Here is a 57,671-nt window from a genome sequence, read left to right as displayed (position 1 = left end):
TGTACCAGCTATGAGTCAGGCAGAAGTTGATGAAGTGATGAAAGCTGGTCGAGCAGCGCTATCTGCTTGGCGTGATTTGGCACCCGTAGAACGTGCAGCCTATCTGCATAAGACGGCAGATATTTTAGAACGTGACAAGGAAGTAATTGGAACGATACTTGCCAAAGAGGTGGCAAAGGGAATTCAGGCAGCTATAGGAGAAGTAGTCCGTACAGCTGATTTGATTAGATATACTGCTGAAGAAGGACTACGCATCACTGGTCAAGCCATGGAAGGTGGTGGCTTTGAAGCTGCCAGTAAAAATAAAATGTCCATTGTACGCCGTGAGCCCGTTGGTATCGTGCTTGCCATTGCTCCTTTTAATTATCCTGTAAATTTATCTGCATCAAAGATTGCTCCAGCTTTGATTTCAGGAAATGTCGTTCTGTTTAAACCACCAACACAAGGATCAATCTCAGGTCTCTTATTGGCCAAGGCTTTTGATGAAGCAGGTATTCCAGCTGGAGTATTGAATACCATTACTGGACGAGGTTCTGAGATAGGGGATTACATTATTGAGCACAAAGAAGTGAACTTTATCAACTTTACGGGTTCAACACCAATTGGTGAGCGAATCGGTCGCCTGGCTGGTATGCGGCCTATCATGCTTGAACTTGGTGGAAAAGACGCAGCTATAGTATTAGAAGATTCTGATTTGGAACATGCAGCCAAGCAAATCGTAGCTGGTGCCTTTAGTTATTCAGGGCAACGTTGTACAGCTATCAAGCGTGTATTGGTCGTTGATAGTGTAGCAGACAAATTAGCAGACTTACTCCAGACTGAAGTTGCAAAACTAACAGTTGGTAATCCTTTTGACAATGCTGATATCACACCTGTAATTGATAATGCTTCAGCTGAATTCATCTGGGGATTGATTGAAGATGCTCAGGAAAAAGGAGCCAAAGCGCTCAGCCCAATCAAACGTGAGAATAATCTCATTTGGCCTGCACTTTTTGACCAAGTTACTCTAGACATGAAGCTTGCATGGGAAGAACCATTTGGACCCGTTTTACCGATTATTCGTGTCGCAGATGTAGAAGAAGCGATTGCCATCGCAAATCAATCTGAGTTTGGACTTCAGTCATCTGTGTTTACAAATGATTTTAAAAAAGCTTTTGAGATTGCTGAAAAACTTGAGGTGGGAACAGTTCACATCAATAATAAAACACAACGAGGACCAGATAACTTCCCATTTCTCGGTGTAAAAGGATCCGGTGCAGGGGTTCAAGGTATCAGATATAGTATAGAAGCCATGACAAATGTTAAATCTATTGTTTTTGATATGAAATAACCTTAAAAATCAGGACAAAATTCCTGATTTTATTTTCAATATAAATTTACTATAAAAAAGGAATACGAACAATAGTATATAAATTGAAAACAATATATGTGAATAAACATTATTTTTTGCCAAATAGATGAAAGTACTTAAAATCTTAAGATAATTTTTTGAAGGCTTTCATAAAAATATAACATTAATTACGGAAATCTCTTGAAAGTTCCCTCAAAAGATAGTATAATAGAAACATAGAAAACGCTTACATAAAGAAAGGGGATTGAATGAACAATTTTGAAGCTTTAAGAACCTTTACAACTGGAGAGAATATCCATCTTCAGCATTATCTCGGAGCACATAGAGAGGAGCTTAACGGAGAATTAGGGTATACATTTAGAGTTTGGGCACCAAATGCTCAAGCAGTTCATTTAGTAGGTGACTTTACTAACTGGATAGAAAATCAAATTCCTATGGTTCGAAATGAATTTGGGGTTTGGGAAGTTTTTACTAGCCTAGCTCAAGAAGGGCAAATCTATAAATACCATATCACTCGTGCAAATGGTCATCAGATTATGAAGGTTGATCCTTTGGCCCTCCGTTTTGAAGCTCGCCCTGGTACAGGAGCTATTCTAACAAATATTCCTGACAAGAAATGGAAGGATGGTCTTTGGTTAGCTCGTAGAAAACGGCTAGGTTTTGCGGAACGTCCAGTCAATATCTATGAAGCGCACGCTGGGTCTTGGAAGAGAAATCCAGATGGTAGTCCCTATAGTTTTGCACAACTAAAAGAAGAGTTGATTCCTTATTTTGTTGAGATGAACTATACTCACATTGAGTTCATGCCTTTAATGGCGCATCCGCTTGGTTTGAGTTGGGGCTATCAGCTCATGGGGTATTTTGCTCTAGAACATTGCTATGGCCGACCAGAAGAATTTCAGGATTTTGTTGAGGAATGCCATTTAAATAACATCGGTGTAATTGTGGACTGGGTTCCAGGTCACTTTACTATCAACGATGATGCCCTTGCTTATTATGATGGAACTCCGACTTTTGAATACCAAGACCACAACAAGGCCCATAACTACGGTTGGGGAGCTCTTAACTTTGACCTTGGGAAGAATGAAGTTCAGTCATTCTTGATTTCTAGTATCAAACACTGGATTGAGTTTTATCATTTAGACGGTATTCGGGTAGATGCGGTTAGCAACATCCTCTATCTCGACTACGATAATGCCCCATGGACTCCAAATAAAGACGGCGGGAACCTCAACTACGAAGGCTACTATTTCCTTCAACGTTTAAATGATGTAATCAAGTCAGAGCACCCAGATGTGATGATGATAGCGGAGGAAAGTTCGTCAGCTACCCAAATTACTGGTTCGAAAGAGTCAGGTGGACTTGGCTTTGACTATAAGTGGAACATGGGCTGGATGAATGATATTCTTCGTTTCTATGAGGAAGATCCTATTTATCGTAAGTATGATTTTAATCTAGTGACTTTCAGCTTTATGTATGTTTTCAAAGAAAACTACCTCTTACCATTTTCACACGATGAAGTCGTTCACGGCAAGAAGAGTATGATGCACAAGATGTGGGGCGATCGCTACAATCAATTTGCCGGCTTGCGCAATCTTTACACCTATCAAATTTGCCACCCTGGTAAAAAATTGCTCTTTATGGGAAGTGAATACGGTCAATTTTTAGAATGGAAATCTGAAGAGCAATTAGAATGGTCAAACTTAGAAGATTACATGAACTCTAAGATGAAACACTTTACTTCGCAGCTTAATCAATTTTACAAAGACCATCGTTGTCTTTGGGAGATTGATACTAGCTATGACGGTATTGAAATCATCGATGCAGATAATAGAGATCAGAGTGTCCTTTCCTTTATTCGTAAGAGTAAAAAAGATGAGATGTTAGTCTGCGTCTTTAATATGGCACCGGTTGAACGTAAAGACTTTACAATCGGACTTCCTGTCGCAGGTGTCTATGAAGAAGTTTGGAATACAGAATTAGAAGAATGGGGAGGAGTGTGGAAAGAACACAATCAAACGGTTCAAACTCAAGAAGGTTTATGGAAGGATTATGAGCAGACCTTGACCTTCACCTTGCCTGCAATGGGAGCAAGTATCTGGAAGATTAAGCGTCGTTTGAAACCGACTAAGCAAAAAGAGTAGAATGCTATTGATTAGGTAATGATGTAAGATGTTACTAGTTGGTTTACTTGGATTGGACTTGAAAGACAAGAAAAATGGACTTCCTATTATTTTTATAAAAAGTTTGACTTCCGACCTTCTTACGATTTTAACGTTCACATGTCTATAAAAAGGAGTAGAAAATGAAGAATGAAATGCTAGCTTTGATCCTTGCGGGTGGGCAAGGAACTCGTCTCGGAAAACTCACTCAAAGCATTGCCAAACCAGCGGTGCAATTCGGTGGGCGCTACCGTATCATTGACTTTGCGCTTTCAAACTGTGCTAACTCTGGGATTCACAATGTCGGTGTTATTACTCAGTACCAGCCTCTCGCCTTGAACAACCATATCGGAAATGGGTCCAGCTGGGGCTTGGATGGTATTAGTTCAGGGGTCTCAATCCTGCAACCTTATTCCGCAAGTGAAGGAAACCGTTGGTTTGAAGGGACCAGTCATGCTATCTACCAAAATATCGACTATATTGATAGTGTTAATCCTGAGTATGTTTTGATTCTTTCTGGTGACCATATCTACAAGATGGATTACGATGTTATGCTTCAGTCCCATAAGGATAACAATGCCAGTTTGACAGTAGCTGTCCTAGACGTACCTCTCAAAGAAGCTAGCCGTTTTGGTATCATGAATACAGATGCCAATAACCGTATCGTTGAATTCGAAGAAAAACCTGCGCAACCTAAGTCTACAAAGGCTTCTATGGGGATTTATATTTTTGACTGGAAACGACTTCGCAATATGCTTGTTGCTGCTGAAAAGAGCAATGTGGATATGTCAGACTTTGGGAAGAACGTTATCCCTAACTATCTCGAGTCTGGTGAAAGTGTCTATGCTTATGAATTTAATGGCTACTGGAAAGACGTTGGTACGATTGAGTCACTTTGGGAAGCCAATATGGAATATATTTCGCCAGAAAATGCCTTGGATAGCCGTAATCGTCAGTGGAAAATTTATTCAAGAAACTTGATTTCACCACCCAACTACTTTGGAGCACATGCACACGTTGAAGATTCATTGGTTGTGGATGGCTGTTTTGTAGATGGAACTGTAAAACGTTCGATTCTTTCAACAGAAGCACAAGTACGTGAAGGTGCTGAGGTCGTTGATTCTGTCATCATGAGTGGGGCTATTATTGGCCATGGAGCAAAGATTACTCGTGCTATTATTGGTGAGGGTGCCATTATTGCAGACGGCGTAGAGATTGATGGAACAGACGAAGTACAAGTAGTAGGATACAATGAAGTAGTGGGGGTAGCAACAGATGAAGATTGATAAATATTCAGCCATTTTAGGAAACACAGTTGGTTTTCATGATATGTCAACGTTAACAGAACACCGTCCGGTAGCTAGCTTGCCTTTCGGTGGGAAATACCGTTTGATTGACTTCCCCCTTTCCAGTCTTGCAAATGCACGTGTTCGTAGTATCTTTGGTATTTTCCAACAAGATAATATCAGCTCAGTATTCGACCATATCCGTTCAGGTCGTGAGTGGGGCTTGTCCACCCTTCTAAGTCACTACTATCTAGGAATTTACAATACTCGTGTTGAAAGCAGTACAGTTGGAAAAGAGTATTACCAACAACTTCTTACCTACTTGAGACGTTCAGGTTCAAACCAAACCGTTTCGATTAACTGCGATGTGCTGGTGAATATTGACTTGAATCAAGTCTTCCACCTACATAATACAACGAAAGGGCCGATCACAGTTGTATATAAGAAACTTCCGAAGAAAGACATTTCAGATGTGAATGCTATCTTGGAAATTGATGAAACTGACCATGTTCGTTCGCACAAACTCTTTGATAACAAATCTACGGATGAACTCTTCAACATGTCCACAGATATCTTTGTTGTGGATACTCCTTGGTTGATTGAACGACTTGAAGAAGAGGCTCAGAAAGAATATCCTGAAAAGCTGCGCTATGTTCTTCGTGATTTAGCTGCAAAAGAAGGAGCTTTTGCTTACGAATACACAGGCTACTTAGCGAACATTCATTCTGTTCAGTCCTATTATCAAGCAAACATCGATATGCTTGAATCTAAAAAATTCTACTCTCTTTTCTCACCAAATCAAAAAATTTATACCAAAGTTAAGAATGAAGAACCAACCTACTATGCGAATACTTCAAAAGTAAGTAATTCTCAGTTTGCTTCTGGTAGTATCATTGAGGGTGAAGTAGTTCAGTCAGTTCTATCTCGTAACATTTATGTTCACAAAGATAGTGTGGTGAAGGACAGCATTTTATTCCCTCGAGTTGTGATTGGTCAGGGTGCCCAAGTTGAATATGCTATCTTGGACAAGGGTGTTGAAGTTGCGGACGGTGTTATCATTCGAGGAACAGCAGAACATCCAGTTGTAGTGAAGAAGGGTGAAACAGTAACAGAGGACATTTATTCATGAAAATTTTATTTGTAGCAGCAGAAGGAGCACCCTTTTCAAAAACAGGTGGTTTGGGCGATGTCATTGGCGCACTTCCTAAATCACTTGTAAAAGCGGGGCACGAAGTTGCAGTTTTCTTGCCTTACTATGATATGGTAGAAGCTAAGTTTGGTGACCAGATAGAGGATGTTCTTCACTTTGAAGTGAGTGTAGGATGGCGTAGACAGTACTGTGGTATTAAAAGAACTGTCTTGAATGGGGTTACCTTCTACTTCATTGATAATCAATATTATTTCTTCCGCGGTCATGTGTACGGTGATTTTGACGATGGTGAACGATTTGCCTTCTTCCAACTGGCTGCTCTAGAAGCAATGGAACGCATTGACTTTATCCCTGACCTTCTCCATGTTCATGACTACCACACAGCTATGATTCCCTTCTTGTTAAAAGAAAAGTATCATTGGATTCAAGCCTATCAAGGAATCAGAACAGTCTTAACTATTCATAATTTGGAATTTCAAGGTCAATTTTCTGAAGGAATGTTGTGGGATTTGTTCGGTGTTGGCTTTGAACGCTATGCTGATGGGACCCTTCGCTGGAATGATTGTCTCAACTGGATGAAGGCTGGTATCCTATACGCGGATCGTGTCTCAACCGTTTCTCCTAGCTATGCACATGAGATTATGACTAGTCAGTTTGGTTGCGGTTTGGACCAGATTCTTCGCATGGAGTCAGGCAAGGTTTCAGGTATAGTTAATGGTATTGACGCAGATCTTTATAATCCTCAAACAGACCCACTTTTAGACTATCATTTTGATAAGGAAGATTTGTCTGGAAAGGCGAAGAATAAGGCAAAATTGCAGGAGAGAGTCGGTCTACCAGTGCGAGCTGATGTTCCTCTAGTTGGGATTGTCTCTCGTTTGACGCACCAAAAAGGTTTTGATGTTGTGGTAGAAAGTTTGCACCGTTTCTTACAGGAGGACGTTCAAATAGTCCTTTTAGGTACAGGAGATCCTGCTTTTGAACATTCCTTCTTCTGGTTTGCACAAGTCTATCCTGACAAACTATCAGCAAATATCACTTTTGACGTCAAGCTCGCTCAAGAAATCTACGCAGCTTGTGACCTCTTCCTCATGCCGAGCCGTTTTGAACCATGTGGCTTGTCACAAATGATGGCTATGCGCTACGGTACTCTACCATTGGTTCATGAAGTGGGTGGATTGCGTGATACGGTTCAATCCTATAATCCAATTGAAGGAACTGGAACTGGATTTAGCTTTGACAATTTAACACGATATTGGCTTAACTGGAGTTTCCTAACAGCCTTGGATGTTTATAAGTACCAGCCAGACGTTTGGAGAAATCTACAAAAACAAGCTATGGAATGTGATTTCTCATGGGATACAGCTTGCAAGTCTTACCTTGACTTGTACCATAGTCTAGTCAACTAATAGATAAAATCGTATGATTCTTTCATACGATTTTTGGGCTATTTAGAGAAGAGGTGAAGTAATGACCCATGTAAAAGGCCTATGTGTCATGGATGTTGACGGAACCTTAATAGCAGAAGAGGTGATTGATCTTTTAGGAAGAGAAGCAGGTTGCGAAGCCGAAATTTCGCAGATTACAAGCCAGGCAATGCGAGGTGAACTGGACTTTGAAACAAGCTTACGAGCAAGAGTGGCTTTGTTAAAAGGTCTTCCGATTTCAGTCTTTGATACTGTCTTCAAATCCATTCACCTGTCCAAGAATGCTCAAGAATTTATCTCTATTCTCCAAAGGAATGACATTCTAGTTGGTCTCGTTTCTGGTGGATTTACACCAATAGTTGAGAGATTAGCAAAATCCCTTGGTATCTCCTATTTCTCTGCTAACCAGTTGGAAGTCAAAGACGGCTTTTTAACTGGAGAATTAGTCGGTGAAATTGTGACAGGTCAAGTAAAAAAAGCTACTCTTGAGAGATGGAGAAAGGAATTAGGATTTTCCAAAGAAAGAACGATTGCCATCGGTGATGGTGCCAATGATCTCTTGACGTTAAAGACAGCAGGCCACGGTATAGCCTTTTGTGCCAAAGAGGTCGTAAAAGCAGAGATAGCTTGTCATGTAGATACGAGGGATTTTTTGGAAGTTCTTCCTTTGATTGATTTCTTAGAATGAGAGGAAACTATGAAAATTGTAATTGCACCTGATTCTTTTAAAGAAAGTTTGACAGCAGAAGAGGTCGCTCAAGCTATAAAAAAAGGCTTCAAACAGTCAATATCGGATGTAGAATGTCTGCTCTGTCCTGTTGGTGATGGTGGGGAAGGAACTGTAGATGTTATTCGACATTCTCTTGAACTCGAAGAAAAATGGCAAGAGGTTACGGGACCTTTTGGTCTAAATGAAGCAATGCGTTACTTTCAAAAAGGTCAAATAGCGCTCTTTGAAGTTGCTGACTTGGTTGGTCTTGGAAAGATTCCCCAAGAGAAACGAAAACCTCTTCACATCCAAACCAGAGGTATTGGAGAGTTGATTCACCATCTCATTAATCAAGGGATGAAAGAAATCTATATCGGAGTTGGTGGTACGGCTAGTAATGACGGTGGGATAGGCATTGCTGCTGGTTTAGGTTATCGTTTTTATGATAAGAAGGGAAAAGAATTGCCTGCTTGCGGTCAGACTTTGCTTGAGTTCGAGTCAGTTTCAAATAGTAACTTGTATAGGATTCCTGAAGATGTGAAAATCCGCATTTTAGCAGATGTCGTGAGCCCTTTATGTGGTCATCAAGGAGCGACCTATACATTTGGAAAACAAAAGGGCTTAGATTCTGGTTTATTTGAAACAACAGATCTGGCTATACAGCGATTCTATGAAAAATTCTCTCCTTCAATCCTATCTCTGAAGGGAGCAGGAGCTGGCGGTGGCATTGCTGCTGGACTCTGTGCCTTTGCTGAGGCCAGTATTGTATCTGGAATTGACACTTGTTTGGACTTGATAGACTTTGACAAGTGGGTTGAAGATGCTGACTTGGTTATCGTTGGAGAAGGCAGGCTGGACAGTCAAAGCTTCGCTGGGAAAGCTCCTATCGGTGTAGCAAAAAGAACCCCTAACGGAGTTCCTGTTATTGCTATTTGTGGTAGTCTTGCTGACGATTTGCCTCCCCTACCATTTGAAAATATAGAAGCAGCATTCTCTATCCTAGAGAAAAGTGAGCCTTTAGAAGACAGTCTGAAAAAAGCAAGCCTCTATTTGGAGCACACAGCAGCTAATATTGGGCGTTTACTAAAGTTGAGGAAGGATTAGCCGAACCACTTTTTCCAGATGGATTTTTTAGAGGCCTCTTCCTTTTTCTCTTCCCATAGGTTTGGAAAAGCCAGTCGAAGATCCTTCTCATCCACTTGAACAGGTTCGTTCGAATGGATAACTAGGCCTAAAGGAGAAGAAGCGTGATCTTCTGATACAATCGTAGCTTGACTATTGGTTTTCTTAGCTTCCTTTAAGTAGAATACTTGTTTGTCAAACTCGATAGTTGGTGAGATTTTCACAAAAAGAGGTTCGGTCTTTTCTTGAAAATGTTCCAAAATATCTAAAAATCCCTTTTGTAGCTGAAGACTATTGGCTATCTCAACATCCGCATAACCTAGAACTCTTTCCTCGAAAGTACCGAGGTAGCGGCGTTGTTCGTCAGGGTTTAATTTCGGCCCACCATGAGCTTTTTCTAGTAGTTGTTTTGATAAATCTGTCATAGTTTGATTTTACCATAAATAACGTTGAAGTCCAAAATAAAATCTCCTTCTATACTTAGAAGGAGATCAATACTACTTAATTATTCTTCTTGATATATTCTAATATATCTGAAACTTTTTTATCAAGTTCAGAAAAAATAGTGAAATCTTTAGAAATCAAGTATTTATTAAGTTCTTCTTTGTTTGTACCTGTTTCAGAACTTCCGTCAGTCTTACTAATTAAATAAGAACCATTTGAATACAAAATTATATTCTCGCCAGAGGGAAGTTGTATAGTGTAAGATCCGCCACTGTCTTTTGAAACAAAACTACCATCAGGACCTTGGTATTGATAGGTTTTATCTTGGTCAAGATATACAAGCGAAACTCCATCTTCCTGTAAAATTGTAAAATCTTTGCCATTGGTTCCAATTTTACTACCATCAGTATAAGTAATAGTAGAAGTTCCGTCACTATTTTTTTCAACAATATTGTTACTATTATGTGAGCAAGCTGTTAATAAAAAAACTGCTAAAAACAAAATAGTGAAAATGGATTTATTTTTCATTATTAGTCTCCTTAATTATTTGTCTTATAATATGGTAACAAATTTAAGTCAATTTTTAAAGTGATTTATCGATTTGATATAAAATTGTAAAATATTTTATCACTATGCATTCCTTAAATTGTTACTTATTGACACTATCCACTAATTGAGAGACAAAAAAAATTTTAACTAGAATTAACGGAACGATTTGAAAGCGATTACTTTATAAAGTTAAGGAAAATTTGCACAAAGATAACGTTTTTTCTTGAAAAACGCTTATTTTTAAGGTATCATAGAGGTGTAAAAAATTTAACTCAAAGGAGAGTAAAAAATGTCAATTATTACTGATGTTTACGCTCGCGAAGTCCTAGACTCACGCGGTAACCCAACACTTGAAGTAGAAGTTTATACTGAATCAGGTGCTTTCGGACGTGGTATGGTTCCATCAGGAGCTTCTACTGGTGAACACGAAGCAGTTGAACTTCGCGACGGTGACAAATCTCGTTACGGTGGTCTTGGTACACAAAAAGCTGTTGACAACGTAAACAACATCATCGCTGAAGCAATCATCGGCTACGATGTACGTGACCAACAAGCTATTGACCGTGCTATGATCGCACTTGACGGTACTCCTAACAAAGGTAAATTGGGTGCAAACGCAATTCTTGGTGTGTCTATCGCTGTAGCTCGCGCTGCTGCTGACTACCTTGAAATCCCACTTTACAGCTACCTTGGTGGATTCAACACTAAAGTTCTTCCAACTCCAATGATGAACATCATCAACGGTGGTTCTCACTCTGACGCTCCAATCGCTTTCCAAGAGTTCATGATCTTGCCAGTTGGTGCGCCAACATTTAAAGAAGCTCTTCGTTACGGTGCTGAAATCTTCCACGCTCTTAAGAAAATCCTTAAATCACGTGGTTTGGAAACTGCCGTAGGTGACGAAGGTGGATTCGCTCCTCGTTTCGAAGGAACTGAAGATGGTGTTGAAACTATCCTTGCTGCGATTGAAGCTGCTGGATACGTTCCAGGTAAAGACGTATTTATCGGATTTGACTGTGCATCATCAGAATTCTACGATAAAGAACGTAAAGTTTACGACTACACTAAATTTGAAGGTGAAGGCGCTGCTGTTCGTACATCTGCAGAACAAATCGACTACCTTGAAGAATTGGTTAACAAATACCCAATCATCACTATCGAAGATGGTATGGATGAAAACGACTGGGATGGATGGAAAGCTCTTACTGAACGTCTTGGTAAGAAAGTACAACTTGTTGGTGACGACTTCTTCGTAACAAACACTGACTACCTTGCACGTGGTATCCAAGAAGGTGCTGCTAACTCAATCCTTATCAAAGTTAACCAAATCGGTACTCTTACTGAAACTTTCGAAGCTATCGAAATGGCTAAAGAAGCTGGTTACACTGCAGTTGTATCACACCGTTCAGGTGAAACTGAAGATTCAACAATCGCTGACATCGCAGTTGCAACTAACGCAGGACAAATCAAGACTGGTTCACTTTCACGTACAGACCGTATCGCTAAGTACAACCAATTGCTTCGTATCGAAGACCAACTTGGTGAAGTAGCTGAATACCGTGGATTGAAATCATTCTACAACCTTAAAAAATAAAATAGTTCAGTGAACTATTTTATCCCAAACCTTGAAATTCAAAAGTTCGGCTGTTGATTTAACAACGTTTTAAGCCCCTTGGATTTTATCCGAAGGGCTTTTTATGTGCAATACTCAAAAATGAAAAATAACTTATGGTATAATAGACAAAAACACTTGTATTAGAAAGAAACTATGTCTAAAGAAATTGATATTGAGTACTACCACCAACTAGCCTTGCAAAAGCAAAAGGAGCACCGAAAAGTCTTAGCCAATCTAAAGAAAAAACCTCCTAAAAACTTAGATAAGATAGCCCAGCAAATTCACGAAGAAGTTTTTTCTGAGATTGATTGCACTGCCTGCGCTAACTGTTGCAAGACATTGGGGCCTGACTTCAAGGAAGCAGATATTACCCGTATTGCTAAGTATTTCAAGATGAAATTACCAGCCTTTGAAGCAGAGTTTCTGAAGGTGGACGAAGACGGTGACAAGGTTTTTAAATCCATGCCTTGCCCCTTTTTAGGTGGAGACAATCTCTGTTCTATCTATGATGTTCGTCCAAAGGCCTGTCGTGAATTTCCCCATACAGACCGTAAGAAGATTCATCAAATCAACCATTTGACGATTAAGAACACCTTGACCTGCCCAGCAGCCTATCTTTTTGTTGAGAAATTAAAGGATAAGTTATAGAAATTTACACCTTTAAATCTTGTACAAAGATTCTGGGGCGGAAGTATCTGATATTTGTTAGACTATAGATAGAATTGAACACGGTCTAAAAGCTGTTCGAAAAAGAGAAAATTTCTAGAACTAGAAGCTCTAGCGTCAATTTTTCTATTTTCACTTTGCTTTTAAGGACTTTTGTATCTTGTGGAGGTAAGAAGAAACGAATATGATGCATCAATTCAATCAAACCATGGATTATTTGGAGCAGCAGCTGACTGGAGAAGTGGATATGAAAAGATTTCAGCAGCTATCAGGCTATTCTTATCCTCTTTTTAGCAGAATCTTTTCCATCATGGCTGATATGACCTTGGCAGAATATTTGCGCAATCGCAGGCTGTCAGAAGCAGTGACAGACTTGCGGGGAAGCACTGAGAAAGTCATTGATATAGCACTGAAATACGGCTATGAGTCTGCGGATGCCTTCAGCTCAGCCTTTAAGAAATTCCATGGGGAAACTCCCTCAGAAGTTCGAAATGGAAAACCTTATCGGGTCTTTCCTAAGCTTCAATTATCCTTAAAAATCACAGGAGGAAAGAACATGGATATCAAGATTCAAAAGAAGCCTGCATTTACCGTGGCAGGCGTCCTATTGGAAGCTATTGACAATAGCCAGTGTCCGTCTGCATGGGAGCAGCTCTATGCAACTCACAGTTTTGAAAGCCTAGAAGGTTTGGGTAGCGGCCAATCCTTCGGTGTCTGCTCGGATGTCAAAGAAGGCGAAATTATCAACTATATAGCTGCCTATGATGTGACGGATAAAACTAAAGCAGAAGAACTAGATCTGTCAATCAAAGATATACCAACGGCTGAATATGCTATCGTACCAGTCAATGGGGCTATACCAACAAGCATCCAACATGCTTGGAAATATGTTCTAGAAATTTTTTTCCCAGAAACTGGTTATCGCCACTCAGGAGCGCCAGACTTTGAAGTCTATACTGAAGGAGATATGTCGTCCCCAGACTACCAAATGGAACTCTGGATACCAGTCATCAGGGACTAAATCATTTTCTGATTTTTTATAAAGATGCAAACTAAACTCTGTGGAAAGAATCTCTACAGAGTTTTTAATTGTTGACATTCATGTCCGTAAATCACAAATACCATATTTTTTGTTTGGATTTTATGGGGCATGAGTATCGTTTTCTCGGTATAATAGTCCCATAGAAGATAAGGAGGCATGAATATGCAGATGTATTTTGGAGATGTGTCACTTTGCTATAGCTATTCATTAGCAATGGCACTAGAAACCTATGGTTATGACTTTAAAGCAGACTTTTTAGAGGCAATTATGGTGATGGGAAATGGCGCTAGTATCGTAAAGGAAGATGAGCAGCACCCTCTAGTATTCTTTGATAATGGAATGCCAGACCTTTCCATCTCTCATTCCTTAAAAATACTAGGGTTTGACTATGAGGATTTCTATCTAAAGAATGGATTGGAAGTAGATTTGGAAGAGATTAAAGGAAAGTTGGAAACATTTCTGTCCAATGGACCTGTCGTACTGGGACCTCTTGATATGGGGCATTTGACTTACAATCCCAATCACACAATTCTTTATGGTGTGGATCACTTTGTAACTGTGTATGCTCATGATGGTCAGTATCTCTATTTGCATGATCCAGCTGGTTTTGCCTGTATGAAGGTTGCTTTTAATGACATTTTAGAAGCTTGGAAGGCGGAGTCTATTGACTATAAGCGTGGTTCTTATTCCATGTGGGGAAATTTTAAGAAGGTCAAGAGTCCTAGTCAGACTGAAATCTATCAGGAAACGGCAAGGATTATGAAGAACCGATATCTGAATGGTCAAAGTGGTGTTTTGGAATGTTATGCAAAAGCAGTTGCTGAAAATGGCTTAAATACCGAGCAAAAACAATTGCATCAGTATTTCAGCTTTAAACTTGCTGCTGTTCGAAATCTCTATCTCAGTAAATTCTTAAAGGACCATGATCCCGAAGGTGCAGGATTAAAAGAGAAATTAGCTACTTTATTTGGCCAAGCCCATCTTTCATGTTTAAAAGAAGATTACCAAGAACTAGCCCACTTGCTCTATCAGATAGCAGAAGTAGATGGTCGCTTTAGAGATTTATATGTAAACTAGTGACTATAAGCATAAAAAATAGTTCGTAAAAGCAGTTCTTCGTAAAATGAAGAACTGCTTTTTGATTATGGTATAATGAAGTAAGAAAATACCTTAACCTAATTGAAAATGAAGGGAGAACGTCTATGCCTAGACCAAAAACAAAAGAGGAATTAGTGCTAGCCTCTAAGGAAAACTATGAAAAACTTAATCTCTTAATTTCTCAGTTAAGTGAAGAGGAGCTACAGACTCCTTTTGATTTTTCAAAAGACCAAAAGAAAAAAGAAGCTCACTGGAAAAGAGATAAAAATCTACGGGATGTTCTGATCCATCTCTATGAATGGCAGCAGTTACTTTTGACTTGGGTATATTCTAATCAAACAGGTCATGAGAGACCTTTTCTCCCTGAGCCTTATAATTGGAAAACTTATGGGGAAATGAATGTCGCTTTTTGGAAGAAGCACCAGAGAACGTCCTTAGAAGAAGCGACCAAACTCCTCAATCAATCGCATAAAGAGGTTTTAGAGTTGATGGAAGGCTTCAGCAGTGACGAATTGTTCACAAAAGGTGTCTATAAGTGGACGGGAGGAACAAGTCTAGGCTCCTACTTTGTGAGTGCCACTTCCAGTCACTATGATTGGGCTCTGAAAAAACTCAAAGCTCATCAGAGAAATTGTAAGAATAGCTAGTTGAAGTGCTATTGAAATTCACCAAAGGTTCTTCTAAGCTTCGAATAGCTTCATTCTCGTGATTTTAAAGCTATTCTGGCTTTAGAATCCTTCAAAAATTAAAATTTAAGGCTATCATAGACTTAGAATAGCCCTAAAACATTTATTTTAATGTAATTCTAAACTTAGAATTACAATGATATTAAAGTAATAGAGCTGCTCGATGCTTAGAATGCCTTGATTCTGAGAAATCTTGACTATAAACTGATTCGAATGTTTTTTTCTGATATAGGATGATAGATAGATGGGTGAGATAATGAACATGCAAAAAGAGAAAGTTAGAAAAGAGTTGGTGTCCCTCTGTTTGGGAGAGTTCACAGCCGTCCTATCCTTTTGGTTTTGTTTTTTCCTTTTGAAAAATCGGCTTACTGATTGGAATAGTCTAGTAACCGCTCTCTATCCTTTGTCTTTACTGACATTTATTTTGCTTCAAGGTTCAATCTATTGGGCAATTTTGATTAGAAGACTGTCGAATCCCCAGTTTGGAAGTAGAAATGTTCCCAAACTATATGGTGGTTTCAGAATACTAGACCTTGTTTTACTTATTTTAGGCTTTCCTTTTATTGTATGGAATACACAGAGTTTCCAAGTGGCTACTATAGCCACACTAATACAGCTTTTTGCCCTTATCGAATGGGTTAATTATTTCCTTGTACGCCTATCTTATAGTTTGAACCCACTTGTTTTATGGAAACGAATTACTAAGGGAAAACTTGAAAAAAGCAGAATAGCCAAGGAGTTGGGGTAGAGGGAATGAATGGAGGAAATATCTTGGATAATATAATTCTACGGACTGAGTGGTTCGATGAAACAGAAAGATTTTGTGAAATAAGACTGGATTGTGAGACAAAATATCTAACAATTTATCAAGTATGCTACATTTTTGAAGAGAAGATGAGCAAGGTATATATTGCTATGGATGAATATATAAAAAATCCTCATCAAATGAAAGAGATTATTTTTCGAGACGATAGTGAGGGGGGAAGTGGGTATTTTAGTTTCTTACTAACTCCTATCAATTTAAAAGAAGAATTAAAAGTTGAAGTAAACATGGAAATTGCTGATAATGAAAACAGCTTGCATCGTTGCAAATTCTTTATAAATACTCGATTGGAAAATTTAAAGTATTTCAGAAACAATTTACCTAGAATATTTTCGAAAAACTCTAATAGAGAAATTAAATTGCATCCATATTTGCAGTAGAATTGAAAAATTTATAAGATTTTAGAGATAAATATTAAAAAAATTATTTAAAAAGAGACATCATATGAAATAGTTTAATTCAAACTTTGGAGATTATAAATGAGAACTATTATTTTACAAATATATTATAAAAACATTGAACTGATTAGAGAGTGCCAACTTATTCTCATTGAAAGCAAAATAGGAGTCCAATCATATGAAACTAGATAAATTTAATTTTGAAAATAGAGGTCAGTCGCTAGCAGAATTGGGTGTTGCAAGTTATGCATATACATATCAAGATATGTTGGCCTATATAGACTGGATAGAGTTGAAAAAGTTTATGATTCTTGGTGGCGATGTCTATGTAGAAGGAGATCGGGGACTTGAGTTGACTTATGATAGCTGGTATTATTCTCCTAGAGATAATGATAGAGACTTACTCCAGTCAATTTCTGTAGCAAAAGATTATATCAACCAGTATGTAGATAGCAATGGAAAACATTTTTATTTTACAGTAGTTACTTCAGCATAGATGGAAATGATAGTCAAAAAGAATTGCTCAGTGTAAATAGAAATCATAAATATAAGTAAGATAGGAAATGGATCAATCGTAGTGAATTTAAGTCATGGAGAGGAAATTATTGGGAAAATAGAACTAGAGATTTTAATGATAAAATGAGGTGAAAGATGATTGTTGAATTGAAGAAAAAGATTGCTTCTAGCGAGGGTATAGATTTTGCACCATTTGGAAAGGGGATTTCTGATGAATTGATTATAAAAGCTGAGAAAAGATTAAATTTTACTTTTCCTGAAACATATAAGTGGTGGCTGAAAAATTATATGGGGGGAGAGATTTATGGAGAAGAAATATTTAGTATTTATGGATTAGATTTTGATACTGTTGTAGGAGGCGATCTTGTTTATATAAACGAGCTGAATCGAAAAGAAGGGTTCAGTAATTCTGAGCAATTAGTTATTTGTGAATGTGGTGATGGCATGTTCTATTTTCAAAATCAGGACGGTCTGACCAATGAATTACCTGTTTTTAAAGATGGAGAATACTATGCGGATAATTTTATAGAATTTCTACTAAAAAGAATAGACGAGTAGTATTAATAACCTATCCAGATGCAATAGAACCATATATATAACTCTCGAAGAAGGATTTCTGATTTCTTAGAGAGTTTTGTGTTTACGTATTTTCATTTATGCTATAATGTTCTTAATGAATTTTCAGAAAGGAAAACTTCAAATTGCCCTACAAATTTTTACTTTTTGATCTTGACCACACCTTGCTTGATTTTGATGCTGCTGAGGATGTGGCTCTGACACAACTTCTAAAAGAAGAAGGAGTTGCGGATATCCAAGCCTATAAAGACTATTACGTTCCTATGAACAAGGCTCTCTGGAAGAACTTGGAGCAAAAGAAAATCAGTAAACAAGAGCTGGTTATCACGCGCTTTTCACGTTTGTTTGCTCATTTTGGACTGGAGAAAGACGGTACTTTACTTGCCCAGCGTTACCAGTTTTTTCTAGCCCAGCAGGGACAAACCCTTTCGGGAGCTCATGAACTTTTGGACAGTCTCATTGAGCGTGATTATGAACTGTACGCTGCGACAAATGGCATCACTGCCATTCAGACAGGGCGCTTGGCTCAATCAGGTCTGGCTCCCTATTTCAATCAAGTTTTCATCTCCGAGCAATTACAAACTCAAAAACCTGATGCACTATTCTATGAAAAAATTGGTCAGCAGATTACTGGATTTGATAAAGAAAAGACCCTGATGATTGGAGATTCCCTAACAGCTGATATTCAAGGTGGCAATAATGCTGGTATCGACACTATCTGGTACAATCCTCATCATCTGGAAAATAAGACACAAGCTCAGCCGACTTACGAAGTCAATTCTTATCAAGACTTACTGGATTGTTTGGATACTATCTAGTGCTTTTCCTAAGAGGTGTAGATATGGAAACTAAAATCATTGAAGAGATTGACAACTTACTAACCCTCATCGAGCAGTATCAGTTAGAAGGCGTGAATGCTCAAGTGAATTCGTTAAAAGAGTTAAAGTATTTCATAAGCAATCATATAGAACTAAGTACTCGAGAGAAGATGAATATCCACTATTCACTCTTTCTCCCTAGGGGTGGTTTATCTGAGCTCTACTATATGGACGCTAATCTTGAACGGATGATGTCAGTAAATAATCAACTTTCCTATGCTATTGATACAATCGAAAAGTTTCTAATAGCTGATTGATACTGTAAATACTAATGTCCAGTACTAGGATGAATAACAGTATATATAAGAACTGTAAAAAGTGGTTTCCATAGCCACTTTTTGCTATAATAGAGGCAGTAAAAATGAAGGAATAGTAAACGATGTCAAGACCAGAACTTTCTCTTTATGAACCATTGTATACACTAAAGGAAGTTGATCAAAATATCTGGATAGTAGACGGTGATTTGATTCAAATGGATATGAAGGTCTTCAAACTACCTTTTCAGACACGTATGACGGTGATAAAGTTAAAGGATGGAAAACTCTGGATTCATTCTCCTATTGCGCCAAATGAGGAGCTCTTTACTGAACTGGACGCTTTGGGAAGAGTCGCTTACCTGATTTCTCCAAATAAGATTCACTACGCCTATATTGCAGATTGGAAAAAAAGATATCCTCATGCGCAAACATGGTCTAGTCCAGGAGTTGAAGAGAGAGCGAAAAGTCAGAATGTCAAGGTGGTATTCGATGCTCCCTTAACAGATAAGGCTCCTTACCTATGGTCTGATGAGATTGATCAGCTTATTTTTAAGGGAAGTTCTGTTATTGAAGAAGTGGTGTTTTTTCATAAATCGACTAAAACACTCATTGTAACGGACCTTATAGAGAATTTTGAACCGGAAAAGATAGCTAGTCCAATCCGAAGAAAAATCTATCGTTTAGCCCGTGTAACAGCTCCTGATGGACAAACTCCTATCGATTATAGGATGACTTTTTTTAGAAGACAAATAGAGGCAAAGGTTTCTTTTTCTCGTATGTTAAACTGGAAACTGGATAAAATCATACTTGCACATGGTTTATGCTTTTTTAAAAATGGTACGGATGAATTAAGACGTGCTTTTAGATGGATACGATAAAGGAGAGAAAGATGCAACACTCATCTTGGCATGCTTTGATTAAGGAGCAATTACCTGAGGGGTATTTCGGGAAAATCAATCAATTTATGGATCAGGTCTATGCTCAGGGAACTGTATACCCACCCAAGGAAAAAGTTTTTCAGGCTCTATTGACTACACCGCTTGAAGGAGTTAAGGTGGTGATTCTAGGGCAAGACCCTTATCACGGGCCAGGTCAAGCGCAGGGTTTGAGTTTTTCTGTACCTGATGCTATTCCAGCGCCACCGTCCTTGCAAAATATCTTGAAAGAATTGTCAGATGACATCGGAGCTAAGAAGTCCCATGATTTAACGTCTTGGGCTGAGCAAGGAGTCTTACTTCTCAATGCTTGCTTGACGGTTCCTGCTGGTCAGGCCAATGGTCATGCTGGGCAGATTTGGGAGCCTTTTACGGATGCTGTGATTCAGGTTGTCAATAATCTAGACAGACCTGTAGTCTTTGTGCTCTGGGGTGCTTATGCACGCAAGAAGAAGGCCTTGGTTACCAATCCTCACCACTTGATTATCGAATCAGCCCATCCTAGTCCGTTATCGGTTTATAGAGGATTTTGGGGTTCCAAGCCTTTTTCAAAGGCTAATGCATTCTTAAGAGAGACAGGACAAGAGCCAATCGATTGGCTTAGATAAGGAGAAAATATGCCTCAGTTAGCGACGATTTGCTACATTGATAACGGAAAAGAACTACTCATGCTCCATCGCAATAAAAAGCCCAATGATGTCCATGCTGGCAAATGGATTGGTGTGGGTGGTAAGCTAGAGCGAGGAGAGACGCCTCAGGAATGCGCGGCGCGTGAAATCCTCGAAGAAACAGGTCTAAAAGCCAAGCCTGTGCTAAAAGGCGTTATCACTTTTCCTGAATTTACGCCAGATTTAGACTGGTACACTTATGTTTTTAAGGTTACAGAGTTTGAGGGTGAGTTGATTGACTGCAATGAAGGAACCTTAGAATGGGTTCCCTATGATGAGGTCTTAAGCAAGCCGACTTGGGAAGGTGACCACACCTTTGTTGAGTGGCTCTTAGAGGATAAACCCTTCTTTTCAGCTAAGTTTGTTTATGATGGGGATAAATTGTTGGATACCCAAGTTGATTTCTATGAATAAAGGAGAAAGCAGATGCTACTAATCAAAAATGGTCGTGTAATGGATCCCAAGTCTGGTTTGGATCAAGTCTGTGATGTTTTGGTCGAAGATGGAAAAATTGTCAAAATTGCGCCTGAAATTAAGGAAGAAGGAGCAGAGCTAATTGATGCTACTGGTCTAGTAGTTGCTCCTGGCTTGGTCGATATCCATGTTCATTTCCGTGAACCAGGTCAAACCCACAAGGAAGATATTCATACCGGTGCCCTAGCTGCAGCAGCGGGTGGTTTTACAACAGTTGTCATGATGGCTAATACCAGTCCAACCATTTCGGATGTAGAGACTCTTCAAGAAGTTCTCCAATCTGCTGCCAAGGAACAAATCAATGTCAAGACGGTTGCGACCATTACTAAGAATTTTAATGGCCAAGATTTGACTGACTTTAAGGCGCTTTTAGAAGCAGGTGCGGTTGGTTTCTCAGATGACGGTATTCCACTTGAAAGCAGCAAGGTGGTTAAGGAAGCCATGGAAGAAGCCAAAAAACTCAATACCTTTATCAGCCTTCACGAGGAAGATCCAGGTTTGAACGGCATTCTTGGGTTTAACGAAAATATTGCTAAAGAACATTTCCATATTTGTGGTGCGACAGGGGTGGCAGAATACGCCATGATTGCGCGTGATGTTATGATTGCCTATGCAACCAAGGCTCATGTTCATATCCAGCATTTGTCTAAGGAAGAAAGTGTCAAGGTAGTGGAATTCGCTCAAGGTTTGGGAGCACAAGTCACAGCAGAAGTAGCTCCACAGCATTTCTCTAAGACGGAAGCTCTCCTTTTGACACAAGGAAGCAATGCCAAAATGAATCCTCCGCTTCGTTTGGAATCAGACCGTCGAGCCGTTATCGAAGGTCTCAAGTCAGGTGTTATCACAGTTATCGCAACGGACCACGCGCCTCACCATGCAGATGAGAAAAATGTAGAAGATATCACCAAAGCGCCATCTGGTATGACTGGCTTAGAAACCTCTCTTTCTCTTGGTTTGACTTATTTAGTAGATGCTGGCGAGCTAAGCTTGATGGAATTGCTTGAAAAAATGACTGTTAATCCAGCCAAACTTTACAACTTTGAAGCAGGTTACTTGGCTGAGAATGGTCCAGCGGATATCACTATCTTTGACGCTAAGGTTGACCGCCTTGTGGACTCCCATTTTGCTTCAAAAGCAGCAAATTCACCATTTATCGGTGAAACCCTAAAAGGGCAGGTCAAATATACCATCTGCAAGGGACAAATTGTCTACCAAAACTAGATGGGATTCTGCTCTATAAACTATAAGAATAGAGAGCGTATATGTATCGAACCCATCAATTTAAAGATAAGTTTATTTTATTTCTTAAGATATTTTTTCCTATCCTGATTTATCAGTTTGCCAATTATTCTGCCTCTTTTGTCGATACAACCATGACGGGGCAGTACAATACCATGGACTTGGCTGGCGTTTCAACTGCAACGAGTCTATGGAATCCTTTCTTTACTTTTTTGACAGGGATTGTTTCGGCTATGGTTCCAATCATAGGCCATCATCTTGGACGAGGTAAAAAGGAAGAAGTAGCATCGGATTTTTACCAATTTATCTACTTGGCTTTCGGACTGTCTTTGGTCTTGCTTAGCATGGTAGTATTCTTAGCGCCCCCTGTCTTAAATCATATCGGCTTAGAAAATCAAGTGGCAGCTGTTTCGGTTTCTTATCTTTGGTACTTGTCTATCGGAATTATTCCCTTGCTGCTTTTCAGTGTTATCCGATCGCTACTTGATTCACTCGGTCTGACCAAGCTATCTATGTATCTCATGCTCTTATTACTACCTTTAAATTGTGGATTTAACTATTTGTTAATTTACGGTGCCTTTGGGTTTCCAGAGTTAGGGGGAGCAGGAGCAGGGCTAGGAACTTCGTTAGCTTATTGGTGCCTCCTTGGAATCTCTGTCATCATTCTTTTAAAGCAGAAAAAGTTAAAAGAGTTTCATTTGGAAAAACCATTTCCGCTTGATCTAGTGAAGATCAAAGAAGGGATTCGTTTGGGTTTACCAATCGGTGGTACTGTATTTGCTGAGGTGATTATTTTTTCAGTCGTTGGTTTGATTATGGCTAAATTTTCGTCTATGATTATTGCCAGCCACCAGTCAGCCATGAACTTCTCAACTCTCATGTATGCCTTTCCAGTGAGCATTTCTTCTGCTATGGCAATAGTGGTTTCTTATGAGGTTGGGGCTAAGCGTTTTGATGATGCCAAGACCTATATCAAAATTGGTCGTTGGATAGCGTTGATATTTGCAGGTTTTACCTTAAGCTTTCTCTATATCTTGAGAGATGCCGTAGCCAGTTTATATGGAAATAATCCAGACTTCATTAAACTAACATCTACCTTCCTAACTTATAGTCTATTTTTCCAGTTAGCTGACACTGTTGCAGCTCCTTTGCAAGGAATTCTCAGAGGTTACAAGGACACGGTTGTTCCCTTTTATCTTGGAGTCATTGCTTACTGGGCTGTGTCCATTCCATTAGGTTTATTCTTAGACCAAGTAACAACTTTGGGAGCCTATTCTTACTGGATTGGTTTAATAGCGAGTTTAGTCGTTAGTGCTATCCTCTATCAATGGCGCTTGCAAACGATCATGAAAAAAACCAACTAATTTTTGGAAAATAAATTGAAAACAAGTTTGTGAAAAAAATATTCTAATTAAAGAAAACCCTGTTTCGTCGGGGATTTCTTTTTTGTGTTTTGTGAATTTTTCTTAACAAATACTTTGACAGCTTATACTAAAAAAGGTAAAATAGTAAGGTAAGAACAATGTTAGAAAGGCAAGATTATGTCAACTTTAGATAAAAATCTTTTGCTAGAGATGTTCCGTAAGATGGAAGAAATCCGTCGCATGGACTTAAAAATCGCTCAGTTAGTGAAAAAGGGGAAAGTTCCCGGTATGACTCACTTTTCTGTCGGAGAAGAAGCTGCTAACGTCGGAGCGATGCTGGCCCTCAATCCAGATGATTTGATCACCTCAAACCACCGTGGCCATGGGCAGGCTATTGCCAAAGGAATTGACCTCAACGGAATGATGGCTGAAATCCTTGGGAAATACACTGGAACCTGTAAAGGAAAAGGTGGTTCCATGCATATTGCTGACCTTGATGCTGGTAACCTCGGTGCCAATGGTATCGTAGGTGGTGGTATGGGAATCGCTGTTGGTGCAGCCCTCAGTCAGCAAATGCAAAACACTGGAAAAATCGTCGTTTGCTTCTTTGGAGATGGCGCGACCAACGAAGGTGTCTTCCACGAAGCAGTGAACATGGCTTCTATCTGGAACCTTCCAGTCATTTTCTATTGCATTAACAACGGTTATGGAATCTCTGCGGACATCAAAAAAATGACCAATGTAGAACATATTCATCACCGTAGCGCAGCTTATGGAATTCCTGGAATGTTTATTGAAGATGGAAACAACGTCATCGACGTTTATGAAGGATTTAAGAAAGCCGTAGACCATGTTCGTGGTGGCAATGGTCCAGTATTGATTGAAAGTGTCACTTACCGCTGGCTTGGTCACTCATCATCAGACCCTGGTAAATATCGTACTCGCGAAGAAGTGGAATTGTGGAAACAAAAAGACCCAATTGAAAACTTCCGCAATTACCTTATTGAAAATAACATTGCTAGCGCTGAAGAATTGGAAGAAATCCAAGCACAAGTCAAGGAAGCAGTAGAAGCTTCTGTTAAATTTGCTGAGGAAAGCCCATTCCCACCGCTTGAATCCGCATTTGAAGATATTTACGCAGACTAAGGAGAAAGAGATAAAAATGGAAACAAAAACAATGTCCTTCCGTGACACCATTATCCTTGCTATGTCTGAGGAAATGCGTCGCGATGAAAATGTGTTCTTGATGGGAGAAGACGTCGGTGTCTTCGGAGGAGACTTCGGAACTTCTGTTGGAATGCTTGAAGAATTTGGCCCAGAACGTGTCCGTGACTGTCCGATTTCTGAAGCTGCTATCTCTGGAGCGGCAGCGGGAGCAGCCATGACGGGACTTCGTCCAATCGTCGATATGACCTTCATGGACTTCTCGGTTATTGCCATGGACAATATCGTCAACCAAGCTGCTAAAACACGTTATATGTTTGGTGGTAAAGGTCAGGTTCCAATGACTGTCCGTTGTGCAGCTGGTAACGGAGTTGGTTCTGCGGCTCAGCACTCGCAATCCCTAGAGTCTTGGTTTACTCACATTCCTGGACTTAAGGTTGTGGCGCCTGGTACGCCTGCTGACATGAAAGGACTGCTCAAGTCTTCTATCCGTGATAACAACCCAGTTATCATTCTTGAGTACAAGTCAGAATTTAACCAAAAAGGGGAAGTGCCAGTTGATCCAGACTATACAATCCCACTTGGAGTTGGGGAAATCAAACGCCAAGGTACAGATGTAACAGTTGTTACTTACGGAAAAATGCTTCGACGTGTGGTTCAAGCTGCTGAAGAATTGGCAGAAGAAGGCATTTCGGTTGAAATTGTTGACCCACGTACCCTTGTACCGCTTGATAAGGATATCATCATTAACTCAGTGAAGAAGACTGGTAAGGTTGTTCTGGTCAACGACGCCCACAAAACAAGTGGCTATATCGGTGAAATTTCAGCTATTATTTCAGAATCAGAAGCATTTGACTATCTAGATGCACCAATCCGCCGTTGCGCAGGAGAAGATGTGCCAATGCCTTACGCACAAAACCTAGAAAATGCAATGATTCCAACAGTTGAAAGCATCAAAGATGCAATCCGTAAAACCTATAACAAAGAATAAAACTACATAAGATAAATTATGTAAACAATTGTTCTTTTTAACTTTAACAACTTGAGATACATTTCGTATCCAACTTATTTGCAAAGTTGCGACAGGCGGGAGTCGAATCGATACTATTCGACGAACGACTTAGTAAGTCTACTAGGTTGACCGCCTAATAGCGGTAACCGTAGCAACTTGAGATACGTTTTGTATCTAAGTTATTTGTAAAGTTGCGACAGGCGGGAGTCGAATCGATACTATTCGACGAACGACTTAGTAAGTCTACTAGGTTGACCGCCTAATAGCGGTAACCGTAGTAACTTGAGACACGTTTCGTGTCCAAGTTACTTGTAGAGTTGAACACGGGCTAAAAGCTCGGAAAAAAGATAAATCTTCTTGGCTTCATCGAAGTCTGCGTTGATTTCCTATTTTTCGGTCGCTTTTAAACGCCCTTAGTATCATGTAATTGAATTCGGACGGAGGTCTGCGAAAAAAAAAGATAGATTTTCTTGTGTTCATCGAACACATCGTCAATCTCCTATTTTTTCATTGCCCTCTGCGTCCTTAATATCTTAAATTAGAGCACGGGCTAAAAGCTCGGAAAAAAGATAAATCTCCTTGACTTCATCGAAGTCTGCGTAGATTTCCTATTTTTCGGTCGCTTTTAAACGCCCTTTGCATCATAAATAGAATTGGAGAGGTCATGGCTGATGACAAGCTAAGAGCGACTCCTGCGGCTAGAAAGTTAGCGGATGATCTAGGTATCAACCTCTACGACGTTTCTGGCTCAGGTGCAAACGGTCGTGTCCACAAAGAAGACGTGGAAACTTATAAAGACACAAATGTGGTTCGCATTTCGCCACTTGCAAAACGAATTGCCCTTGAACATAACATTGCTTGGCAGGAAATCCAAGGAACAGGTCACCGTGGTAAAATCATGAAGAAGGACGTTTTGGCCTTACTTCCTGAAAATATCGAAAACGACACCATCAAGTCTCCTGCTCAAATCGAAAAAGTGGAAGAAGTTCCAGACAATATCACTCCTTATGGTGAGATTGAGCGTATTCCAATGACACCAATGCGTAAGGTTATCGCGCAACGTATGGTTGAATCTTACCTAACTGCGCCAACTTTCACACTCAACTATGAAGTTGATATGACTGAAATGCTGGCCCTTCGTAAGAAGGTTCTTGAGCCAATTATGGAAGCGACTGGTAAGAAGACTACTGTAACAGACCTTCTTTCACTCGCTGTTGTGAAAACATTGATGAAACACCCATACATCAACGCTTCATTGACCGAAGACGGCAAGACCATTATCACTCATAACTATGTCAACCTTGCGATGGCGGTTGGGATGGATAACGGATTGATGACACCTGTTGTCTATAATGCTGAAAAAATGAGTTTGTCAGAGTTGGTTGTTGCCTTTAAGGATGTAATTGGTCGTACCTTGGATGGTAAATTGGCTCCAAGCGAACTGCAAAATTCAACCTTCACAATTAGTAACTTGGGAATGTTTGGCGTTCAGTCCTTTGGTCCGATTATTAACCAACCAAACTCAGCTATCCTCGGGGTTAGCTCAACAGTTGAAAAACCTGTAGTTGTCAATGGTGAGATTGTCATTCGCCCTATCATGAGCCTTGGATTAACCATTGACCACCGTGTTGTAGATGGTATGGCTGGTGCTAAGTTTATGAAAGACTTGAAAACCTTAATTGAGAACCCAATCTCAATGTTGGTTTAAAAATACAGTATTTATTTTTAGAGATATAGATAAAGGAAGTAAGACATGGCCTTAGAAGTAATTATGCCAAAAGCCGGCGTGGATATGACAGAAGGACAAATCGTCCAATGGAATAAAAAAGTCGGAGAATTTGTAAAAGAAGGAGAAATCCTTTTGGAAATCATGACTGACAAAGTCAGCATGGAATTGGAAGCCGAAGAAGATGGATACTTGATTGCCATCCTCAAAGGAGATGGTGAAACTGTCCCTGTAACGGAAGTTATCGGTTACCTTGGTGAAGAAGGGGAAAACATCCCAACAGCTGGAGCGGCTGCTCCAGAAGCTAGCCCAGCGCCTGCAGTTAGTGCCTCAAACGACGATGGCAAGAGCGATGATGCCTTTGATATCGTTGTGATTGGTGGAGGTCCTGCTGGATATGTAGCAGCCATTAAAGCTGCCCAACTTGGTGGTAAGGTTGCCCTTGTTGAAAAATCTGAACTCGGTGGAACCTGCTTGAACCGTGGCTGTATTCCAACCAAGACCTACCTTCACAATGCTGAAATCATCGAAAACATCGGTCATGCAGCAAACCGTGGTATCGTCATCGAAAATCCAAACTTCACTGTTGATATGGACAAACTTTTAGAAACTAAATCTAAAGTTGTCAATACCTTGGTAGGTGGTGTTGCGGGTCTTCTTCGTAGCTACGGAGTTACTGTTCATAAGGGTGTTGGTACAATCACTAAAGACAAGAATGTCTTGGTAGATGGTTCTGAATTGCTTGAAACCAAGAAAATCATCCTTGCTGGTGGTTCAAAAGTCAGCAAGATCAACGTTCCTGGTATGGAATCATCACTCGTGATGACAAGTGACGATATCCTTGAAATGAATGAAGTTCCAGAAAGCCTCGTAATCATCGGTGGTGGTGTTGTCGGTATCGAACTCGGTCAGGCCTTCATGACATTTGGTTCAAAAGTAACTGTTATCGAAATGATGGACCGTATCGTTCCAGCTATGGATGCGGAAGTTTCTAAGAATCTTCGCTTGATTTTGGAACGCAAAGGTATGACTATCTTAACAAGTACAAAATTGCAAGAAATCATCGAAGAAAATGGTCAACTTCGTATCAAGGTTGAAGGAAAAGACGATATCATCGCAAGCAAAGCTCTTCTTTCAATCGGTCGTGTGCCAGACCTTGAAGGTATTGGCGATGTTGAGTTTGAATTGGATCGTGGACGTATCAAGGTCAACGAATACATGGAAACTTCTGTTCCAGGAGTCTACGCACCAGGTGATATCAATGGTACTAAGATGTTGGCGCACGCAGCTTTCCGCATGGGTGAAGTTGCCGCTGAAAATGCCCTCAAAGGAAATCATGCTGTTGCCAAATTGAACTTGACTCCTGCAGCCATCTATACTCTTCCTGAAGTAGCAGCAGTAGGTTTGACTGAAGAACAAGCACGTGAGAAATACGATGTAGCCATCGGTAAATTCAACTTTGCTGCCAACGGTCGTGCCATTGCATCAGATGCGGCTCAAGGTTTCGTTAAAGTTATTGCTGATAAGAAATACGGAGAAATCCTTGGTGTGCACATCATTGGTCCTGCAGCCGCAGAATTGATCAACGAAGCATCAAGCATTATCGAAATGGAAATCACTGTTGAAGAAATGCTGAAGACTATCCACGGACACCCAACCTACTCTGAAGTGATGTACGAAGCATTTGCGGATGTTCTAGGAATGGCTATCCATTCACCTAAGAAAAAATAAAACGAAGATAGACTAGGCTGGAAAGATGTTTTCCAGTCTCTATCGTATAAAGGGATATCATGAAATATATTATCAATCATTCAAACGACACTGCTTTTAATATCGCCTTGGAAGAATATGCCTTTAAACACTTACTAGATGAGGATCAAATCTTCCTTCTTTGGATTAACAAACCTTCTATCATTGTTGGTCGTCACCAGAATACTATTGAAGAAATTAACCGTGATTATGTTCGAGATAATGGTATTGAGGTAGTCCGCCGTATCAGTGGTGGTGGAGCTGTTTATCACGATTTAAATAACCTCAACTACACGATCATCTCAAAAGAAGATGAAAACCGCGCCTTTGACTTTAAGAGTTTTTCAACTCCGGTAATCAATACCTTGGCTCAACTTGGTGTTAAAGCTGAATTTACAGGTCGTAATGACCTTGAGATTGACGGTAAGAAATTCTGTGGAAATGCCCAAGCCTATATCAATGGACGTATCATGCACCACGGTTGCTTGCTCTTTGACGTTGATCTGTCAGTCCTTGCTAACGCCCTCAAGGTTTCAAAAGACAAATTTGAGTCAAAAGGTGTGAAATCCGTCCGTGCTCGTGTAACCAATATTGTCAATGAATTACCAGAAAAAATCACAGTTGAGGAATTCCGTGATTTGCTATTGGAATACATGAAAAAAGAGTACCCAGAGATGACTGAATACGTCTTTTCAGAAGAAGAATTGGCGGAAATCAATCGTATCAAGGATACAAAGTTTGGTACTTGGGACTGGAACTACGGTAAATCACCTGAATTTAACATCCGTCGTGGAACAAAATTCACTAGTGGTAAAGTAGAAGTCTTTGCCAATGTTCTCGAATCAAAAATCCAAGACATCAAGATTTATGGTGACTTCTTTGGTATCGAGGACGTTGCTGCAGTAGAAGATGTCCTCCGTGGAGTGAAATACGAACGCGAGGATGTTCTTAAAGCACTAGAAACTATTGACATCACACGCTACTTTGCTGGTATCAGCCGTGAAGAAATCGCTGAAGCAGTAGTGGGATAAAAAGAAAAAAGAAGTTGCATATTTTAGCAACTTCTTTTTTTGAGATTAAATTTACATAATTATTATTACGCAACAATCATAAGCTGTCCAAAGCATTCTTTTGTTCATCATTTACGATATGGGTATAGAGGTCAGTGACTTGCGTGCTGGCATGTCCTAATTGGTGGCTGACCAAAACTTGCGATTTAGTTGCATCATAGAGTCTGGTTGCTAAGGTATGGCGGAGTTTGTGGGGAGTTACACGGACTTTAAAGTCCTCAGAGTACTTAGCAACCATCTTTTCAACGCTAGAAGCATCAATACGATTGGGAACGCCACGGTATAAGGTCAGAAAGAGTGCTGTATCCGTCTTTTCCGTCTTATAACGTTGATTTCGAATGGCTAGATAATTCTCTAGGTAAGGCTTAGCAAAGGCAGCGACATTGACCGAGTCACGTTTGCCACCTTTTCGAGTGACATCAATGACCATCATTTTGAGATTGAGATCTCTTAGATCCAGATTAACAGCTTCAGATAAGCGGACACCTGAGGCCAAGAGAAGGGCGATAATGGCCAAATCACGCTCTTTATTTTTATTGAATGATGAGAGAGCTCGATTAGAAAGTTGGTGAGGGTACTCTTGGTCGATATAAGTTAGAAAACCCTCTGTTTCATCACCTAAAAAGAGTTTTTGCTTGATGTTTTCAGCTCTGGCCGCAAGTGTTTCTTTCTTTTTCTTGGTTGAAACTTTCTTCATTACATTACGATAGAAATAGGGCTCTCCTTGGTCGTTTTCAACTTCCTCAGTTAAATATTTGTAAAGACTGGAAAGTGCTGACAAGGTCCGATTGATAGTTGTCTGTGAAACGCCCTGTTTGGTTGTATTAGCATTCAGCAAAGGTCGTTCTCTTAGATATAGGATAAAGGATTCCATATCTTTCTTTGACATGTTTTCCAAGACCGATAAAGGAATATCGGCCATTTTATCTGCGTTTGAAATCCCAGACTCTAAAACCCAGCTGAAAAATCGATCGTATTCCTTGAGGTATTCATACAAGGTTGTAAAACTATATGGGACAGCAAGCTTTGATTGGTAGTATTCCAGAACATACCAGGGCATGATTTGTTTTAGTTTGTCTATTCGTTCCAGTAAAATCTCACGTTTCATCTATTTTCTCCATAATTAAGTCTACTAGTAGTATAGCATAGACTTATATATTTTTCAAGAAAATTATAGTTTTTCGGAAAGATGATATATGTGTTTGGTGAAATTCTTGATTGCGCCCCTTGATAACCAAAAATTTTTTTAGAGCCAATTATCTTCAATTATGTACTTTATTTAAGTGAATACTGGAAATTTTTCAAATGTTCATTTTAGTGTTAGTGAAAATGACTATTACCAAAAACCTAAACCTTGATTGTTCAAGATTTTTAGGCTTACAAGGAGTTTAATAAAGGTCGAAATTGTATTTTACATATCTAAGCCGCTAGATCAAAAAATGTACTTTATCTTTCCTTAAAATAAAGTACATTTTTTAGAGTGTGTACATTACGCCTTAAATTTAGCAAACCAAGGGTTCATCTACTGTCTAGGGAAAAGTACAAAAATTTAAGTTTTTAAAATAAAACAAAGACTTGGTTCTGTTTTTCATAAGAACCAAGTCTTTTGTGTATGATATGAATCTACAAAATTTCCACGCTTTTTATATTACATAATAAAAATTATGTAATATACATTCTTAATCTACAACAATAAATCTTTTACTTTTCCAATTTCACTTTTTGGAATAACTAGATGAATCATATCGCCCAGATACATCCTGGTTGAGCCATTAACTGTTTGGCTTTTACCATTATGGACTTGGGTGGTGATGAGTACATTTTGTGGTAAGTTGAGTTCATGGACTTGTTTTCCAGCTATTCTATCTGAAACAGGGATTTCGATAAGAGTTACTTCTCCGTCGTCTGTCACTTCTTCTGGCAGCATTTTCTCAAGCATGGCCTCGTATACTGGGGCACCCTTTAGTAAATCCATGATAATGTAGGCTACCAAGGTAACAAGTCCGAGAGGCATGAGATTTCGGATGTCACCAACCATTTCGGTTACAAGGATCATGGCTGTTAGGGGGGCCTTGGATATTGCTCCAAAGTAGCCACTCATTCCTAAAATGATAAATATTGGAAATTGTTCCTGACTGATAAGTCCAAGATTAACACAAATGACGCCAATTAGGGCACCAAGTAAGGAACCAAGGGCCAGAATTGGTAGGAAAATTCCACCTGGTAGTCCACTACCATAACTCATCATACTCCAAATAAAACGAATGAGGAAGTAGGCAAGTAAGACTTGAAAACTAAAGTGTTGCTCAGTTAAAGAAAGAACGATTTGATTCCCACCACCGAGAATTTGAGGTAAGAAAATTCCGACTGGTATGATAAGGATAAATGCTAGGATTGGATAATAAGCTTTATCCAAATGGATTTTTTGACCAAGCCATTCATAAATTTGACCAACATTGAGTACCGCTTTCTCATAGAGAAAACCAGAAAGCCCGAGAAAAACTCCCATAACCAGGTAAATCCAATACTGGTCTAGGGTCATGAGAGGAATATTGTCCGGCATATCTAGTACGGGTGTTAGGCCAAATATGAGTAGTGAGACAAAGTTTGCTACAATACTGGCTGCTAGAGTGGAAACCCAGAAAAATCTTGAAAAGTGATGATAGACTTCTTCTACTACAAAGAGAAGGCCTGCTATTGGGGCGTTAAAAGCTGCAGCTAAACCAGCGGCTGCTCCACTAGCAATTAAGGAACGTTCCTCAACTGGACTCGATTTGAGCCATTTAGCAATTCCCTTACCTCCAACTGCTCCAAGTTGAATACTCGGGCCTTCCCTACCTAGCATGAGTCCGCTGGCAATTGCTAGGGTGCCTAAAACATATTTCTTCCAGAGAACACTCCACCAATTAAGCGACATGAGTCCTTTTAATTCGGCCTCAACTTGTGGGATTCCTGAGCCTTTGATATCTTTCTCTGACCGAGTTAGTTTCGCACTGAGCCAGCAGATGAGTATGTAAAATAAAACAAGGACAAAAAGATTGCGCACTAGGTGCGCTTGATCTTGATAGAGGCCTTGTATTAGGTGGAAGCCCTTTTCAATTAAGAAACGAAAAGATCCAACGATTAGCCCGACAACTAGCCCGACGATGATTCCCCGCCCAACTTGGGATAATATGGTACTTGAAGCAAAGGCAAATTCTTTCTTGGAACGGAGTATTTCTGACTGTTTTTCCATAATCATTTCCTCCAACTTAACTTTCTTTGTTTGCTGCGACTAGTGATTTTATCGGTTCAAAACTGGTTCGATGAATTGGGGTGACTCCTAGTTTATCAAGACCTTCTAAGTGTTTTGCCGTTCCATATCCAGCATTGGCAGCGAAATCATATCCAGGATACTGGTTGTCATAATCCTTCATTAGATTATCCCTTGTCACTTTGGCAACTATGGATGCAGCTGCGATAGAGAGCGAGTTGGCATCTCCCTTGATGATGGCTGTTTGGGAAATCGGTAAATCAAGCTGCATGGCATCAATCAAGAGGTGCTCAGGTTGGGGACTGAGCTGAGAGATTGCTTCTATCATAGCAAGCTTGGTTGCTTCATAGATATTGACTTGGTCAATAACTTGATTATCCATAATTCCAATGCCGACTGCCAGAGCTTGGTCTTGAACGGCTTGAAAAATTTCCAAATGTTTCTTTTTGGGGATTTTTTTACTATCATTGAGGCCTCTGATTTTACAATTTTTAGGCAAGATTACCGCTGCAGCGACTACAGGTCCAGCAAGAGGACCACGGCCGACCTCGTCAACGCCTGCTATTAAGCTTAATCCTTGTATATAAAGTTCTTTTTCATAGGAAAGCATGTTTTCTAGACGAAGATTTTCCTCAAGTTCAGCCTGAATGGCTTTTTTTCGCTTGGTGATTTCCTTTTGAACTCCAGTTCGGCTATCTTTTTCCAGTTCAAGAAAAAGGGGATTGTCTAAGTCTTGGACAGTAGCAAGAAGTTCTCTGATTTCTTTAATCGTCGTCATCGATGTCGTCCAATATATCTAAGGTATAGTTACCGAGTTTTCCATCACGAACTTCCTTGACGAAGAGGCTGTAAAAACGGTCGTAGTCGTCTCGGAAACCGAGGGCACGTGTCATATCCATGATGATAACAGGAGCTTCTTCATCAATTTTCATTTGTTTGAAGCGTTCAGCTAGCTTATCTGGATAATGTTTTTTGAAATAATTGAGACCAAAAATGGTGACTTCATCCATGGGAAGCAACTGGTCTTTAATAGCTCCAGTTAGGGCTAGTTTCAGTGCGACAGCATCATCTTCAAACTTAGGCCAAAGAATCCCTGGTGTGTCTAGAATTTCAAGGTCTTTATTGGTTTTCAGCCATTGTTGCCCCTTGGTAACACCTGGTTTATTGCCGACCACCGCAATCTTTTTCCCAGCCAAACGGTTCATCAGGGTTGATTTGCCAGCATTTGGAATTCCGATAATCATGGTACGCAAGGTTTCAATTTTTATACCGCGTTCTTTCTGGCGTGCAATCTTATCAGCCATAAGCTTTTTGGCTGCATCTGTCACAACTTTTACGGTAACTTGCTCTTTGGAGTTGATTGCCAGAGTTTGAATTCCTTGTGATTCAAAGTAGTGACGCCATTCTTTTGTCATTGCTGGATCAGCCAGATCAGCCTTATTTAAGATCAAGAGTTTGGGTTTATCACCCACAATCTTGTTTAGCATAGGATTCTGACTAGATAAAGGTAGGCGAGCATCCACCAAAATCGTCACAAAATCAATAAATTTTAAATTCTCCTGAACTTGTCGCCGAGCCTTAGACATGTGGCCCGGAAACCATTGAATTGTAGCCATAATAATTCCCCTTCCGACTAAAAAAAACGTGATAAAAACGTTTTCTTTCTTACCATCTATTCTATCATAAATGAACCCTCTTTGCATAGGCTTTTGTCTACAAAAATGAGTATATATAGTAAAAATGTTTGCATAAATAATGTATTGTTATATCAAAGTACGAGAAAAATACCTATCAAGTCATATTAATGATAGGTGTTTTTCTTATAAGACTATTCTTGAGAGAAAAGGGCAGACACAATTTGTGACAATCGTTTCACTCCAGAGAATTTGCGCTGGGGATAAATAATCAGCTCTTAAACATTCTTTTAAAAATTCAGCAGCTTGATCTGGAGCAATCTCAAACTCAAAGGCCTTCATCCTGTAGAAAAAATCGATTAGATGCTCAGTTAAGTAATCTTCTGAAAAGGGCACTTCACCATATTTTCGATACTCCAGCAAGAGTCGAGAGAACCTGGATTTTTCATCTGGTAAATCACGAAAATAAGAATTTATTAGCAAAATTTGTTTTTGCTTTCGTTCAATAGGATCTTGATTTGCAATACGCTGGTCTTTTTCCAGCTCCTCTTGATTTTGTTTAGCCTTGATAGCTCGTTCTTCTCTATTCTTTCCAAAAAGAATTTTTTCCCATTTTCGTTCTTCTGGTGTGAGAGTTTCTGTAAAGCCAAAGTAATCTTGATAGGCTCGTTCTGCAGGCCCCATAGCAAGAATGAGGTTGTCAGCGTATTGCTTGGCGATTTTATCTCTTTTCTTGCGTTCTTTCTCTGCCTGAATCCGTAAATGCTGCTCGTAGTCGATTTTCTCCTTACCTAGCTTGATAAGGTATAGTTGATCATCAGTCTTTCCAAGTAGAAAGGGTTTGATACACTTTTCAAGGACTTCTTCCAAACGCGCCTTCTTCTTTGGTTCTGCCTTGGTCCAACTTCCACCTTGAAAGACTTCTAGGAAAAGCTGGTAATCTTTCTCAGGTGCAAATTGATTGCCACGATTGGCTTTGAAAACACCTTTTTCCCAAAACCATTTTAGAAGTCGTTCGTCAAAATCGCTTTTATTGACCTTGATTTTTTCCTTTTTCTTAACTTTTCTAGTCAGATTTTCAAGCTTTCTGAGAAGTTTTTCTTCCTCTTCTAGTTGCTGGTCAAGACTTAATCGATGAAAATGGCGAACACAGTCACTGCCGATAGGAAAGAGACGTTGTCCTGTGACATTGTTAAAGAGTTCGTAAGCATATTTAATGGCATTTCCGCAGATACAATTGCTACGCCCAATGCCATTAAAAATCAAGGAAACTTCATTCCATTCCTTGGTAGCTTGATCCCAAGTATCGGCTTTTGAAGCCTGTAAAACCGCATCGTGTAGGGATTTTCTAACTGGAAGTGGCATGAGGTTTCCTTTCTAGATTATACTTTTACAACTTGAACCTCATCTTTGCCGAGTAAAATCAGGTATTTCTCAATATTTTCAATCGAATAGGCTCGTGATAAGGCTTCTCCATATAGGGCTAACTGACTACGATAGCGGTCTATGAGTTGACTTGGTTGATCGTAACGGTCTGTTTTGTAGTCGAAAAGAACGATACGATTCTTATAAAGAAGATAGCCATCCAAAATTCCACGAACAACAAAGTCTTCCTGACTCTTTTGGTCGCGTTTGAGCATGGAGAAAGGTTGCTCACGATAGAGATAGTCAGTATTAGCGAGAATCTCCTGACCGAGTGGCGTATCAAAGAATGCTAGAATTTTAGAAAGATTGATCTTGTCTCTAACAGCTGGGCTGGTTTGAACTTGGTGCAGAGTATCTTTCAGGTTATCAAGTGTTGGTTGCTGACTGAGGTCGATTCTCTGCATCAGTTCGTGAGTTGCACTACCAATCTCAGCTCCTGTCACCCTTTCTTTAGTTGAAAAATCTGGTAAATCAAAGCTGATTTTCTTGTCTACTGACTGACTTTGACCTGCAATCTCAACACCTTCCATATCCATAACAGGTTCGTAGAATTTCTTGATTTGGCTTGGGGTTTGAACACTTGGAAGTTCAATGGCTGCGCGGTGAAGAGTATTATAAACTTCCACCTCTTTCAGCATTTCAAGGGCTTCTTTAATCGTTTCAGACTGACGATTGTCTGCTTGAGAACTATCTTGTAGAGGACTCTTGTTTTCCAACTGGCCAATAGCTTCTCTAGTCAACTGTTCTTCACCAACGAAACGATAACTAAAGTTGAGATTGTCTCTAGCAAATACTTTACTAATCGCCCAAACCCAATCTTGGAAATTCTTGGCTTGCAGTCTGGTATTGCTATCTAGTTTTTCGTTTTCAGCAGCTGGATATTCCTTGGCTTCCAGCTTTTCACGAGAGCCCTTACCGACAAGATAAAGCTTTTTCTCAGCCCGTGTCATGGCAACATACAGCAAACGCATCTGCTCTGAATAGCTAGCCAGTTGCAGCTCTTCTTCATTTTGCATATAAGTGAGGCTAGGAATGGAGAGTTTAATGGTTTTAGGATAGTGGGCTTCTACTGCTCCTGTTTCTACCTTGGCAATGTATTTGACACCAAGACCATTTTGACGACTGAGAATAACATCAGACATCGAGTCTTGCTTATTGAAGTCCTGATCCATGTTGAGGATAAAGACATAAGGAAACTCCAGACCTTTGCTCTTGTGAATAGTCATAAGTTCCACAGCATCCTTTGGCGGTGCGACAGCCACGCTTGCTAGATCGTGCTGGGCTTCCAAAACTTGATCAATCATATGAATAAAACGAGACAAGCCTTTGAAATTACTCTTTTCAAACTGGTCTGCTCTCAAAGCTAAAGCATAGAGATTGGCTTGTCTAGCAGGACCGTTTGGTAAAGCACCAACATAATCGTAGTAAAAACGGTCATTATAAATCTTCCAAATTAAGTCATAGAGAGAGTGGGTTTTGGCATACAAGCGCCAAGAAGCCAAAATATCCATGAACTGATTTAATTTTTCCGCTAGAGCTGTATGAATTAAATCTTTCTGGCTAGCTACTTGTTTTTGAGCATTGACCAGTTTCTCATAGAGATTTTCTTGGACCTTATCTTCTACTTTCTGAAGGGACAAGCGTGCCAACTCGTCCTCGTCAAAGCTAAACATAGGAGACTTCATCAGAGCAACTAAAGCATAGTCTTGCAGGGGATTGTGGATGACACGAAGCGTATCCAGCATGACTTGTACTTCTAGGGATTGGAGATAATTGTTTTGCTCGCCGTCGGTTTTAACTGGAATCCCGTACTCAGACAGGGCGAGGAGAATCTGATCATTTCGACTGCGGCTGGAGGTCAAAAGTGCGATTTCTTTAAAAGCAACACCTTTTTCCTGATGAAGTTTCAAGATTTCCTTGATGACTAGGCGCATTTCTCCTGTGAGTTTTGTTTCTGTTTGGCTCTCTTCCTCCTCTTGTCCGCTGTCGTCCTTATCGTAGAGGAGAAATTCTGCCTTGTTGTCTGGATTGGGAGTTAGTTTAGTATTGGCAAAAACAAGCTGGTGCATGCTATCATAGTTGATTTCGCCGACTTCTTGGTCCATGAGGCGTTCAAAAACATCGTTGGTTGCTGATAGCACTTCTGAACTGCTACGGAAATTTTCCTTGAGGAGGATCAACTTGCCTTCTTGAGGATTTTGCGCATAGCGTTGGAATTTTTCATTGAAAATCTGCGGATCTGCCTGACGGAAACGGTAGATAGACTGCTTGATATCTCCAACCATAAAGCGATTGTGACCATTCGACAGCAACTCCAGCATCCGTTCTTGAATGTGGTTGGTATCCTGATACTCATCGACCATGACTTCATGGAATCGCTCCTGATATGCATCACGAACTTGTGGGAACTTCTCTAGAATTTCAATGGTGTAATGGCTGATATCAGCAAATTCAAAGGCATTTTCCTGACGTTTACGCTCACGATAAGCCTCCACAAAATCACTCATAAATGTTTGGAAAGTTTTAGCTAGCTCTAATGTGTCTAAATGATAACGTTCTTGATAGTCGAGAATTGTTATCTGGTCTACTAGTTGTCCTAGTTTAGCAAACTGGGCCTTTCTTTCTTCGTTGTAGGCATCAGCCAGTGGCTTCAAATCGGCCTTACGACTAGAATTAGCTAGAGCTCTACCATTTTTTTCTTTCGATATGGCGACAACACGCGTAAGCACTGCTTGATAAACCTGGCTATCGGACTCTTGATTTAAGGAGCTAATTTGATCCAGAACCTGTTGAACAGCTTCTAAATAGGTAGCTTTGGGAAACTCCTTGGCATCATTATCCAGATGATAACGGAAAAAGATTTCCAAATCCCAAAGCGCCTGCTTGATTTTCTCAGTTAGTTTTTCTTTTTCACTAGCAAAATCAGCTTCTTCAAATCCCTTGAGGAAAGATTCACTAAGCCATTTTTGAGGATTACTAGTGGATTGGAGAAAATCATAGATTTTGTAGACTTGCTGGCGCAGACCTCGTTCATCCTTGCCTCGTCCAGCAAAGTTCTTGACCAAACGACTAAATTTCTCTTTATTCTCACCTTGGTAATGATCTTCAAAAACCTGATGAAAAACTTCATTCTTTAAGAGTAACTGTTCACTTTCATTTTGCAGAATACGGAAGTTCGGTGCGATATCAATCAAATAGCCATGTTTTCCGAGGAACTTTTGTGTGAAGGAGTCCATGGTTCCGATGGCAGCGTTTGGCAGGTCTGCCAACTGGCGTCCCAAGTGTTGTTTGAGATCGACATCAACGGTTTCTTGGATTTGCTGGCTGATTTTTTTCTCCAAGCGTTCCTTGAGTTCAGTAGCAGCCTTGACGGTAAAGGTCGAGATAAAGAGTTGGCTGATTTCCACGCCACGTGCTAATTGGTCAAGAATGCGCTCTGCCATGACAAAGGTTTTCCCTGAACCAGCAGACGCTGAGACCAGAATATTTTGCCCTGCAGTATAAATGGCTTCGATTTGCTCGGCTGTTTTATTCTGTTCCTTGCTCGAACTCGCTTCTGCTTCTTGCAATTTTTGAATGTCTTCCTCAGTTAAAAAGGAAATAGGCTTCATCGATTCAACTCCTCTCTCATTTTTTCAAACCAAGCTTGCTTGAGTTTTTCTCCGACCAGTCGTTTGCCATCAGCTAGCTCTAACTTCTCTAGAAAACGAGCTTGACCTAGATGGTAGTTTGCTTCAAAGCCAGTAATAGCCTGATGTTGTTGAACGTATGGGGCAATACTTCTGCCATTCTCTGTGTATGGATTGATGGCGAACTTACCTTGTAAAATCTTCTCAGCTGCCTTCTTGTAAAGATGGGCATTATAGTCTAGTAAGAGCTGGAATTCCTCGTCTGTCAGCTGATTGGCCTTGTTTTTGTTATAAAATTCGCCCAAGTGACTGCTTTCTTTTTCTAAAAAGAGTCCCTGGTATTTCATTGACTTGCTAGCTTCTACTACTGCTCCTACCAAACTCTTAACGGCTAACAGAGATTGGACAGGCTCAGCCATTTCCAAGTACATAGCGCCGAAAAAGTTCTGCTCTCCTTCTCCCTTGAGAGCAGCAAGATAGGTTGGCAGTTGGGAATTAAGCCCATTAAAGAAATGAGGAAACTGGAACTGGGTCAAACTAGACTTGTAGTCTACCACTCCTAACGCTCCATCAGCTTTCAAGCGGTCAATGCGGTCCACCTTACCTCGCACATGGACTCTGCGACCATTATCCAACTGGATAAAGGCTTGGTCTCTGCCGCCAAATGTTGCCTCTTCCTGAATGGTCTCAATGGCTGGATTATGACGTAGGATGTGGCCAGTGGTCCTAGCGACATCAAGAAGAACTTCCTTGGTAAACTGGGCTTCCAAACTTTCTTGATAAATGGCTTCAAATTCGCGTTCTTGACTGGTTTCTTGGATAGCTTGCTCCAAACGCTGGTCAAACGGATTTTCAGTAGGCAGTTTCAAGGCACGTTCAAAAATACGGTGCAAGAAATTCCCGTGACTGCGGGCATCTGGACGAAGGCGCAATTCTTCCTGCAAACCTAAGACATAACGGAGGAAATAACTGTATTCATTGCGATAAAACTCTGTCAAACCAGAGGTAGACAGGTAAAACTCTTTGTCAGCTGGATAGAGAGCCTGCAAGGTCTCTTTCTCTAATGGTTTGCTACTTGGACTAGTTGGGATAGCTGGATTCGTAAGGCCTTTTTGATCTAGTTTTTTACCCATTACACGCACCAGAACATTGACAAAGGTCAAATCTTGCTCAGTATCACTCGTCTCGCCCTGCTGGTGATAGGCAACCAGACTGGACAAAAGACTGTGATATGATCCCACATCTTCCTTAGACAGTCCTTTGTGATTTATCCTCTTCTCTTTCCGACTAAATCCAAAATGGACCAGCTCTTGAAGATAGGCTGATTCTTTACTCTCATTTTCATTGAGAAGACTTGGTGCTGACAACACCAACTGTTTACGGGCAGCATTAACTAAGGAAAGCATGGTGTAGCGATTTTTCTTGAGGTTCTCACTGCTTGCAATCAGTAATTGCGCTCCCTCTTCAGTCACTTGGTTTAGGCTTTGTCTTTCTTCATCTGTCAAAAGACTGGTGTTTTGCGCGATTTTTGGTAAATGATCCTGAGTCAGCCCGATGGCATAGACAAAATCAGCAGTCAATGGTGCAATCAAATCATAACTCTGCACCAGAACGGTGTCCACTGTTGCTGGTATGGTGCGATACTGAGACAAACTCATCCCAGAATGAAGCAAGGCTAGGAAATCCTCCAGACTAACTTGTGAACCAGCAAAAACCGTCGAAAATTGTTCTAAAACATGGCAGAAAGCCTTCCAAACTTCAGCTTGTCTTTCCTGTTCTAGAGTTTCCATAGTAGCTGTTAAACCATGCATCTGCTTGCTTAAAGCAGTATTTTTTAGAAAAATACTCCACTTTTGCAAGAGATTTTCAGCCTTCTGTTTCCGACTAGTAAATAAGGTTTCAAGAGGCTCCAAAACACGTAATCGAATGGCATTCAAACGCTCTAAATCAAACTTTCCATGGTGGGATTTGGTGAAGGTCTGCTGAAAGGCAGGCAAGCCATTGATGCCAAGATAGCGGAGATATTGTTCAAAAGCATCAATATCAGCCTGACTAAGGTCAGTATACAGACCAGTTCTGAGGAGATTAATCAAATCCTCCTGACGGAAACGGTAACGTTTCAAACGCAAAATAGACTCCACATACTGGGTTAAGGGATGATGGGCCATGGATTCACTTCTACCAAGATAGAAAGGAATCTGGTACTGGTCAAAAATAGTTTTCAGTGATAACTGGTAAGAAGCCACATCCCCTAAGAGAATGCGAAAATTCTTGTAACTCAGTTCTGGATGGTCATGTAATTTCTGACGAATGCTACGGGCTACTAATTCCAACTCTTCTTTTTGCGTCAAGCAAGACCAGATTTGCAGATGTTCACGATCTTTCTCATCGACATCTAAAGCTAGTTCTGAAAAGTCATAAGAGGACTCCAGCAAACGAGAAGCCTTGTCAAAACTATCTATTTTCACATGAGTCTGAGAACGATCCTGAGCAGGTGTTTGGTATTTTGCCCCCAAATGATGAAGAAATTCCACACTGGCTTGGTAGAGATTGCCTTCGGCGAAGGGACTAGTATAAGCTTTCTTACTTGCATAAGCACCGATAACAATCTCAACACCTTTACGATGGAGTAGATCCACCACATGCTCTTCCTCGGCGGAAAAACGGGTAAATCCGTCAATGACTAAGGCAAGTTTACTGAAATAACTACTTACCTTGTCATTCTCAATAGCCTCAATCAAATGGGACAACTGACTTCCCTGAGCCAACTGGCTTTGATTGAGATAGGCCGTTACTTTCTCGAAAATTAAGAGTAAATCTACTCTCTTGTCCTCATCGGTCAAACTTTCCAAGTCCAAAAAGCTCATCTGAGCAGTTGTCATCTCATGATAAAGTTCAATCAACTGCTGGATAAACTGAGGGTCTTGTTTAATAGCTCCAAAAACTCGTAACTCTTTGGGATCGAGTTCAGCAAGGCATTTATAAAAGGCCATTCCAAGGCCGATGTCATCAAGACTGGTCTTTGTAGGCAAGTCATTTAAAACCAGATAACGAGCCATTTGAGCAAAGCGTGTGACAGTAATCGCAAAAGAAGCCTGCTGAGACAAGCATTCCAGCACAGCACGTTCCTTTTCAAATGAAAGAGAGTTGGGGGCGATGTAGAAAACTCGCTTGCCTGCAGCAACCAGCTCTTCCGCCTCTCTGGTTAGGATTTCTGTCAAAGAAGTCCGAATATCAGTATAAAGTAGTTTCATCTTTGCCTCGTTACATTTTCTGTTGTTATCCTATATTATACCATGATTTAACCGAAGATTCTGCCTCTTTCTAACCAAAATATGCTATAATAAAAGCATAACACCTAGAAAAGGAAGTCTTATGATTAAACTACTAGCCTTGGATATGGACGGAACCCTCCTTAACGAAGCCAAGGAAATCCCACAAGCCCACATCACTGCTATTCACAAAGCTATTGAAAAAGGCGTCAAATTGGTTCTCTGTACGGGTCGACCGCTTTTCGGTGTTCTTCCTTATTACAAAAAACTGGCTCTTGATCTCCAGAATGAGTATGTCATTGTCAATAACGGTTGCTCAACTCACCAGACCAGTGACTGGAGTCTAGTTGACTGGCAAGAACTCAGTCCAGCTGACATTGAATACCTCTATGACCTGGCTGAAAAAAGCGACGTCCAGTTGACTCTTTTTGATGAAGAACATTATTTTGTCCTCGGTGGTAAGCCTAATCAAATCGTTCAAAATGATGCCAAACTTGTTTTTTCAGACCTGACTGAAATTTCCCTTGAGGAAGCGACTAGTGGCAAGTATCGTATGTTCCAAGGCATGTTTTTGGGCAACGAAGAACAAACAGACGATTTTGAGCAGCGGTTTGCTGAGGAGCTCTGCCAACGATTTAGCGGCGTTCGTTCGCAGCCTGTCATTTACGAAGCAATGCCCCTTGGAACGACCAAGGCTACTGCTCTTTCTCGACTAGCAGCGATTTTGAAGATCGAGCCCTCAGAAATTATGGCCATGGGCGATGCCAATAACGATATCGAAATGCTTCAGTTTGCAGGACTTGGCATTGCTATGGGAAATGCCAGCGACCATGTCAAATCCCTAGCCGATGCTGTAACAGCCAGCAACGAAGAAGACGGCATTGCGCGTGCGATTGAGAAGTATATTTTATAATTGAGAAGCCCAGTTCATGTCAACTGGGTTTTTGTTTTTTTAAGAATCACAAAACTTTAGAAACTCTTTAGAAATACTTGATGTTTCTTTGATTTCTATAGCTTATACTAAAGTTAGAAAAATAAATCAAAAGGAGAAAATCATGAAAACAGTACTCGAAATTCATGGACTGACCAAACAATTCGGCCAACAAGCTATTCTTCAAGATCTTAGCCTAACCATAAAAGAGGGAGATATTTATGGTCTAATTGGAAAAAATGGAGCAGGTAAAACTACTCTTATCAAAATCATTACACAATTATTGTTTGCGGATAAAGGAACTATTTCCCTCTTTTCTAGTCAATCGGAAAATGAGTGGACCAAGGCTCTATCTCGAGTGGGTTCTGTTATCGAATCACCTGTAGCCCATAATCACTTAACAGCATACCAGAATCTGAAATATTATTGTATGGTTCGCCATATTCCAAATGCTGATAGGGTGATTCATGAGACCTTGGACTATGTTGGGTTGTCAGATACAGGGAAAAAAGTCTTTCGTGATTTCTCGCTAGGAATGAAACAAAGACTTGGTATCGCCATTGCCCTTCTATCCAAACCTGATTTCCTGATTCTTGATGAACCCATTAACGGACTCGACCCAATTGGGATCAAAGAATTTCGTCTCATGATCCAGCGGCTCAATCAAGAAAAAGGAATAACTATCCTCATCTCTAGCCATATCTTGTCAGAACTCTATCTCTTAGCTAATCGCTTTGGTATTCTGGATCAAGGTAAGATTATCCGTGAAATCAGTAAAGCTGAATTTCAAACACTGAGTGAGGATTATATTGTGCTTAAAACAAGCGATAAAGAAAGAGCTTGTCAGGTATTGAAAGAACAAATCCAACTCCAATTTAAGGTTGTCAATCCTGAAAATGAAATCCATATCTTTGGTAATGAACAAGATGTCAAACAGATTCTTAAGCAACTAACTTTGGCCGATGTTGCTATTGATGAGATATACTTTGCCCGTCAAAACCTAGAAGAATACTTCACCCAATTGGTAGAATAGGAGAAAAATCATGATACATACCATTCAAGCAGATTTTTACCGTCTCTTTCGCTCCAAAGGATTCTGGATTACAGAGTTCATTCTCTTTGCACTTATGTTAATGGGTGCTACTATCGGAGCTACAGGACATCTAATGTCAGTAAATACTACACCTGAAACAGAATTTCCGACCAAAGGTTGGGACGGCGTCCAAGCTCTTATCAACGCGTCTAGCAATGGTTCAAACCTCGTTTTTCTCTGCATCGTCCTGGCATGCCTCGTTCTTGGAGTTGATTTAATCGGCAAACTCTATAAAAATAATTTAACAGTGGGTGTTTCTCGTACCGAGTTTTTCCTAGCCAAAACCTTTGTACTTGCTAGTATCGCTTTCTTACAACTTATCGTTAGCCTTGTTATTGCCTTTATTCCAGCAACTATCTTAAATGGATTTGGGACCATGCCTGATGGATTTATTGGCAATCTATTGATAACTATTTCCCTTCAATTCCTTTGTCTCCTTGCTTGGCTTTCCATCGTTTCCTTCATTCTCTATGTTAGTCACTCTTATCTAGCGGTATTTATTGGTTATTTGGTCAGCTCTATCCTACTTTCTATGCCAATGCTTGTTTTTCCAGACATTGAAATTCTACGATATTTAATTCTAGATTTTGCCTATGCTATGACTACTAATAGTCAAGCTATTCTCTATACCATCACGGTTTGCGTAACAGTCATACTTTTCTTCTCTTTCAGTGGACTGACTATTTTCAAAAAGAAAAGCTTATAAAAAGGACCTCCTCTAGGATATAGAGGAGGTTTCTTCTGTTAAAGATAGATAAAGACCGAAAACCATTCTCCATCAGTGGCTAGCTTCATTTCCGCTCCAAGAAGATGAACCAATTCCTCAGTAATATAGAGACCTAAACCAGAGGATTCTTCGGTATCTGACATATTTTCAGAATAAAAACGATTGCTGAGATTGTCTATATTCTTGATAGGTTTTTTGACTAGATTATCAATTTCTAAAACAAGTCTATTTTCTTCCTTTTTCAAAGAAAGTCGAGCTTTCTCCTTACCGTGCTTGAGAACATTTCCAAGAAGGTTTTGTATAATTCGATCAAGCAAGTCCTCATCAGTCGCCGTTTTCAATCCTGGTTCAACATTAAAATCAAGAACAATCTGTGAAGATTGAAAAACGTCGTAATAAGCTAAAGTCTTTTTCGTTATAAAAGTTGATAAATCAAGTTCTTCCAGTTTCGGTTTGACTGCTCCTTCCATCAAGTGACGGTATTCGAGGAGTGCCTCCAACCGTTTGGAAACCAAATCCTGATGATGGGCTATTTTGCTTAAAGTTTCCTGACTATTATCGGGGTGTTTTATTAGTTGCTGAGTATATCCTGAAGCGATTGTCAAAGGTGTCCGAATATCATGGGCGATATTGCTGATGGCCATATCCAGGGTGTGTTTTTCACGCTTCATGATTAGCTGATTTTGCTCCACTTCTTGAAATAGATTCTCAATTTGGTTATGTAGACGCAAAATGATCTTTGAAAAGAAATTTATCCCGATCCTCTTCATGCTACCAGAGCGAATCTTTTCTTCGATTTGTCTGCTTAAATCTCTAATTGCTATATGATAGCGAATCAAAGAAATCGCCAAAATAATGTTAGTAAGGAGTAATATTGATATCAAAATGTAATTCATTATTTGTCTCCTTTTAATCGAACACCAACTCCCCAAATGGTTTCAATGTACTCATGATTTGGATCCAGTTGATACAGTTTTTTACGGAGATTGCTTAGATGAGTGTTGAGCGTATTGTCTCCAGGCAGGTAACTTTCTTCCCAAATCAATTCATAGAGTTCTTCTTTGGTGAAGATTTTTTTAGGATGATGGAGCAACATTTGAAGAATCTGGCACTCTTTCTTTGCAAGGCGAATGGTTTCAGTTGTGCTACTTATTTCAAAACTATCCGCATCGAATTGGATATTTTTAAAGTTTTGCACGAGGTTATCAATTTCTCTTCGATCTCCTGACTGATGTTCACCACTTTGGCGTAATTGCACAGTGACTCTGGCAAAGACTTCGTCCAAATCAAAAGGTTTTACTACATAATCATTGGCACCGTCTAGTAGATATTGGCTGATGAGCTTTTTATCACCTAAAGCAGTAAGCATGATGACCGGAGTCTGATTCGTTTGTCGAATAGCTTGCAAGACTTGGTCACCATTTTTCCCAGGGAGCATGATATCTAGCAGAACAAGATCAATGCCACCTTTGTCAAATTGCATGATACCTTCTGTGCCAGAAAATGCTTGGATCACCTCGTGTTCCTCTGTAAGAAGGGTTCTTAAAATTTCCTGGATTTCATTATTATCTTCAATTACAAGAATGCTCGCCATAAACCTCGTCCTCTCTAAAACTATTATAACATGTTTTGTTAGGAATTCCAGATACAGAAAAGCTCCTCTCACATTTTAAGTAAGATGGAGCTAATGGAAATTGAATCTATTTAACCAAATAAGCAATCAAAGTTATGATCCATAGATGAGTCGGGTAGAAAATATAAAAGAAATATTTACTCCAGCTGGTTTCTTGTCCTCGCTGTCCATTATACAAGGCTATAAAAGGAAATACGGTGATAAAGAGCCAGTCAGAATTGTAAAGCATCATTTCTAGTGTTTGGTGCCAAGTGTCGTAAATTTGGATGGAAGTCACTAACAAGAAGGCCCACAGAAAGGCATAGAGCAGATTTCGCAATCCCTTGCGATTTCGACAAGAGTAACTAATCAAGAGAAATGGTAGCATGGTTATACCACCCTCGGTAAAAAGACAACCGAAAATCAAGAGACCAGCAACTCCAATCCGACGCCACAACTTCTCTTTTTTATCCAGCTCTTTTCTGGGAAAACCAAGCCAAAGCATGGTGACACCGATGGCCAAAGTCAAGAAAATATTATTAGTGACCATTACTCCTTTGGATACAAATAGGGCGTTGAGAAGGCTATTTCCAGCAAACATGATAAGCGCCCAAGACCAGAGGCGGATGAGGTAGTTTTTCAAATTTCGAGTATGGATGAATCCTTCCATAGCCATATAGGCAAACCAAACTCCCACACAACGGGTCAAGGCGTGAAAGATACCTTCCCACAAAGGAGAAACGATTCCGGTAATATGCGGAATATGGTCTAGAACCATTACTGCCGCCATCAGATACTTCAACTGTGTCGCATTCCATTTTTTCATAATAAACCTCTTTCTTTTTGATCTACATAGAGTATAGCATACATTTCCGCGTATAATCGTACACCCATCTTACATTTAAAAAGCCTATCTTACATTTTTGTAAGACAGGCGTGAATATCAAAAGTTTATTATGAAAGTTACCTTCTAGTCCGTAATTCGTTGGTACATTTCGGGTCTTCTATCACGAAACAGTCCCCAGTTGAGGCGTTCACTTGCTCCCTTATCAAGGTCATAAGTTGCTAACAGAACAGCTTCCCCTTGTCTTTCGGCTCGCTCTAGAATAGCTCCTGTTTCATCCGTCATAAAGGAGGAACCGTAGAAGTCAAGACTGGAACTTTGTCCACCATTTTCCTCGCTAGGAGTGACTTCCTCCAAACCATAACGATTGGCTGCAATGACTGGAACAATATTCGCTGCTGCGTGTCCTTGCATAGTACGTTGCCAGTGACCACAACTGTCTGTATCCAAAATTGGCTCTGAACCAATAGCTGTTGGGTAAAAGAGTAATTCTGCACCATTCAACGCAAGACAACGGGCTGTTTCAGGAAACCATTGATCCCAACAGATACCGATCCCAATCTTGGCGTAGCGAGTATCCCAGACCTTGAAGCCAGTGTTACCAGGCGTAAAATAAAACTTTTCTTGATAATAATGATCATCTGGTATGTGGGTCTTCCGATAAACACCCAGCACTTCACCATCTGCATCAATGACGGCGATTGAGTTATACAAGACATTGCCATCTTTTTCATAGAAACTGATCGGTAAAACAACTTCTAGTTCCTTAGCAAGCACTTTAAAATGCTGAATGGCTGTATTTTCTGTCACTGACTGGGCATACTGGTAGTAGTCATACTGGCGTTCCTGACAGAAATAGGGACGTTCAAACAGCTCTGGCAAGAGGATGATTTGTGCGCCTTGTTCCGTAGCTTGACGTACTAGACGTTCCGCTGTTTGGATATTTGTTGCCACATCCTTGGCACATTGCATCTGGATCGCTGCAACTCTAACATTTCTCATCTTTTTCTCCTAATCTGGGATTTGTTGGGTGATACAGTGGATATTGCCACCACCTAATAAAATATCTCTGGCTGGTATTCCTACCACTTCACGGTCTGGAAAACACTTGCTGAGGATATCTAGGGCCACTTGGTCGTTTTTATCTTGAAATTGAGGAACAAGGACAGCCTTGTTGGCAATATAGAAATTGACATAGGAAGCTGCAAGACGTTCACCTGCATAACGCTCTTCTTCCCCTTCTTCATATATGTAGCCTGGCAAATCCTCTTCGGTTACAACTTGTCGAACTGCAGGGATAGGCAATTTATGAATGGTGAAGGGACGCCCTTTTGCATCCGTTTCCTTCTCTAAAAGCTCTAAATCAGCTACTGACATGGCATATTGGGGATCATTTTGATCATTTGTCCAAGCCAAGACAAGCTCTGCAGGACCAACAAAGGCAGCAACATTGTCAACGTGTTCATTGGTTTCGTCCTGATAAATTCCGTAAGGAAGCCAGATAACTTTTTCAGCGCCAAGGCACTCTAATAAGGTGTTTTCGATTTCCTCTTTACTGAGATGAGGATTGCGACCAGGACTGAGTAAGCAGCTTTCAGTCACAAGAATGGTTCCTTGACCGTCGCTGTGTATGGCTCCGCCTTCCAGTACAAAAGGTTTAACATCGTAAACAGGCATTTCCAAGGCCTCAGAAAAACGACTGGCTACTTGGTCATCCTCTTCATAATCTTGATAAAGACCATCAACAGCACCACCCCAGGCATTAAAAGACCAGTCTACTGCCAACTTTTCTCTTTTTTCATTGACGAGAATGGTCGGACCTGTATCACGCGCCCAGGCATCATTAGTAGGAATATCTAGATAAACAACCTTTTCTCCAAGATAGGATTGGGCTTCAGATAGATGGTCCTGCTCCACCAAAAGATAGACTCTTTCCACTTCTGCTATGGTCTTGATAATCTGAGTAAATACTCTTTTAGCAGCCTTTCCTTGAAAAGGCCATGAACCTGGTCGAGTCGGCCATATCATGAGGGTGCCATGATGGGGTTCGTACTCTGCTGGCATACGATAGCCTGCTTTTTTCGGAGTTTCTATCATGATAATCTCCCTTTAAAATCTTGATAGCCAAAGGCTTTGACTAAGCTACAGTCACCTTGCTCGTCCATGAGATAGAGACTTGGGAGGCCAATACCGTTAAAAGTATTATTTTTGACAAAGGAATAAATAGCCATGTCTTCAAAATAAAGCCTATCACCTATTTGGACTGGATTTTCAAAGCTATAATCTCCAATCACGTCGCCCGTCAGACAGGTATTAGAAGAAAGCCTATAAGTATGGGCTTTTTCCATTGCATCAAAGCCATTTCTCAAAGGTGGACGATAGGGCATTTCAAGTACATCTGGCATATGGCAGGTCGCAGAGGCATCTAAAACCAAGATCTCCATACCGTTTTCGACAATATCCAATACCTCCGTTGCTAGATAACCCGCATTGAGCGCAATAGCTTCACCCGGCTCGATATAGACCTCAAGATTGTAAGTTTCTCGGATACGCTTAATTTCAGAAATCAGTAAATCCACATCATAGTCTTCTCTTGTGATGTGGTGTCCACCACCCATATTGAGCCATTTTACCTCATGTAAATAAGAACCAAACTGCGCTTCTACTGCTTTCAAAGTTGTCTCTAAATCATCTGAACCTTGCTCGCAAAGGGTATGAAAATGAAGTCCGTCCACTAAATCCAATAAATCACTTGGTATCTTGTCTGAAGTCACTCCAAAACGAGAGCCAGGAGCACAAGGATCATAAAGCGCGTGGTCACCCTGCGTTGAACATTGAGGATTGATGCGAAGACCCACACTGATACCAGCATCACGACAACGTTGACCATATTTTCGTAGTTGTCTCTCTGAGTTAAAAACAATATGATCCGATATTTGCAGTAGCTCTTCCATATCTGATTCCTTGAAAGCAGGTGCAAAGACATGGACTTCCCCCGGGAATTCTTCTCTAGCTAGCTTGGCCTCATAGAGACCACTTGCAGTTGTACCAGATAGGTACTGGCTAATCAAGGGATAGGTTTTGTAGAGGGAATATGCTTTCTGGGCAAGCAAAACCTTGCAACCAGCTTCTTCTTGTACATATTGTAAAATGCGACAGTTGGCTTCTAATTTTGCTAAGTCAATGACGTAAGCTGGTGTTGGTACATGTTCTAGCTTCATTAGTCCACCATTTGTGGGTTTTCTACCACAACCCATGGCAATCCGTACTCATTCAAAGCTTCCATGAATGGATCTGGATCCAATTCTTCAAGGTTGTAAACTCCAGGTTGTTTCCACGTACCATTCATAACTAATTTTGTCCCAATCATGGCTGGAACGCCTGTAGTGTAAGAAATTGCTTGAGAACCAACTTCTGCGTAGCATTCCTGATGGTCGCAAACATTGTAGATGTAGATTGTCTTTTCAACGCCATCTTTGATACCTGTAAAGATACATCCGATATTAGTTTTTCCAACAGTACGTGGTCCAAGGCTTGCAGGATCTGGAAGCAAGGCTTTCAAGAATTGGATTGGTACGATTTCTTGACCGTTAAAGTTAATGGTATCTGTACGAAGGAGACCAACGTTTTCCAAGCATTTCATATGCGTTAGATAAGATTGGCCAAAAGTCATAAAGAAACGAATGCGTTTAACACCAGGGATATTTTTCGCCAATGATTCAATTTCTTCATGGTGGAGGAGATACATGTCTTTTTGCCCAACTTGAGGGAAATCATACTCACGTTTGATAGACATAGCTTCAACTTCTACCCATTTTCCATCTTCCCAGTAAGAACCTGGTGCAGAAACTTCACGTAAGTTGATTTCTGGGTTGAAGTTTGTTGCAAATGGATAACCGTGGTCACCACCATTACAGTCTAAAATGTCGATATAGTGGATTTCATCAAAGTAATGTTTGAGGGCGTATGCTGAAAAGACACTAGTCACACCTGGGTCAAAACCAGATCCAAGAAGAGCGGTTAGGCCTGCTTCTTTGAATTTCTCTTGATAAGCCCACTGCCATGAATAATCAAAGTAGGCTGTAAAACCAAGTTCCTTGCAGCGTTTTTCGTAGATGGCACGCCACTCAGGATCTTCTGTATCCTCTGCCTCGTAGTTAGCTGTGTCAATATAGTGAACTCCAGTCGCTAAACAAGCATCCATAATGGTCAAGTCTTGGTATGGTAAAGCTACGTTCAAAACGGCTTCTGGCTTGTAGCTTTCAATCAAGGCAATCACTTCTTCAACCTTGTCAGCGTCAAGGGCAGCTGTCTCAATCTTTGTACTTGTTTTGCCTTCTAGTTTAGCTTTCAAGTCATCACATTTTGACTTGGTACGGCTAGCAATCATAATCTCTTTAAAGGTTTCGCTATCTTGGCAAATCTTTGAAATAGCAACTTGGGCAACGCCCCCACATCCAATAACTAGTAAACGACTCATTTTTTTCCTTCCTCTTCTTCTAAAATGTCTTCTACATACTTAGGCAACATAAAGGCTCCCACGTGTAAGTTTGCAGTGTAGTATTCTGTGAAAAGCTGGCGTTTTTTCCAGCCTTCCTTGTCAAAATCTTTGACAGGGTGGTATTTTTTCGATGCAAATCCAAACAACCAATAGCCCGCAGGACTGGTTGGGATATGGGCCTGATAAACCCGGCTAATTGGAAAGGCTTGATTGACCTTGCGGTGCATGCTTCGGCATGCTGACTCATCTTCGTCAAAGAAGGGACTACCATGCTGGTAAATCATGATACCGTCTTCTTTCAAGGCTCTATAACTATTTCCGTAAAATTCCTTGGTAAAGAGCCCTTCCGTATGACCAAATGGATCTGTCGCATCGTTGATAATAATGTCGTAATCATCTTCGCAATTTCTCAAAAATCTCAGCCCATTTTGGTAGTAAATGGTAACACGAGGATCATCTAGCCCCGCAGCAAAGTCTGGGAAATACTCACGACAGACCTCAACCAACATTTCATCTGGTTCCACAATATCGATTTGCTCCAGTTCAGGATAGAGGGTTAATACTTGGGCAACACCACCGTCACCACCCCCAATAACCAAGACTTTCTTGGGATTTGGGTGGACAGCCATGGGAACGTGTACGGTCATCTCATTGTAAACAAAATCATCTGCATCTGAAAACAAGACGTGCCCATTTAAAATCAGTATTTTTCCAAAAGCTGGCGTATCCAAGACTTCGATATCCTGCCATTCACTTTTACCAGCGTATAGTTGCTTGGCTGTTCTCAGGGACAATTTGACATCTGGAGTATGAACTTCAGAAAACCATAAATCCATCTAGTTCTCCTTTCTCTTAATGACGTTAATGTGATTGACCTCAGGATCTTCCGTCCCTTGGAGGGAACAACCACGTTCCTTGGCAAATTGGATATAGTCTACAATTTCTCGTGTAATTCGTTCACCAGGAGCCAAGATAGGAATCCCTGGAGGGTAGCACATGACAAATTCTCCACAGACTTGTCCAATAGATTCGTCCAGGGTTAAACTTCTTCTATTTGAGTAAAAGGCTTCCTGAGGAGACAGCACCAACTCAGGTTGGATATATTCTCCGGCTATCAAGTCCTTCCCATCTCTTGAGTAGAGTCTCTTGATATCAGCCAAAGCACCAACCAAGCGCTCGATATCTTGGATACGGTCACCAATCGAAATATAGGCCAAGATATTGCCGATATCACCAAACTCGATCTGAATGTCATATTCATCCCGTAAGAGGTCATAAACCTCGATACCGGTTAAGCCAATACCCTGAGTGTAGACTGACAACTTAGTAACGTCAAAATCACAAACGGAAACACCGTCTATTAACTCTTTAGAGTAAGCATAGTAGCCACCGATAGCATTGATTTCACGACGAGCATACTCGGATAGCTCAATGACTTTCTCAAACGACTCTTTACCACGAAGGGCTAAGTTTCGACGCGAAATATCTAGACTAGCCATCAACAAGTAAGAGGCAGATGTAGACTGGGTCAGGTTGATAATCTGACGAACGTACTCAGGGTTCATCTGCTCCCCAATAAGTAAAATGGAGCTTTGGGTCAAACTCCCACCAGACTTATGCATAGAGACCGCCGCCATATCAGCACCTGCGTCCATAGCAGAAATTGGAAGTTTATCTGTAAAATGCAAATGAGCTCCATGGGCTTCATCCACTAAAACCAGCATGCCTGCTTCATGAGCCATTTCCGTTAAACCCTTGAGGTCTGAACAAATCCCATAGTAAGTTGGATTGTTGATGAGGATAGCCTTGGCATCTGGATGTTCCTTTATAGCTTGAGCCACACGGTCATTTTCAAGTCCTAAAGCGATGCCGATTTTAGGATCTACACTCATCTCGATATAGATGGGAATGGCGCCACATAGAACCAGCGCATTGATAGCAGATTTGTGGACATTACGTGGCAGAATAATCTTATCTCCCGCCTTGCAGGTGGAAAGAATCATGGTTTGAACAGATGAAGTTGTTCCACCGATCATGAGAAAGGCATGCGCTGCTCCAAAAGCATCCGCAGCCAGCTCCTCTGCGTCTCGAATAATCGAAATGGGATGGCCTAAATTATCCAAGGGTTTCATAGAATTGACATCAATGCCAACACATTTTTCTCCCAACAATTCAACAAGTTCTGGATTTCCCCGTCCGCGTTTGTGACCTGGTACATCAAAGGGAACAATCCGTTTCTTTCTTAGCTTTATCAGACCTTCATAAATAGGGGCCTGATTTTGATCTAACTTTTTCAAGACATACTCCTTTACCATATTTTTAGCTCCTCAAAATGATGAGGGCGACCAAAGGTTGACTTATGAAAAAAGAGCAGGTTTTCACCTGCTCTGCAATCTTCTGACGTGTTTATTTTGGTTTCTGTTGAGTATGTCTGTTCCCGATGTTTCCTAACTCTCTAGTAGCAAATATTACGTACTTTATTGATCGTTTCACAAGATGACGTGTGCTTTCACCACACTAAAATTTATGAATTAGGACAAGCGTCCTAACATCAACTTATAAAAGTAGGCTTTTAACCCTATCAATAATGTGGCTTTTCAACCACGCTTCGGCATTCAACCCTGCCTGTCCGTAGGCATTTTTTACTCGGGTTTATATTTGCTAGAAAACATCATCTCATTTTCTAAGCCTTATAACTATATCATGTTTACACAAGTTTGTAAAGTATTTTGTGAAAGTTTTTTTAAAAAAAATAATTTTTGTTCGTATTTTTAATATATCTAAAAATTAAAAACTATTTCAAATTTGCCTTTAAATAATAAAATAGGAACTAGGTTTGGTAGCTCCTATTCTTCATATGATGATTTAAAAGATAATAAAAGTATACTATGACACAATGCACCAGTTTTCATATTCTAAAATTAAATTAGAGATTAGACATTAAAAGAATACAAAGGAATGTATGTTAATGTAATTGTATCATTAAAATTTAATCAGCATCAACCCCGATCTGGTATTTTTGACAGTGAAGGCATCTAAAAAGGTAGCCACAAAGAGAGCCATCCTTAACCAAGTATTCTTCAATATCTTGATATTCTCCACGCTCTTCATAGTCTGCCAAGACTTGCTCGGCAATTCCCATGGCCTTTAATTCTCGAGTGCCAACTGTACCCAAATAAGCACAATAATCCTGACAACAAGAAAGCCAATTTTCTCCCTGCCAACTAGAGTAGCCAGGGGTCTGGCAAAAAAGCACCTGGTCTTTTTCTGGATCCAATTCACCCTGACACTCAGCATCTTGAACAAATTCTGCATCGAATTTCTTTGCTGCTAGCCCGTTTGCAATACAAAATGGACAAAGATTTTTGATGTTGTCAATACAATAAGGCATCAAGTTATAATATATATTGCTTTCTTTCCCACAAGATGGACAAAGCTTGGCTTCTCCCTCTACAAAAGCTCTCGTTGATAGAGGATCTGGATGGTAGATAAAATGTGGCAAAGACTGTGATAGCTCTGTTCTCTGCTTCTTCTCTTCTTTTCTTAGAGGACGAGGAAGGGCAAAGCGATCTCCATGGCTTTGACTCCTCTCTGCTAAGTGAGCTAATTTTTTAATTTGTTTTCGATCTGGCTTAGTGATTATTTTGGTAAATAAATCATAGGCACTAGCGTAGAGACCTAATTGCTCATAGAGATCTACTAAGACTTTCTTCGCTTCCAAATCATCAGACTTAGCTAATTCATCAACTAATTCATAAAGAGCTGAGACACTTGGTGGATTGCACTCTTGGGCTATATATTGCTTCTTTAAAGTAATGTATTTTTGTAAATATGGATTCATAGGATTACCTTTCTAATGGATTATAAAAACCTTAACAAATAGTCACTAAGACATTCCCCTTGTGGTTTAAGATTTCCTTGTAAAAGTCTTTCATTTTTACAAAGCTGGTTCGAATATCATCCTTGATTTCTTCCTCTTCTTCAAGATAATCCCAAATATCGGGGTATAACTCTGCCTTCTTGCATGCTTCCATACTAAAGTCCGCCAAGGCTCTGTGCATGTCAAAACTTTCTAGAGCTTCTACGATCTCGGCTATCTTGTTTTTTTCCGTATAGGCTATGTACTCAGACACTTCTTCTAAAGGAGTCACTCCTAAAACCGCTTCTCTCAAGGGATTGTCATCCAAAAATTCTGAACTACTAAATCCTGTCAAGACAAAGACCAAGGCATCCCACATTTTGTCGATATCTATTAAGATATCATGACTATCAGCGGAATCCTCAGCAAAGTCTAACAAATCATCTTCTTGATTGGAAAGACCTTTTATTTGTTCTAATTCATTATCTGCTAAATATTGATAATTGGCAATCATTCCCATGATTTTACTCCTTTGAATCAGTTAGTATCATATGGATATTTCTAGTTCTATTTCCCTAGAAAATGCTATAATGGAGCTAAGAAATTGTTTTATTGAATGTTAAATAGGGGAAAGTAGTAATGTTCACTAGTATTGTTTTGGGTTTTTATGCTCTTTTCTTTCTATCCTTGTCCTTTACTATCTACCTCTATATCAGACTTGTAGTTGCAGTTAAA

The 57,671-nt window shown here is 40.2% G+C and carries 51 protein-coding genes and 1 pseudogene (2 of these 52 running past the window's edge); 32 read left to right on the top strand and 20 right to left on the bottom strand.

Annotated features, from left to right (window positions below; genetic code table 11):
* The 7 genes from ACUW6H_RS02330 to ACUW6H_RS02300 all read left to right on the top strand — a co-directional run.
* A protein-coding gene (locus tag ACUW6H_RS02330) for an NADP-dependent glyceraldehyde-3-phosphate dehydrogenase (RefSeq protein ID WP_454360782.1) crosses the window boundary here: on the top strand, positions 1-1,330 show its 3' portion. It extends 95 nt beyond the left edge of the window; 1,330 of the gene's 1,425 nt are visible here — the last part of the coding sequence; its start codon lies beyond the left edge, outside the window; it ends in the stop codon at positions 1,328-1,330.
* 269 nt (positions 1,331-1,599) lie between these two features.
* Complete coding sequence (gene glgB, locus ACUW6H_RS02325; protein WP_454360780.1) at positions 1,600-3,495, top strand: 1,4-alpha-glucan branching protein GlgB; 1,896 nt, start codon at positions 1,600-1,602, stop codon at positions 3,493-3,495.
* A 161-nt stretch (positions 3,496-3,656) separates the two neighbouring features.
* Positions 3,657-4,799 carry a glucose-1-phosphate adenylyltransferase gene (locus tag ACUW6H_RS02320; protein ID WP_454360778.1) on the top strand — a complete coding sequence of 381 codons (1,143 nt, stop codon included), beginning with the start codon at positions 3,657-3,659 and terminating at the stop codon, positions 4,797-4,799.
* Positions 4,789-5,928, top strand: coding sequence for a glucose-1-phosphate adenylyltransferase subunit GlgD (gene glgD, locus ACUW6H_RS02315; protein WP_454360776.1), 1,140 nt, complete (start codon positions 4,789-4,791; stop codon positions 5,926-5,928). The genes ACUW6H_RS02320 and glgD overlap by 11 nt, the downstream gene beginning before the upstream one ends.
* Positions 5,925-7,358, top strand: a complete 1,434-nt coding sequence (gene glgA / locus ACUW6H_RS02310) for a glycogen synthase GlgA (RefSeq protein ID WP_454360774.1) — start codon at positions 5,925-5,927, stop codon at positions 7,356-7,358. The genes glgD and glgA overlap by 4 nt, the downstream gene beginning before the upstream one ends.
* A gap of 61 nt (positions 7,359-7,419) precedes the next feature.
* Positions 7,420-8,064 carry a phosphoserine phosphatase SerB gene (serB, locus tag ACUW6H_RS02305; RefSeq protein ID WP_454360772.1) on the top strand — a complete coding sequence of 215 codons (645 nt, stop codon included), beginning with the start codon at positions 7,420-7,422 and terminating at the stop codon, positions 8,062-8,064.
* A 9-nt stretch (positions 8,065-8,073) separates the two neighbouring features.
* The gene (locus ACUW6H_RS02300) at positions 8,074-9,189 is read left to right on the top strand and encodes a glycerate kinase (protein WP_454360770.1); all 1,116 of its coding nucleotides are present in this window, start codon (positions 8,074-8,076) and stop codon (positions 9,187-9,189) included.
* On the opposite strand, the gene ACUW6H_RS02295 is transcribed toward ACUW6H_RS02300, so the two are convergent.
* On the bottom strand, positions 9,186-9,632 hold the full coding sequence (locus tag ACUW6H_RS02295) for a DUF1694 domain-containing protein (protein WP_454360768.1): 447 nt from the start codon (positions 9,630-9,632) through the stop codon (positions 9,186-9,188). The two genes, ACUW6H_RS02300 and ACUW6H_RS02295, sit on opposite strands and share 4 nt — an antisense overlap.
* A gap of 76 nt (positions 9,633-9,708) precedes the next feature.
* Entirely contained in the window at positions 9,709-10,179 is a 471-nt protein-coding gene (locus ACUW6H_RS02290; protein ID WP_268705233.1) for a hypothetical protein, read from the bottom strand.
* 310 nt (positions 10,180-10,489) lie between these two features.
* Between ACUW6H_RS02290 and eno the strand changes: the two genes are divergently transcribed.
* The 21 genes from eno to ACUW6H_RS02185 all read left to right on the top strand — a co-directional run bounded on the left by eno (position 10,490) and on the right by ACUW6H_RS02185 (position 30,117).
* Positions 10,490-11,794 carry a surface-displayed alpha-enolase gene (gene eno, locus ACUW6H_RS02285; RefSeq protein ID WP_000022813.1) on the top strand — a complete coding sequence of 435 codons (1,305 nt, stop codon included), beginning with the start codon at positions 10,490-10,492 and terminating at the stop codon, positions 11,792-11,794.
* A 174-nt stretch (positions 11,795-11,968) separates the two neighbouring features.
* A complete protein-coding gene (locus tag ACUW6H_RS02280) occupies positions 11,969-12,463 on the top strand; it encodes a YkgJ family cysteine cluster protein (protein ID WP_454360732.1) in 495 nt (164 codons plus the stop codon).
* A 202-nt stretch (positions 12,464-12,665) separates the two neighbouring features.
* Positions 12,666-13,502, top strand: coding sequence for an AraC family transcriptional regulator (locus tag ACUW6H_RS02275; protein WP_454360730.1), 837 nt, complete (start codon positions 12,666-12,668; stop codon positions 13,500-13,502).
* A 183-nt stretch (positions 13,503-13,685) separates the two neighbouring features.
* Positions 13,686-14,600: a peptidase gene (locus ACUW6H_RS02270; RefSeq protein WP_454360728.1), complete on the top strand. Its 915-nt coding sequence runs from the start codon at positions 13,686-13,688 to the stop codon at positions 14,598-14,600.
* Positions 14,601-14,725: 125 nt separating this feature from the next.
* A complete protein-coding gene (locus tag ACUW6H_RS02265) occupies positions 14,726-15,268 on the top strand; it encodes a ClbS/DfsB family four-helix bundle protein (protein ID WP_454360726.1) in 543 nt (180 codons plus the stop codon).
* 283 nt (positions 15,269-15,551) lie between these two features.
* Complete coding sequence (locus tag ACUW6H_RS02260; RefSeq protein WP_096407138.1) at positions 15,552-16,055, top strand: hypothetical protein; 504 nt, start codon at positions 15,552-15,554, stop codon at positions 16,053-16,055.
* Positions 16,056-16,078: 23 nt separating this feature from the next.
* A complete protein-coding gene (locus tag ACUW6H_RS02255) occupies positions 16,079-16,510 on the top strand; it encodes a hypothetical protein (protein WP_454360724.1) in 432 nt (143 codons plus the stop codon).
* Positions 16,511-16,706: 196 nt separating this feature from the next.
* On the top strand, positions 16,707-17,024 hold the full coding sequence (imm40, locus tag ACUW6H_RS02250) for an Imm40 family immunity protein (RefSeq protein WP_096407141.1): 318 nt from the start codon (positions 16,707-16,709) through the stop codon (positions 17,022-17,024).
* Positions 17,025-17,179: 155 nt separating this feature from the next.
* Positions 17,180-17,602 carry an SMI1/KNR4 family protein gene (locus tag ACUW6H_RS02245; RefSeq protein ID WP_096407143.1) on the top strand — a complete coding sequence of 141 codons (423 nt, stop codon included), beginning with the start codon at positions 17,180-17,182 and terminating at the stop codon, positions 17,600-17,602.
* Between the two features lie 143 nt (positions 17,603-17,745).
* Positions 17,746-18,438, top strand: a complete 693-nt coding sequence (locus ACUW6H_RS02240; protein WP_454360721.1) for a YjjG family noncanonical pyrimidine nucleotidase — start codon at positions 17,746-17,748, stop codon at positions 18,436-18,438.
* Between the two features lie 23 nt (positions 18,439-18,461).
* Positions 18,462-18,755 (top strand): hypothetical protein, encoded by a 294-nt coding sequence (locus ACUW6H_RS02235; protein WP_454360719.1) that lies wholly within the window; start codon positions 18,462-18,464, stop codon positions 18,753-18,755.
* Positions 18,756-18,877: 122 nt separating this feature from the next.
* Positions 18,878-19,633, top strand: a complete 756-nt coding sequence (locus tag ACUW6H_RS02230; protein WP_454360717.1) for a DUF4336 domain-containing protein — start codon at positions 18,878-18,880, stop codon at positions 19,631-19,633.
* Between the two features lie 11 nt (positions 19,634-19,644).
* Positions 19,645-20,298, top strand: a complete 654-nt coding sequence (locus tag ACUW6H_RS02225; protein ID WP_454360715.1) for a uracil-DNA glycosylase — start codon at positions 19,645-19,647, stop codon at positions 20,296-20,298.
* A 9-nt stretch (positions 20,299-20,307) separates the two neighbouring features.
* The gene (locus ACUW6H_RS02220; RefSeq protein ID WP_001135757.1) at positions 20,308-20,772 is read left to right on the top strand and encodes an NUDIX hydrolase; all 465 of its coding nucleotides are present in this window, start codon (positions 20,308-20,310) and stop codon (positions 20,770-20,772) included.
* Positions 20,773-20,784: 12 nt separating this feature from the next.
* Entirely contained in the window at positions 20,785-22,053 is a 1,269-nt protein-coding gene (locus ACUW6H_RS02215; RefSeq protein WP_454360712.1) for a dihydroorotase, read from the top strand.
* A 41-nt stretch (positions 22,054-22,094) separates the two neighbouring features.
* A complete protein-coding gene (locus ACUW6H_RS02210) occupies positions 22,095-23,435 on the top strand; it encodes an MATE family efflux transporter (RefSeq protein WP_454360710.1) in 1,341 nt (446 codons plus the stop codon).
* Between the two features lie 177 nt (positions 23,436-23,612).
* Entirely contained in the window at positions 23,613-24,581 is a 969-nt protein-coding gene (locus ACUW6H_RS02205; RefSeq protein ID WP_454360708.1) for a thiamine pyrophosphate-dependent dehydrogenase E1 component subunit alpha, read from the top strand.
* A gap of 16 nt (positions 24,582-24,597) precedes the next feature.
* Positions 24,598-25,590: an alpha-ketoacid dehydrogenase subunit beta gene (locus ACUW6H_RS02200; RefSeq protein WP_000448724.1), complete on the top strand. Its 993-nt coding sequence runs from the start codon at positions 24,598-24,600 to the stop codon at positions 25,588-25,590.
* Between the two features lie 685 nt (positions 25,591-26,275).
* On the top strand, positions 26,276-27,319 hold the full coding sequence (locus tag ACUW6H_RS02195; RefSeq protein ID WP_125391733.1) for a dihydrolipoamide acetyltransferase: 1,044 nt from the start codon (positions 26,276-26,278) through the stop codon (positions 27,317-27,319).
* 45 nt (positions 27,320-27,364) lie between these two features.
* Positions 27,365-29,068 carry a dihydrolipoyl dehydrogenase gene (gene lpdA, locus ACUW6H_RS02190; protein ID WP_454360646.1) on the top strand — a complete coding sequence of 568 codons (1,704 nt, stop codon included), beginning with the start codon at positions 27,365-27,367 and terminating at the stop codon, positions 29,066-29,068.
* Positions 29,069-29,127: 59 nt separating this feature from the next.
* A complete protein-coding gene (locus tag ACUW6H_RS02185) occupies positions 29,128-30,117 on the top strand; it encodes a lipoate--protein ligase (RefSeq protein WP_096407170.1) in 990 nt (329 codons plus the stop codon).
* Positions 30,118-30,193: 76 nt separating this feature from the next.
* Here ACUW6H_RS02185 and xerS read toward each other — a convergent pair whose 3' ends face one another.
* The 7 genes from xerS to rexB all read right to left on the bottom strand — a co-directional run bounded on the left by xerS (position 30,194) and on the right by rexB (position 43,351).
* On the bottom strand, positions 30,194-31,264 hold the full coding sequence (gene xerS / locus ACUW6H_RS02180; protein WP_096407173.1) for a tyrosine recombinase XerS: 1,071 nt from the start codon (positions 31,262-31,264) through the stop codon (positions 30,194-30,196).
* Positions 31,265-31,840: 576 nt separating this feature from the next.
* Positions 31,841-33,391 carry a chloride channel protein gene (locus ACUW6H_RS02175; RefSeq protein WP_454360643.1) on the bottom strand — a complete coding sequence of 517 codons (1,551 nt, stop codon included), beginning with the start codon at positions 33,389-33,391 and terminating at the stop codon, positions 31,841-31,843.
* Between the two features lie 16 nt (positions 33,392-33,407).
* On the bottom strand, positions 33,408-34,187 hold the full coding sequence (locus tag ACUW6H_RS02170) for a ribonuclease HII (RefSeq protein ID WP_454360641.1): 780 nt from the start codon (positions 34,185-34,187) through the stop codon (positions 33,408-33,410).
* Positions 34,174-35,025, bottom strand: coding sequence for a ribosome biogenesis GTPase YlqF (ylqF, locus tag ACUW6H_RS02165; protein ID WP_454360639.1), 852 nt, complete (start codon positions 35,023-35,025; stop codon positions 34,174-34,176). Before ylqF ends, ACUW6H_RS02170 begins: the two co-directional genes overlap by 14 nt.
* Positions 35,026-35,229: 204 nt before the next feature.
* Entirely contained in the window at positions 35,230-36,408 is a 1,179-nt protein-coding gene (locus ACUW6H_RS02160) for a hypothetical protein (protein WP_454360637.1), read from the bottom strand.
* 17 nt (positions 36,409-36,425) lie between these two features.
* Positions 36,426-40,079: a helicase-exonuclease AddAB subunit AddA gene (addA, locus tag ACUW6H_RS02155; protein ID WP_454360635.1), complete on the bottom strand. Its 3,654-nt coding sequence runs from the start codon at positions 40,077-40,079 to the stop codon at positions 36,426-36,428.
* Positions 40,076-43,351, bottom strand: coding sequence for an ATP-dependent nuclease subunit B (rexB, locus tag ACUW6H_RS02150; RefSeq protein WP_454360633.1), 3,276 nt, complete (start codon positions 43,349-43,351; stop codon positions 40,076-40,078). The genes addA and rexB overlap by 4 nt, the downstream gene beginning before the upstream one ends.
* 121 nt (positions 43,352-43,472) lie before the next feature.
* Between rexB and ACUW6H_RS02145 the strand changes: the two genes are divergently transcribed.
* From ACUW6H_RS02145 to ACUW6H_RS02135, 3 genes are all read left to right on the top strand, one after another.
* Positions 43,473-44,282 (top strand): Cof-type HAD-IIB family hydrolase, encoded by an 810-nt coding sequence (locus ACUW6H_RS02145; protein ID WP_454360631.1) that lies wholly within the window; start codon positions 43,473-43,475, stop codon positions 44,280-44,282.
* 142 nt (positions 44,283-44,424) lie between these two features.
* On the top strand, positions 44,425-45,333 hold the full coding sequence (locus tag ACUW6H_RS02140) for an ABC transporter ATP-binding protein (protein ID WP_454360629.1): 909 nt from the start codon (positions 44,425-44,427) through the stop codon (positions 45,331-45,333).
* A gap of 10 nt (positions 45,334-45,343) precedes the next feature.
* Positions 45,344-46,099 (top strand): ABC transporter permease, encoded by a 756-nt coding sequence (locus tag ACUW6H_RS02135; protein ID WP_454360627.1) that lies wholly within the window; start codon positions 45,344-45,346, stop codon positions 46,097-46,099.
* 38 nt (positions 46,100-46,137) lie between these two features.
* Here the strand turns inward: ACUW6H_RS02135 and ACUW6H_RS02130 are convergent, their stop codons facing one another.
* The 11 genes from ACUW6H_RS02130 to ACUW6H_RS02080 form a co-directional block, all read right to left on the bottom strand.
* Positions 46,138-47,016 (bottom strand): sensor histidine kinase, encoded by an 879-nt coding sequence (locus ACUW6H_RS02130; protein ID WP_454360625.1) that lies wholly within the window; start codon positions 47,014-47,016, stop codon positions 46,138-46,140.
* A complete protein-coding gene (locus ACUW6H_RS02125; RefSeq protein WP_000146578.1) occupies positions 47,016-47,714 on the bottom strand; it encodes a response regulator transcription factor in 699 nt (232 codons plus the stop codon). The genes ACUW6H_RS02130 and ACUW6H_RS02125 overlap by 1 nt, the downstream gene beginning before the upstream one ends.
* 106 nt (positions 47,715-47,820) lie before the next feature.
* The gene (locus ACUW6H_RS02120) at positions 47,821-48,558 is read right to left on the bottom strand and encodes a TraX family protein (RefSeq protein WP_454360622.1); all 738 of its coding nucleotides are present in this window, start codon (positions 48,556-48,558) and stop codon (positions 47,821-47,823) included.
* Between the two features lie 144 nt (positions 48,559-48,702).
* Entirely contained in the window at positions 48,703-49,578 is an 876-nt protein-coding gene (aguB, locus tag ACUW6H_RS02115; RefSeq protein WP_454360620.1) for an N-carbamoylputrescine amidase, read from the bottom strand.
* A gap of 9 nt (positions 49,579-49,587) precedes the next feature.
* The gene (aguA, locus tag ACUW6H_RS02110) at positions 49,588-50,673 is read right to left on the bottom strand and encodes an agmatine deiminase (protein WP_454360618.1); all 1,086 of its coding nucleotides are present in this window, start codon (positions 50,671-50,673) and stop codon (positions 49,588-49,590) included.
* Positions 50,670-51,797 (bottom strand): carboxynorspermidine decarboxylase, encoded by a 1,128-nt coding sequence (nspC, locus tag ACUW6H_RS02105; RefSeq protein ID WP_454360616.1) that lies wholly within the window; start codon positions 51,795-51,797, stop codon positions 50,670-50,672. Before nspC ends, aguA begins: the two co-directional genes overlap by 4 nt.
* Positions 51,797-53,056 (bottom strand): saccharopine dehydrogenase family protein, encoded by a 1,260-nt coding sequence (locus tag ACUW6H_RS02100; protein WP_268720264.1) that lies wholly within the window; start codon positions 53,054-53,056, stop codon positions 51,797-51,799. Before ACUW6H_RS02100 ends, nspC begins: the two co-directional genes overlap by 1 nt.
* On the bottom strand, positions 53,053-53,913 hold the full coding sequence (gene speE, locus ACUW6H_RS02095) for a polyamine aminopropyltransferase (RefSeq protein WP_000366713.1): 861 nt from the start codon (positions 53,911-53,913) through the stop codon (positions 53,053-53,055). The genes ACUW6H_RS02100 and speE overlap by 4 nt, the downstream gene beginning before the upstream one ends.
* The gene (locus ACUW6H_RS02090) at positions 53,914-55,374 is read right to left on the bottom strand and encodes an aminotransferase class I/II-fold pyridoxal phosphate-dependent enzyme (RefSeq protein ID WP_454360579.1); all 1,461 of its coding nucleotides are present in this window, start codon (positions 55,372-55,374) and stop codon (positions 53,914-53,916) included.
* Between the two features lie 692 nt (positions 55,375-56,066).
* Positions 56,067-56,918, bottom strand: coding sequence for a CbrC family protein (locus ACUW6H_RS02085; RefSeq protein ID WP_454360577.1), 852 nt, complete (start codon positions 56,916-56,918; stop codon positions 56,067-56,069).
* Positions 56,919-56,949: 31 nt separating this feature from the next.
* On the bottom strand, positions 56,950-57,456 hold the full coding sequence (locus tag ACUW6H_RS02080) for a YfbM family protein (RefSeq protein ID WP_454360575.1): 507 nt from the start codon (positions 57,454-57,456) through the stop codon (positions 56,950-56,952).
* Positions 57,457-57,575: 119 nt separating this feature from the next.
* Between ACUW6H_RS02080 and ACUW6H_RS02075 the strand changes: the two are divergent.
* Positions 57,576-57,671, top strand: a pseudogene (locus ACUW6H_RS02075) (hypothetical protein); it runs 923 nt beyond the window's last position.

The sequence above is a fragment of the Streptococcus sp. 151470009-6 genome (assembly GCF_053628175.1).
The sequence above is the reverse complement of the archived record's forward strand: the minus strand, read 5'-3'. Positions and strand labels throughout refer to the sequence as shown.

Coding starts and splice junctions, on each gene's coding strand:
- aguA (WP_454360618.1), bottom strand. CDS start 50,673: ATGATAGAAACTCCGAAAAAAGCAGGCTATCGTATGCCAGCAGAGTAC.
- ACUW6H_RS02120 (WP_454360622.1), bottom strand. CDS start 48,558: ATGAAAAAATGGAATGCGACACAGTTGAAGTATCTGATGGCGGCAGTA.
- ACUW6H_RS02160 (WP_454360637.1), bottom strand. CDS start 36,408: ATGCCACTTCCAGTTAGAAAATCCCTACACGATGCGGTTTTACAGGCT.
- ACUW6H_RS02125 (WP_000146578.1), bottom strand. CDS start 47,714: ATGGCGAGCATTCTTGTAATTGAAGATAATAATGAAATCCAGGAAATT.
- addA (WP_454360635.1), bottom strand. CDS start 40,079: ATGAAGCCTATTTCCTTTTTAACTGAGGAAGACATTCAAAAATTGCAA.
- ACUW6H_RS02300 (WP_454360770.1), top strand. CDS start 8,074: ATGAAAATTGTAATTGCACCTGATTCTTTTAAAGAAAGTTTGACAGCA.
- glgA (WP_454360774.1), top strand. CDS start 5,925: ATGAAAATTTTATTTGTAGCAGCAGAAGGAGCACCCTTTTCAAAAACA.
- ACUW6H_RS02195 (WP_125391733.1), top strand. CDS start 26,276: ATGGCTGATGACAAGCTAAGAGCGACTCCTGCGGCTAGAAAGTTAGCG.
- ACUW6H_RS02245 (WP_096407143.1), top strand. CDS start 17,180: ATGATTGTTGAATTGAAGAAAAAGATTGCTTCTAGCGAGGGTATAGAT.
- ACUW6H_RS02170 (WP_454360641.1), bottom strand. CDS start 34,187: ATGACGACGATTAAAGAAATCAGAGAACTTCTTGCTACTGTCCAAGAC.
- eno (WP_000022813.1), top strand. CDS start 10,490: ATGTCAATTATTACTGATGTTTACGCTCGCGAAGTCCTAGACTCACGC.
- ACUW6H_RS02130 (WP_454360625.1), bottom strand. CDS start 47,016: ATGAATTACATTTTGATATCAATATTACTCCTTACTAACATTATTTTG.
- ACUW6H_RS02210 (WP_454360710.1), top strand. CDS start 22,095: ATGTATCGAACCCATCAATTTAAAGATAAGTTTATTTTATTTCTTAAG.
- ACUW6H_RS02140 (WP_454360629.1), top strand. CDS start 44,425: ATGAAAACAGTACTCGAAATTCATGGACTGACCAAACAATTCGGCCAA.
- ACUW6H_RS02275 (WP_454360730.1), top strand. CDS start 12,666: ATGATGCATCAATTCAATCAAACCATGGATTATTTGGAGCAGCAGCTG.
- imm40 (WP_096407141.1), top strand. CDS start 16,707: ATGAAACTAGATAAATTTAATTTTGAAAATAGAGGTCAGTCGCTAGCA.
- ACUW6H_RS02145 (WP_454360631.1), top strand. CDS start 43,473: ATGATTAAACTACTAGCCTTGGATATGGACGGAACCCTCCTTAACGAA.
- aguB (WP_454360620.1), bottom strand. CDS start 49,578: ATGAGAAATGTTAGAGTTGCAGCGATCCAGATGCAATGTGCCAAGGAT.
- nspC (WP_454360616.1), bottom strand. CDS start 51,797: ATGAAGCTAGAACATGTACCAACACCAGCTTACGTCATTGACTTAGCA.
- ACUW6H_RS02225 (WP_454360715.1), top strand. CDS start 19,645: ATGCAACACTCATCTTGGCATGCTTTGATTAAGGAGCAATTACCTGAG.
- ACUW6H_RS02185 (WP_096407170.1), top strand. CDS start 29,128: ATGAAATATATTATCAATCATTCAAACGACACTGCTTTTAATATCGCC.
- ACUW6H_RS02265 (WP_454360726.1), top strand. CDS start 14,726: ATGCCTAGACCAAAAACAAAAGAGGAATTAGTGCTAGCCTCTAAGGAA.
- ACUW6H_RS02220 (WP_001135757.1), top strand. CDS start 20,308: ATGCCTCAGTTAGCGACGATTTGCTACATTGATAACGGAAAAGAACTA.
- ACUW6H_RS02235 (WP_454360719.1), top strand. CDS start 18,462: ATGGAAACTAAAATCATTGAAGAGATTGACAACTTACTAACCCTCATC.
- ylqF (WP_454360639.1), bottom strand. CDS start 35,025: ATGGCTACAATTCAATGGTTTCCGGGCCACATGTCTAAGGCTCGGCGA.
- ACUW6H_RS02080 (WP_454360575.1), bottom strand. CDS start 57,456: ATGGGAATGATTGCCAATTATCAATATTTAGCAGATAATGAATTAGAA.
- ACUW6H_RS02320 (WP_454360778.1), top strand. CDS start 3,657: ATGAAGAATGAAATGCTAGCTTTGATCCTTGCGGGTGGGCAAGGAACT.
- ACUW6H_RS02200 (WP_000448724.1), top strand. CDS start 24,598: ATGGAAACAAAAACAATGTCCTTCCGTGACACCATTATCCTTGCTATG.
- ACUW6H_RS02135 (WP_454360627.1), top strand. CDS start 45,344: ATGATACATACCATTCAAGCAGATTTTTACCGTCTCTTTCGCTCCAAA.
- ACUW6H_RS02230 (WP_454360717.1), top strand. CDS start 18,878: ATGTCAAGACCAGAACTTTCTCTTTATGAACCATTGTATACACTAAAG.
- ACUW6H_RS02280 (WP_454360732.1), top strand. CDS start 11,969: ATGTCTAAAGAAATTGATATTGAGTACTACCACCAACTAGCCTTGCAA.
- xerS (WP_096407173.1), bottom strand. CDS start 31,264: ATGAAACGTGAGATTTTACTGGAACGAATAGACAAACTAAAACAAATC.
- ACUW6H_RS02290 (WP_268705233.1), bottom strand. CDS start 10,179: ATGAAAAATAAATCCATTTTCACTATTTTGTTTTTAGCAGTTTTTTTA.
- ACUW6H_RS02215 (WP_454360712.1), top strand. CDS start 20,785: ATGCTACTAATCAAAAATGGTCGTGTAATGGATCCCAAGTCTGGTTTG.
- rexB (WP_454360633.1), bottom strand. CDS start 43,351: ATGAAACTACTTTATACTGATATTCGGACTTCTTTGACAGAAATCCTA.
- ACUW6H_RS02100 (WP_268720264.1), bottom strand. CDS start 53,056: ATGAGTCGTTTACTAGTTATTGGATGTGGGGGCGTTGCCCAAGTTGCT.
- speE (WP_000366713.1), bottom strand. CDS start 53,913: ATGGATTTATGGTTTTCTGAAGTTCATACTCCAGATGTCAAATTGTCC.
- ACUW6H_RS02295 (WP_454360768.1), bottom strand. CDS start 9,632: ATGACAGATTTATCAAAACAACTACTAGAAAAAGCTCATGGTGGGCCG.
- serB (WP_454360772.1), top strand. CDS start 7,420: ATGACCCATGTAAAAGGCCTATGTGTCATGGATGTTGACGGAACCTTA.
- glgB (WP_454360780.1), top strand. CDS start 1,600: ATGAACAATTTTGAAGCTTTAAGAACCTTTACAACTGGAGAGAATATC.
- ACUW6H_RS02270 (WP_454360728.1), top strand. CDS start 13,686: ATGCAGATGTATTTTGGAGATGTGTCACTTTGCTATAGCTATTCATTA.
- ACUW6H_RS02205 (WP_454360708.1), top strand. CDS start 23,613: ATGTCAACTTTAGATAAAAATCTTTTGCTAGAGATGTTCCGTAAGATG.
- glgD (WP_454360776.1), top strand. CDS start 4,789: ATGAAGATTGATAAATATTCAGCCATTTTAGGAAACACAGTTGGTTTT.
- ACUW6H_RS02260 (WP_096407138.1), top strand. CDS start 15,552: ATGGGTGAGATAATGAACATGCAAAAAGAGAAAGTTAGAAAAGAGTTG.
- ACUW6H_RS02175 (WP_454360643.1), bottom strand. CDS start 33,391: ATGGAAAAACAGTCAGAAATACTCCGTTCCAAGAAAGAATTTGCCTTT.
- ACUW6H_RS02085 (WP_454360577.1), bottom strand. CDS start 56,918: ATGAATCCATATTTACAAAAATACATTACTTTAAAGAAGCAATATATA.
- lpdA (WP_454360646.1), top strand. CDS start 27,365: ATGGCCTTAGAAGTAATTATGCCAAAAGCCGGCGTGGATATGACAGAA.